The organism is Billgrantia gudaonensis (genome assembly GCF_900100195.1).
In the GTDB taxonomy this organism is placed as follows: Bacteria; Pseudomonadota; Gammaproteobacteria; order Pseudomonadales; family Halomonadaceae; genus Halomonas; species Halomonas gudaonensis.
This window is the reverse complement of sequence record NZ_FNES01000007.1, coordinates 57,672-113,701: the sequence shown is the minus strand read 5'-3', so window position 1 is coordinate 113,701 and position 56,030 is coordinate 57,672. Positions and strand designations below refer to the sequence as shown.

53 protein-coding genes (1 of these 53 only partly in view) are annotated in these 56,030 nt (G+C 66.9%); 25 read left to right on the top strand and 28 right to left on the bottom strand.

All coding sequences use genetic code 11. The features are described from left to right. Positions 1–162: 162 nt before the first annotated feature. Complete coding sequence (uraH, locus tag BLP96_RS10135; protein ID WP_089685741.1) at positions 163–516, bottom strand: hydroxyisourate hydrolase; 354 nt, start codon at positions 514–516, stop codon at positions 163–165. Between the two features lie 141 nt (positions 517–657). Between uraH and uraD the strand changes: the two genes are divergently transcribed. From uraD to BLP96_RS10120, 3 genes are all read left to right on the top strand, one after another. After that, a complete protein-coding gene (uraD, locus tag BLP96_RS10130) occupies positions 658–1,200 on the top strand; it encodes a 2-oxo-4-hydroxy-4-carboxy-5-ureidoimidazoline decarboxylase (protein WP_089685738.1) in 543 nt (180 codons plus the stop codon). Positions 1,201–1,323: 123 nt separating this feature from the next. Next, positions 1,324–2,709, top strand: a complete 1,386-nt coding sequence (locus BLP96_RS10125) for a uracil-xanthine permease family protein (protein WP_089685736.1) — start codon at positions 1,324–1,326, stop codon at positions 2,707–2,709. A gap of 77 nt (positions 2,710–2,786) precedes the next feature. Then, on the top strand, positions 2,787–3,407 hold the full coding sequence (locus BLP96_RS10120) for a phosphoribosyltransferase (RefSeq protein WP_089685734.1): 621 nt from the start codon (positions 2,787–2,789) through the stop codon (positions 3,405–3,407). 105 nt (positions 3,408–3,512) lie between these two features. On the opposite strand, the gene BLP96_RS10115 is transcribed toward BLP96_RS10120, so the two are convergent. Together BLP96_RS10115 and BLP96_RS10110 are read right to left on the bottom strand one after the other, a co-directional pair. Then, positions 3,513–3,863, bottom strand: a complete 351-nt coding sequence (locus BLP96_RS10115; RefSeq protein ID WP_089685732.1) for a phasin family protein — start codon at positions 3,861–3,863, stop codon at positions 3,513–3,515. Positions 3,864–3,994: 131 nt separating this feature from the next. Beyond that, on the bottom strand, positions 3,995–4,702 hold the full coding sequence (locus tag BLP96_RS10110) for a glutathione S-transferase N-terminal domain-containing protein (protein ID WP_089685730.1): 708 nt from the start codon (positions 4,700–4,702) through the stop codon (positions 3,995–3,997). Positions 4,703–5,070: 368 nt separating this feature from the next. Between BLP96_RS10110 and BLP96_RS10105 the strand changes: the two genes are divergently transcribed. The 6 genes from BLP96_RS10105 to BLP96_RS10080 all read left to right on the top strand — a co-directional run bounded on the left by BLP96_RS10105 (position 5,071) and on the right by BLP96_RS10080 (position 12,254). Continuing rightward, positions 5,071–6,771, top strand: coding sequence for an L-lactate permease (locus tag BLP96_RS10105; protein ID WP_089685727.1), 1,701 nt, complete (start codon positions 5,071–5,073; stop codon positions 6,769–6,771). A gap of 160 nt (positions 6,772–6,931) precedes the next feature. Further along, a complete protein-coding gene (glcD, locus tag BLP96_RS10100; protein WP_089685726.1) occupies positions 6,932–8,425 on the top strand; it encodes a glycolate oxidase subunit GlcD in 1,494 nt (497 codons plus the stop codon). 11 nt (positions 8,426–8,436) lie between these two features. After that, complete coding sequence (gene glcE, locus BLP96_RS10095; RefSeq protein ID WP_089685724.1) at positions 8,437–9,537, top strand: glycolate oxidase subunit GlcE; 1,101 nt, start codon at positions 8,437–8,439, stop codon at positions 9,535–9,537. A gap of 18 nt (positions 9,538–9,555) precedes the next feature. Further along, entirely contained in the window at positions 9,556–10,827 is a 1,272-nt protein-coding gene (gene glcF, locus BLP96_RS10090) for a glycolate oxidase subunit GlcF (protein WP_089685722.1), read from the top strand. Positions 10,828–10,878: 51 nt separating this feature from the next. Next, positions 10,879–11,280: a GlcG/HbpS family heme-binding protein gene (locus tag BLP96_RS10085; protein ID WP_089685720.1), complete on the top strand. Its 402-nt coding sequence runs from the start codon at positions 10,879–10,881 to the stop codon at positions 11,278–11,280. Between the two features lie 71 nt (positions 11,281–11,351). After that, positions 11,352–12,254 (top strand): DMT family transporter, encoded by a 903-nt coding sequence (locus BLP96_RS10080; protein ID WP_089685906.1) that lies wholly within the window; start codon positions 11,352–11,354, stop codon positions 12,252–12,254. Positions 12,255–12,257: 3 nt separating this feature from the next. Here the strand turns inward: BLP96_RS10080 and BLP96_RS10075 are convergent, their stop codons facing one another. The 4 genes from BLP96_RS10075 to BLP96_RS10060 form a co-directional block, all read right to left on the bottom strand. Beyond that, complete coding sequence (locus BLP96_RS10075) at positions 12,258–13,097, bottom strand: carbohydrate ABC transporter permease (RefSeq protein WP_089685719.1); 840 nt, start codon at positions 13,095–13,097, stop codon at positions 12,258–12,260. A gap of 34 nt (positions 13,098–13,131) precedes the next feature. Further along, entirely contained in the window at positions 13,132–14,019 is an 888-nt protein-coding gene (locus BLP96_RS10070; RefSeq protein WP_089685717.1) for a carbohydrate ABC transporter permease, read from the bottom strand. Positions 14,020–14,240: 221 nt separating this feature from the next. Beyond that, entirely contained in the window at positions 14,241–15,530 is a 1,290-nt protein-coding gene (locus BLP96_RS10065) for an ABC transporter substrate-binding protein (protein ID WP_089685715.1), read from the bottom strand. Between the two features lie 4 nt (positions 15,531–15,534). Next, complete coding sequence (locus BLP96_RS10060; protein WP_089685713.1) at positions 15,535–16,695, bottom strand: ABC transporter ATP-binding protein; 1,161 nt, start codon at positions 16,693–16,695, stop codon at positions 15,535–15,537. A gap of 229 nt (positions 16,696–16,924) precedes the next feature. On the opposite strand from BLP96_RS10060, the gene BLP96_RS10055 reads away from it, so the two are divergent. Next, positions 16,925–18,496 carry a bifunctional GNAT family N-acetyltransferase/carbon-nitrogen hydrolase family protein gene (locus BLP96_RS10055; protein WP_089685711.1) on the top strand — a complete coding sequence of 524 codons (1,572 nt, stop codon included), beginning with the start codon at positions 16,925–16,927 and terminating at the stop codon, positions 18,494–18,496. A gap of 3 nt (positions 18,497–18,499) precedes the next feature. After that, a complete protein-coding gene (locus tag BLP96_RS10050) occupies positions 18,500–19,315 on the top strand; it encodes a M90 family metallopeptidase (protein WP_089685709.1) in 816 nt (271 codons plus the stop codon). On the opposite strand, the gene BLP96_RS10045 is transcribed toward BLP96_RS10050, so the two are convergent. From BLP96_RS10045 to BLP96_RS10035, 3 genes are all read right to left on the bottom strand, one after another. Further along, on the bottom strand, positions 19,302–20,465 hold the full coding sequence (locus tag BLP96_RS10045) for a DUF4236 domain-containing protein (RefSeq protein ID WP_089685707.1): 1,164 nt from the start codon (positions 20,463–20,465) through the stop codon (positions 19,302–19,304). The genes BLP96_RS10050 and BLP96_RS10045 overlap by 14 nt on opposite strands. An 81-nt stretch (positions 20,466–20,546) precedes the next feature. Then, positions 20,547–20,912 (bottom strand): hypothetical protein, encoded by a 366-nt coding sequence (locus BLP96_RS10040; RefSeq protein ID WP_089685705.1) that lies wholly within the window; start codon positions 20,910–20,912, stop codon positions 20,547–20,549. Next, positions 20,909–21,802, bottom strand: coding sequence for a LysR family transcriptional regulator (locus tag BLP96_RS10035; RefSeq protein ID WP_089685703.1), 894 nt, complete (start codon positions 21,800–21,802; stop codon positions 20,909–20,911). The genes BLP96_RS10040 and BLP96_RS10035 overlap by 4 nt, the downstream gene beginning before the upstream one ends. A gap of 126 nt (positions 21,803–21,928) precedes the next feature. On the opposite strand from BLP96_RS10035, the gene BLP96_RS10030 reads away from it, so the two are divergent. The 3 genes from BLP96_RS10030 to BLP96_RS10020 all read left to right on the top strand — a co-directional run bounded on the left by BLP96_RS10030 (position 21,929) and on the right by BLP96_RS10020 (position 24,875). Then, entirely contained in the window at positions 21,929–23,104 is a 1,176-nt protein-coding gene (locus BLP96_RS10030) for a TauD/TfdA family dioxygenase (RefSeq protein ID WP_089685701.1), read from the top strand. Between the two features lie 83 nt (positions 23,105–23,187). Further along, positions 23,188–24,117, top strand: a complete 930-nt coding sequence (locus tag BLP96_RS10025; RefSeq protein ID WP_089685699.1) for an ABC transporter substrate-binding protein — start codon at positions 23,188–23,190, stop codon at positions 24,115–24,117. An 80-nt stretch (positions 24,118–24,197) separates the two neighbouring features. After that, entirely contained in the window at positions 24,198–24,875 is a 678-nt protein-coding gene (locus BLP96_RS10020) for a TVP38/TMEM64 family protein (RefSeq protein WP_089685696.1), read from the top strand. Positions 24,876–24,879: 4 nt separating this feature from the next. Here BLP96_RS10020 and BLP96_RS10015 read toward each other — a convergent pair whose 3' ends face one another. Both BLP96_RS10015 and BLP96_RS10010 read right to left on the bottom strand, forming a co-directional pair. After that, positions 24,880–26,205, bottom strand: coding sequence for a glycosyltransferase (locus BLP96_RS10015; protein WP_218118600.1), 1,326 nt, complete (start codon positions 26,203–26,205; stop codon positions 24,880–24,882). Continuing rightward, the gene (locus BLP96_RS10010; protein ID WP_089685695.1) at positions 26,202–27,152 is read right to left on the bottom strand and encodes a LysR family transcriptional regulator; all 951 of its coding nucleotides are present in this window, start codon (positions 27,150–27,152) and stop codon (positions 26,202–26,204) included. The genes BLP96_RS10015 and BLP96_RS10010 overlap by 4 nt, the downstream gene beginning before the upstream one ends. Positions 27,153–27,254: 102 nt before the next feature. On the opposite strand from BLP96_RS10010, the gene BLP96_RS10005 reads away from it, so the two are divergent. Together BLP96_RS10005 and BLP96_RS10000 are read left to right on the top strand one after the other, a co-directional pair. Then, complete coding sequence (locus tag BLP96_RS10005; protein WP_089685693.1) at positions 27,255–28,157, top strand: alpha/beta fold hydrolase; 903 nt, start codon at positions 27,255–27,257, stop codon at positions 28,155–28,157. Then, positions 28,154–29,227 carry a tartrate dehydrogenase gene (locus tag BLP96_RS10000; RefSeq protein ID WP_089685691.1) on the top strand — a complete coding sequence of 358 codons (1,074 nt, stop codon included), beginning with the start codon at positions 28,154–28,156 and terminating at the stop codon, positions 29,225–29,227. Before BLP96_RS10005 ends, BLP96_RS10000 begins: the two co-directional genes overlap by 4 nt. 58 nt (positions 29,228–29,285) lie before the next feature. Here BLP96_RS10000 and BLP96_RS09995 read toward each other — a convergent pair whose 3' ends face one another. The 4 genes from BLP96_RS09995 to BLP96_RS09980 all read right to left on the bottom strand — a co-directional run bounded on the left by BLP96_RS09995 (position 29,286) and on the right by BLP96_RS09980 (position 33,417). Continuing rightward, positions 29,286–29,915, bottom strand: a complete 630-nt coding sequence (locus tag BLP96_RS09995; RefSeq protein WP_089685689.1) for a cytochrome b/b6 domain-containing protein — start codon at positions 29,913–29,915, stop codon at positions 29,286–29,288. Between the two features lies 1 nt (position 29,916). Next, positions 29,917–31,479: a tetrathionate reductase family octaheme c-type cytochrome gene (locus BLP96_RS09990; protein WP_089685687.1), complete on the bottom strand. Its 1,563-nt coding sequence runs from the start codon at positions 31,477–31,479 to the stop codon at positions 29,917–29,919. Positions 31,480–31,847: 368 nt separating this feature from the next. Beyond that, the gene (gene wrbA, locus BLP96_RS09985) at positions 31,848–32,444 is read right to left on the bottom strand and encodes an NAD(P)H:quinone oxidoreductase (RefSeq protein WP_089685684.1); all 597 of its coding nucleotides are present in this window, start codon (positions 32,442–32,444) and stop codon (positions 31,848–31,850) included. 91 nt (positions 32,445–32,535) lie between these two features. Then, on the bottom strand, positions 32,536–33,417 hold the full coding sequence (locus BLP96_RS09980) for a class I SAM-dependent methyltransferase (protein ID WP_245682218.1): 882 nt from the start codon (positions 33,415–33,417) through the stop codon (positions 32,536–32,538). Between the two features lie 276 nt (positions 33,418–33,693). On the opposite strand from BLP96_RS09980, the gene BLP96_RS09975 reads away from it, so the two are divergent. The 5 genes from BLP96_RS09975 to BLP96_RS09955 all read left to right on the top strand — a co-directional run bounded on the left by BLP96_RS09975 (position 33,694) and on the right by BLP96_RS09955 (position 38,033). Further along, positions 33,694–34,689, top strand: a complete 996-nt coding sequence (locus tag BLP96_RS09975) for a succinylglutamate desuccinylase (protein ID WP_089685681.1) — start codon at positions 33,694–33,696, stop codon at positions 34,687–34,689. 209 nt (positions 34,690–34,898) lie between these two features. After that, positions 34,899–35,669 (top strand): ABC transporter ATP-binding protein, encoded by a 771-nt coding sequence (locus tag BLP96_RS09970; protein ID WP_089685679.1) that lies wholly within the window; start codon positions 34,899–34,901, stop codon positions 35,667–35,669. 21 nt (positions 35,670–35,690) lie between these two features. Then, complete coding sequence (locus BLP96_RS09965) at positions 35,691–36,395, top strand: ABC transporter permease (RefSeq protein WP_089685677.1); 705 nt, start codon at positions 35,691–35,693, stop codon at positions 36,393–36,395. Further along, positions 36,395–37,126, top strand: coding sequence for an ABC transporter permease (locus tag BLP96_RS09960; RefSeq protein ID WP_089685676.1), 732 nt, complete (start codon positions 36,395–36,397; stop codon positions 37,124–37,126). Before BLP96_RS09965 ends, BLP96_RS09960 begins: the two co-directional genes overlap by 1 nt. A gap of 142 nt (positions 37,127–37,268) precedes the next feature. Next, the gene (locus BLP96_RS09955) at positions 37,269–38,033 is read left to right on the top strand and encodes an ABC transporter substrate-binding protein (RefSeq protein WP_089685902.1); all 765 of its coding nucleotides are present in this window, start codon (positions 37,269–37,271) and stop codon (positions 38,031–38,033) included. Positions 38,034–38,114: 81 nt separating this feature from the next. Here BLP96_RS09955 and cadR read toward each other — a convergent pair whose 3' ends face one another. Then, on the bottom strand, positions 38,115–38,582 hold the full coding sequence (cadR, locus tag BLP96_RS09950; protein ID WP_089685674.1) for a Cd(II)/Pb(II)-responsive transcriptional regulator: 468 nt from the start codon (positions 38,580–38,582) through the stop codon (positions 38,115–38,117). Between the two features lie 257 nt (positions 38,583–38,839). On the opposite strand from cadR, the gene BLP96_RS09945 reads away from it, so the two are divergent. Then, positions 38,840–41,092, top strand: coding sequence for a heavy metal translocating P-type ATPase (locus BLP96_RS09945; RefSeq protein ID WP_089685672.1), 2,253 nt, complete (start codon positions 38,840–38,842; stop codon positions 41,090–41,092). A 6-nt stretch (positions 41,093–41,098) separates the two neighbouring features. Here BLP96_RS09945 and BLP96_RS09940 read toward each other — a convergent pair whose 3' ends face one another. Both BLP96_RS09940 and BLP96_RS09935 read right to left on the bottom strand, forming a co-directional pair. Beyond that, the gene (locus tag BLP96_RS09940) at positions 41,099–42,292 is read right to left on the bottom strand and encodes a cation:proton antiporter (protein ID WP_089685669.1); all 1,194 of its coding nucleotides are present in this window, start codon (positions 42,290–42,292) and stop codon (positions 41,099–41,101) included. Further along, complete coding sequence (locus BLP96_RS09935; protein ID WP_089685667.1) at positions 42,282–43,010, bottom strand: glutamine amidotransferase-related protein; 729 nt, start codon at positions 43,008–43,010, stop codon at positions 42,282–42,284. Before BLP96_RS09935 ends, BLP96_RS09940 begins: the two co-directional genes overlap by 11 nt. 151 nt (positions 43,011–43,161) lie before the next feature. Between BLP96_RS09935 and BLP96_RS09930 the strand changes: the two genes are divergently transcribed. Then, entirely contained in the window at positions 43,162–43,956 is a 795-nt protein-coding gene (locus BLP96_RS09930) for a TraX family protein (protein WP_089685665.1), read from the top strand. Positions 43,957–44,044: 88 nt separating this feature from the next. On the opposite strand, the gene BLP96_RS09925 is transcribed toward BLP96_RS09930, so the two are convergent. From BLP96_RS09925 to BLP96_RS09885, 9 genes are all read right to left on the bottom strand, one after another. Then, a complete protein-coding gene (locus BLP96_RS09925; protein WP_089685663.1) occupies positions 44,045–45,157 on the bottom strand; it encodes a 5-(carboxyamino)imidazole ribonucleotide synthase in 1,113 nt (370 codons plus the stop codon). 27 nt (positions 45,158–45,184) lie between these two features. Continuing rightward, a complete protein-coding gene (gene purE, locus BLP96_RS09920; protein ID WP_089685661.1) occupies positions 45,185–45,694 on the bottom strand; it encodes a 5-(carboxyamino)imidazole ribonucleotide mutase in 510 nt (169 codons plus the stop codon). Between the two features lie 107 nt (positions 45,695–45,801). Next, positions 45,802–47,811 (bottom strand): TRAP transporter permease, encoded by a 2,010-nt coding sequence (locus BLP96_RS09915; RefSeq protein WP_089685901.1) that lies wholly within the window; start codon positions 47,809–47,811, stop codon positions 45,802–45,804. Positions 47,812–47,835: 24 nt separating this feature from the next. After that, entirely contained in the window at positions 47,836–48,336 is a 501-nt protein-coding gene (locus BLP96_RS09910) for a DUF1850 domain-containing protein (RefSeq protein ID WP_089685659.1), read from the bottom strand. A gap of 12 nt (positions 48,337–48,348) precedes the next feature. Next, the gene (locus tag BLP96_RS09905) at positions 48,349–49,308 is read right to left on the bottom strand and encodes a TAXI family TRAP transporter solute-binding subunit (protein WP_089685657.1); all 960 of its coding nucleotides are present in this window, start codon (positions 49,306–49,308) and stop codon (positions 48,349–48,351) included. 161 nt (positions 49,309–49,469) lie between these two features. Then, positions 49,470–50,681 carry an NnrS family protein gene (locus BLP96_RS09900; protein ID WP_089685656.1) on the bottom strand — a complete coding sequence of 404 codons (1,212 nt, stop codon included), beginning with the start codon at positions 50,679–50,681 and terminating at the stop codon, positions 49,470–49,472. A gap of 211 nt (positions 50,682–50,892) precedes the next feature. Further along, positions 50,893–51,882, bottom strand: a complete 990-nt coding sequence (locus tag BLP96_RS09895; protein WP_089685654.1) for an ABC transporter substrate-binding protein — start codon at positions 51,880–51,882, stop codon at positions 50,893–50,895. Further along, the gene (locus BLP96_RS09890; RefSeq protein ID WP_089685652.1) at positions 51,879–52,619 is read right to left on the bottom strand and encodes an ABC transporter ATP-binding protein; all 741 of its coding nucleotides are present in this window, start codon (positions 52,617–52,619) and stop codon (positions 51,879–51,881) included. Before BLP96_RS09890 ends, BLP96_RS09895 begins: the two co-directional genes overlap by 4 nt. Further along, complete coding sequence (locus tag BLP96_RS09885) at positions 52,619–53,413, bottom strand: ABC transporter permease (RefSeq protein ID WP_089685650.1); 795 nt, start codon at positions 53,411–53,413, stop codon at positions 52,619–52,621. Before BLP96_RS09885 ends, BLP96_RS09890 begins: the two co-directional genes overlap by 1 nt. Positions 53,414–53,614: 201 nt before the next feature. Here BLP96_RS09885 and BLP96_RS09880 point away from each other — a divergent pair, with 201 nt between their 5' ends. Next, positions 53,615–55,690, top strand: a complete 2,076-nt coding sequence (locus BLP96_RS09880; protein WP_089685648.1) for a TonB-dependent receptor — start codon at positions 53,615–53,617, stop codon at positions 55,688–55,690. Positions 55,691–55,783: 93 nt separating this feature from the next. Next, positions 55,784–56,030 carry the 5' portion of an XRE family transcriptional regulator gene (locus tag BLP96_RS20490; RefSeq protein WP_340147967.1) on the top strand. The gene runs 68 nt beyond the window's last position, so the window shows 247 of its 315 coding nt (coding positions 1–247); it begins with the start codon at positions 55,784–55,786; its stop codon lies off the right edge, out of view.

The window sequence follows — 56,030 nt, the reverse complement described above, 5'->3', positions numbered from 1 at the left end:
GTTGTATAGGAAGCGTTGATTCGGACGTGGTCGAACGAAGGCCAGGCAAGGCAAGAATCGGCGAAAAGACGAACGGGGCTCGCGCGGCTACGCGTTGCAAATTCGCAAATCGAGCCGCTCATCAACGCAGCACGGTCGAGCCCAGCCAGTGTCGGATAACGCTTAGCTACCGCGGTAGGTGGAATAGCCATACGGTGACAGCAACAGCGGCACATGGTAATGCGCATCCGCATCGGCCACCCCGAAGCGCAGCGGGATGACGTCCAGGAAGCGCGGCTCCGGTGCTTCGATACCCTCGGCGCGGAGGTAGTCGCCGGCATGGAACACCAGCTCGTACTCGCCGACGGTGAACACCTCGCCTTCCAGGATGGGGCCATCGCAGCGACCGTCGTCGTTGGTCACCACTTCCTTGAGGCGCGTGCGGCGTTCTCCCTCCAGGCGATGGACCTCGATGCGAATGCCCTTGCCGGGACGCCCCTGCGCAGTGTCCAGAACGTGGGTGGTCAGGTAGCCCATGCGTCTCTCCCTCGTGTTTGGCGATGTCGGCACGCGGCCGGCATCATGTGCGATGCTATGAAGAACAGTTTTAGCGTGCATCGTGGTACATTTCAAAGATTTTCTGTATACATTTCATGAAATCCATATCCGGAGCCGATCATGAACGACCTGACCCTGACCCCGCGTCCCAGCTCGCTCGACCGCGATGCCTTCGTCGGCTGCTTCGGCGACATCTACGAGCACTCTCCCTGGGTAGCCGCCGAGACTTGGGAGCGTGGCCTGACGGCCGCCGAAGACACCCCCGACGGACTCGCCGAGGCAATGGGGCGCACGCTGCGCGAAGCCCCGGCCGAGCGCCAGCTCGCGGTGATTCGCGCTCACCCCGACCTGGCCGGCAAGGCGGCCATTGCCGGCGAGCTCACCGATGACTCGAGCCGTGAGCAAGCCGGCGCCGGTCTCGATCAGTGCACCCCTGCGGAGATGGCCCGCTTCGAGCGCCTCAACGCTGACTACAAGGAGAAGTTCGGCTTTCCCTTCGTCATGGCCGTCAAGGGCAGCGACCGCCACGCCATCCTCGCCGCCTTCGAAGCACGCCTGCCCAACGACCCGGCCGAGGAGCGACGCACCGCCATCGAGCAGATCAACCGCATCGCCCGCTTCCGCCTGGAAGAGCGAGTCGCGAAGCAGGCATCCGACGACTAGCGTCTACACCAAAACAAGCTAGCATTGTGTTTGTAACCACGATGGATTGTGTACATTAACTTCGGCATCGTGGTGAAAATCCAGTTGCACCACGAAATACAACAACAAGTTCGAGAGCCCGACATGACCGAATCCGAGCAGTCTTCCGCCCATCCCCGACCCTCGCGGACCATCAACCGGAACCCCGATGCCATGCCGCCGCTGGCCAAGGCCATTCCGCTGGGCCTGCAGCACATCATGGCCATGTTCGCGGGTAACGTGACCCCGCCGATCATCATTGCCGGCGTGATCGGCGCCAGTGCCGGAGAGCAGATATTTCTGATCCAGGTGGCACTGTTCGTCGCCGGGGTGTCGACGCTGATTCAGACGATCGGCATCGGCCCCATCGGCGCACGCCTACCCATCGTCCAGGGCACCAGCTTCGGCTTTCTGCCGGTCGCCCTGCCGCTGGCCAAGGCCTTTGGCTTGCCGGCGGTGCTCGGAGCTTCCTTCGTCGCCGGTTTGATGCAGGTCGTTCTGGGCGCCTTCCTCAAGAAGATACGCCACTGGTTCTCCCCCGTAGTGACCGGCATCGTGGTGCTGCTGATCGGGATCACCCTGATGCCCGTCGGGTTGAACTACGCCGCCGGCGGTGTGGGTTCGGAGGACTTCGCGTCTCCCACCAACCTGGCACTGGCTTGCTTCGTGCTGGTGGTCACCATCGCCGTGCACCAGTTGGGGCGGGGCTTCATCAAGGCCTCGTCGATCCTGTTCGGCCTGGTCGCCGGCTACCTGGTGGCCATTGCGCTGGGCAAGGTCGACTTCACGCATCTCACCGATGCCGGCTGGTTCGCCGTGCCCAAGCCGCTGGAGTACGGCATGGAATTCTCGCTGACCGCGATCACCGGCATGGTACTGATCATGTTCGTGGTGGGTCTCGAGACCATCGGCAACATCTCCGCCATCACCACCGGCGGCGCTGGCCGGGCAGCCAAGGATCGCGAACTCTCCGGCGGCGTGATGGCCGACGGCGTGGCCACCTCCTTCGCCGCGGTGTTCAATACCCTGCCCAATACCGCCTATGCCCAGAACGTCGGTCTGATCACCTTGACCGGCGTGGTCAGCCGCCATGTGGTGACCATCGGCGGCCTGCTGCTGATCGCCATGGGGCTGTTCCCCAAGCTGGGCGGCCTGGTCGCCGCCATGCCCCACGCCGTATTGGGAGGCGCCGGCATCGTGATGTTCGGCATGATCGCCTCGGCCGGACTCAAGATCATCCAGGAGTGCGAACTGGACCAGCGCGCCATGCTGATCATTGCCGTGGCGTTGAGCCTGGGCATCGGCCTGCCGGCGGTCGAGGCGATCTCGGAGACCATGCCGGGCCAAGCCGGTCTGTTGCTCAAATCGGGGCTGGTTCCCGCCGCCGTGGCCGCCCTGGCGCTCGATGCCGTGCTGCCCGGCAAGCCCAGTCGGCAGCCACCCGAACGTCGAGACGCCACGCTGACCACGAGTGAAAGCGCCAACCGATGACCCTGATTCGTGGCTGAACGTACCGGAACCTTGCCGCTACACTGACAAACAGGAGTGGCGTCTTCAGGAGGTCTGTGATGTTCCGTGACCGTCGCGATGCGGCCGAGCGTCTGGCCGACCGCCTCATGCACCTCAAAGGCGTGAATCCCCTGGTGCTGGCCATCCCTCGAGGAGGGGTGCCCATGGGCTGGCACCTGGCGACAGCGCTGGAAGGGGAACTGGACGTGGTGCTCGTGCACAAGATCGGGGCTCCTGGCAGCCCGGAGTTCGCCATCGGTGCGGTCAACGAGGCCGGCGAAAGGTATCTCGACCCCGCCGCCTCGCGCTTCTCCTCCGAAGTGGTGGAGCGGGAGGCCGAGCGCCAGCGCCAGGTGCTGCAGCAGCGACGCGAGCGCTACACGCCCGTGCACCCACCGATTCCGCCCGACGACCGCGTGGTGATCGTCGTCGATGACGGCAGCGCGACCGGAGCCACCATGGAAGCGGCCCTGAAAACGCTGCAGGGGCGTCCCGCCCGATTGATCGCAGCGCTGGCGGTAGCCTCCGAAGAGGCAGTCGCCCGCCTCGAGCCCCTGGCGGACGAGGTAGTGTGTTTGGCGGTTCCGCCCAACTTCATGGCAGTCGGACAGTTCTTCGCCAACTTCGGCCAGGTTTCGGACGAGGAAGTGATCGCCCTGCTGGAGCAACCCACGCGCTGATCGCTTCGCGCATTGCCATGCAAGACGAAGCCACCGCTCCCCGAGGGGAGCGGTGGCTTCGCGGAGAACGGGCGCGTCGGCGACGCGCCCGGCTCGTTCGTGCCGTTATTTTGCGCTGCTGGCGGCCTTGACGTTCTCTTCGGCCAGCTTCTGCCCCTTCTGCAGGTACTCCTGGCTCAGGGTCACGACCTTTTCGGCGTCGCCCTTGACACGCTCGCCGAGATCCTGGGCCGCTTTCTGCTGCGATTCCACGACCTGCTTGAGGCCTTCGGCATCCTTCACGTCCAGCCAGGCGCGCGCCTGGGCAAGGCTCAGGTCGGTGTAGGCACGGAAGGCCTCGAACTGAGCCGCCACCAGCTTCTCGGTGTACTCGAGGCTCAGCGCGCCGTAGGTACGGGCCGGGCCGAGGAACAGAGTGTCGAACTGCTGGGTTGCGGTTGATTGGGTCTTGCTCATGATGCACCTCCTCTGGTTTCGGTAGCCAAGGCAGGATCCCATCACCGGAACCGCCTTGTTGCAATGCAGCATAGCAAGCTTTTTTGTGCAGTGCAACAAGGCGTCTTTCGAGCCCGCAGTCGGTGCGGCTGCTAGCGGTAAGCGCCTTCGATATCGGTGACCCGCACGGCGTGGCGACCCAGGCCATCGTGCTGGTCGAGCATGCGCTCGAGCCAGGCGTAGACCGGGTCGGCATTGGAGACGAGATCCGCGGTGGAGACGCAGCGCGCCCACATGAAGTTGCCGAACACCAGATAATCGGCCGCCGCCGGCGACTCGCCGTCGAGAAAGTCGGCATCCTTCAGGCAGCCGCGCAGAGGCTCCAGAGCGGCATCCAGCTGCGTCAGTCCCTTGGCCGGGGAGTGGAACTCTTCCAGAGCGCGGCCGAAGCGTTTCTCGCGGGTCTCGCGAAAGTAGTCGCGATCCTTGGGATGGATGGCATTGAGCAGATCCATGATGATGGTGCGCAGCATCGCCGGTGCCAGGGCGCGTTCGGCATAGTGCTTGAAGAAGCGTGCCCGCGACTCGGCCAGGCCATCGCCGAGCAGCGGCGCTTCGGGATACACCCGATCCAGATAGCGCAGAATGGCGTAGCTGTCGGTCACGACCTCATCGCCGTCGACGAACACCGGCACCTTGTCGTGGTCGGCGAAGGCCAGCGCCTCCTTGTCGGTGAAATGCCAAGGGCGACACTCCGCCTCCAGCCCCTTGTGGGCCAGTGCATAGCGAACCCGCCAGCAGTAGGGTGAAAAACGCAGCCTTTCATCGATTCCACAGAGTTCGTAGAGTACCCGTGCCATGCTCGTCTCCTGGCGTGATGGTGATCGTCTCCGCGCCGGGCGTCGCCCGGCCATCACGCGATAGTGCCAGCCTTGCTCGCTCGCTGACAAACGGCTTCTGCAGTTGCCCACTCCGCACCCGTTTTGTCCATTAGTCTAACCTTCATGCGGCGCCGAGCGTCCCTCCATTCTTTGAGAAAACCGACAAGGCACTGTTTATAAAACATAAAATCGAGAATCTAAGCGCACGCCTCTTACATCTAAATTGGTAATACCAATTACCCATCGATGGCCTTCTCGTCCGAGCCGACGTATCTTGCGACTCGCCAGCGTCGGTCGCACGACGATCTACGTTCCAACCAACAATCCACTGCGAGGTCCCACTGCCCATGACGGACACGACTCTTGCGCTGCTCGCCTTCACGCCGCTGCTGCTGGCGGGCATCCTGCTAATCGGTTTTCGCCTGCCCGCGCGCACGGCCATGCCCGTGGTCTATGCGGTAACGGCCTTGATCGCGCTACTCGCCTGGGACATGAGCGTCAGCCGGGTGCTGGCGTCCACCTTCCAGGGGCTGATCCTCACGGTCGCCATCCTGTGGATCATCTTCGGCGCCATTCTGCTGCTCAACACGCTCAAGCACTCCGGCGGCATCAAGGCGATTCGCAACGGCTTCTCCGGCATCAGCCCCGACCGCCGGGTACAAGCAATCATCGTCGCCTGGCTGTTCGGCTGCTTCATCGAGGGCGCTTCGGGTTTCGGCACCCCGGCTGCCGTGGCCGCGCCGCTGATGGTGGCACTCGGCTTCCCGGCACTGGCCGCCGTGGTCGTGGGCATGATGATCCAGTCGACCCCGGTCTCCTTCGGTGCCGTGGGCACGCCCATCGTGGTCGGCGTCACCGGCGGTATCGACCGCTCCGGCATCAGCGAGGCGCTGGAAGCGGGCGGGCATACCTGGCTCGAATACTTCCGTCTGATCGCCGCTGAAGTCGCCATCGTCCACGCTCTGGTCGGCGTGCTGATGCCGCTCATCATGGTGGTGATCATGGTGCGCTTCTTCGGCGCCAACCGTTCCTGGAAGGAGGGACTTTCGATCACGCCGTTCGCCCTGTTCGCCGGCGTCGCCTTCGTGGTGCCCTACGCTCTGGCCGGCGTACTGCTGGGACCGGAATTCCCGTCGATGATCGGCGCCATGGTCGGCCTGGCCATCGTCGTGCCGGCGGCGCGCCGCGGCTTCCTGCTGCCCAAGGACACCTGGGACTTCGCCGAGTCCAGCCAATGGCCGGACAACTGGATCGGCAATCTCGAGATCAAGCTCGACGACGTCACCGGCAAAGCTCCGATCTCCACCTTCATGGGCTGGGTGCCCTACGTGCTGCTGGCCGTCTTCCTGGTCATCTCGCGCACCGTCGAACCGATCAAGAACGCCCTGACCTCGTTCGCCTTCGGCTGGAGCGACATCCTCGGCGAAGCCGGCGTTTCCGGCAGCGTCCAGCCGCTCTACCTGCCCGGAGGCATCCTGCTGATGGTGGTGCTGGTCACCGCAGTGATCCATCGCATGCGCGGCAGCGAACTCAAGGCCGCCTTCGGCGAATCCTCCAAGACGCTGCTCGGCGCCGGCTTCGTGCTGATCTTCACCATCCCCATGGTGCGCATCCTGATCAATTCCGGGGTCAACGCGTCCGATCTGGTCTCCATGCCGGTAGCCATGGCGCGCTTCGTCGCCGACGGAGTGGGCGACATCTACCCGCTGTTCGCACCGGCCGTGGGCGGTCTGGGCGCCTTCATCGCCGGCTCCAACACGGTGTCGAACCTGATGCTGTCGGACTTCCAGTTCAACGTCGCGCAGCAGCTCGGCATCTCCACCGCCATGATGGTGGCACTGCAAGCCGTGGGTGCCGCGGCAGGCAACATGATCGCCATTCACAACGTGGTGGCCGCCTCGGCCACGGTGGGCCTGCTGGGTCGCGAAGGCGACACCATTCGCAAGACCATTCTGCCGACGATCTACTATCTGCTGCTCACCGGCGTGATCGGGCTGGTGGCCTTCTACGTGCTGGGCGTCTCGGACCCGCTGCTCAGCCTCGGCTGACCGGCGCAAGCCTGGCAATTCACCGGCCCCGTCGACCTCGGCGGGGCCGTCGTCGTTGCCCTGGAATCGTCCCGACCAAAATCCTGAAAATATTTTCCATTTACACACATCAGCCTCTCCACCTAGAATGCAGTCAGGCGCCGCCATCCCGGGAGAGACCATGAACATCCTCTATGACGAACGGCTCGACGGGCCGCTCCCCAACCGCGACCCGGCCGAGGTGCAAGCCGACCTGGCCCGCCACCTGCCCGACATGACGCTGCTCCATCGCGAGGAGGACATGCGCCCCTTCGAGTGCGACGGCCTCTCGGTCTACCGTGCCCTGCCCATGCTGGTGGCCCTGCCCGACACCCTCGACCAGGTGCGCACCTTGCTGGCCCGCTGCCATGCGCTTGGCGTGCCGGTGGTGACCCGCGGCGCCGGCACCGGCCTTTCCGCGGGCTCCCTGCCGCTGGAGCAGGGCGTGCTGCTGGTGCTGTCGCGATTCGCGCGCATCCTCGAGATCGACCCCGAAGCGCGCATCGCCCGCGTCCAGCCCGGCGTGCGCAACCTGGCCATCTCCGAAGCGGCGGCCCCCTACGGCCTCTACTACGCCCCGGATCCCTCGTCGCAGATCGCCTGCTCCATCGGCGGCAACGTGGCCGAGAACGCCGGCGGCGTGCACTGCCTCAAGTACGGTCTCACCGTGCACAACGTCATCCAGGCGCAGGTGCTGACCATCGAGGGCGAAACCCTGACGCTGGGCAGCGATGCCCTGGATGCCCCCGGCTTCGACCTCATGGCGCTGTTCACCGGCTCCGAGGGGATGCTCGGCGTGGTCACCGAGATCACCGTCAAGCTGCTGCCCAAACCCGAGACCGCCAAGGTGCTGATGGCCAGCTTCGACGACGTGGAAAAAGCCGGCCTCGCCGTGGGCGATATCATCGAGGCAGGCATCATCCCCGGCGGGCTGGAGATGATGGACAAACTCGCCATCCAGGCCGCCGAGGACTTCGTCAAGGCCGGCTATCCGGTCGGCGCCGAGGCGATCCTGCTGTGCGAACTCGACGGCGTGGAGGCCGACGTCGACGACGACTGCGCGCGGGTCCGTCGGGTCCTGGAAGCAGCCGGCGCCACCGAAGTGCGTCAGGCACGCGACGAGGCCGAGCGCGCCCGCTTCTGGGCGGGCCGCAAGAACGCCTTCCCCGCCGTGGGCCGCATGTCACCGGACTACTACTGCATGGACGGCACCATCCCGCGCCGCGCCCTGCCCCGCGTGCTTACCGGCATCGCCGAGCTCTCCGAGCGCTACGGGCTACGCGTGGCCAACGTCTTCCACGCCGGCGACGGCAACATGCATCCGCTGATCCTCTTCGACGCCAACCGCGAGGGCGAGCTCGACGTCGCCGAAGCGCTGGGCGGCGAGATCCTCGAGCTCTGCGTGGCCGTGGGCGGCACCATCACCGGCGAGCACGGCGTGGGCCGCGAGAAGATCAACCAGATGTGCGCCCAGTTCCGTCCCGACGAGCTGGCCACCTTCCGCGCCGCCAAGGCCGCCTTCGACCCCGCCGAACTGCTCAACCCGGGAAAGAACATTCCCACCCCAGCGCGCTGTTCGGAGTTCAAGACCATCAAACAGGCGGCGGACGCCCCCGCCACCAGCGAGCAAGGCTGACAGGAACGCCCATGGCTAGCACTGCACCCACCGACTATCCCGGCCACGACGCCAGCGCCGCGCTTGGCGAGCGTCTTCGCCAGGCCGCCGCCGAGCGCACTCCGCTACGCATCGTCGGCGGCGACACGCGCCACTTCTACGGTCGTCCGGTGGAGGGCGAGACCCTATCCACCGCCGAACACCACGGCATCACCTTCTACGACCCGGTGGAACTGGTCGTCTCGGTGCGTGCCGGTACGCCGCTCACCGAGCTGGAAGCGGCGCTGGCCGAGCACGGCCAGATGCTCGGTTTCGAACCGCCGCGCTTCGGTGAAGCCAGCACCGTCGGTGGCATGATCGCCACTGGACTCTCGGGACCGCGCCGTCCCTGGGCCGGCGCAGTGCGCGACTTCGTACTCGGCATCCGCCTGATCAACCACGAGGGCATCGAGCAACGCTTCGGCGGCCAAGTGATGAAGAACGTCGCCGGCTACGACCTGTCGCGGCTGATGGTCGGCGCCCAGGGCTCTCTGGGCGTGATCGGCGAGGTATCGCTGAAGGTGATCCCGCGCCCGCTCACCACCCAGAGCCTGCGCCTGGAGCTACCGCTGGCCGATGCCCGCCAACGCCTCGCCGAGTGGGGGCGCGAGCCGCTGCCGATCAGTGCTGCCGCCTGGCTAGACGGTGCATTGCACCTGCGTCTCGAAGGCGGCCCCAGCTCGGTGGCCGCGACCCGTGAGCGCATCGGCGGCGACGACCTGGACAACGCTTGGTGGGACGCCCTGCGCGATCTCGCGCTGCCCTTCTTTTCCGCCGACGATGCCCGGCCGCTGTGGCGCCTCTCGCTGCCGCATCGTGCCCCCGACCTGGGGTTGGCCGAGATCGACGACACGGCCATGCTCCACGACTGGGCCGGCGCCCAACGCTGGCTGCGCGCCGAACTCGACTCCGAGGCGTTGCGCGAGGCGTGCCGCGAAGCCGGCGGCCACGCTACCTGCTACGGCCCCCGCGTGGCCGGCGTCGAGCCCTTCACACCCTTGTCCGCGGTGCTGATGAAGTACCACCGCAACCTAAAGGCCGAACTCGACCCGCACGGCATCTTCAACCCTGGCCGACTCTACGCCGACCTCTGAGATTGACGAGAAGCTGACATGCAGACGCACTTCACCGAGGAAGCCCTCAAGCAGCCGCACATCCGCGAGGCCGACCGCGTGCTGCGCAGTTGCGTGCACTGCGGCTTCTGCAACGCCACCTGCCCCACCTACCAGCTGCTCGGCGACGAGCGCGACGGGCCGCGCGGGCGCATCTACCTGATGAAGCAGATGCTCGAGAACCCGGACGACGACGGCCTGGTGACCGAGCAGACCCGGCTGCACCTGGACCGCTGCCTGACCTGCCGCAATTGCGAGACCACCTGTCCATCGGGCGTGGAGTACCACAAGCTGCTCGACATCGGCCGTGCCGAGATCGAACGCCGCGTGCCGCGCAAGGCCAGCGAGCAGGCGCTGCGCTTCGGGTTGCGCAAGGCCCTGGTCGATCCTCGACGCTTCAAGGCACTGCTCAAGCTGGGGCTGACCTTCAAGCCGCTGGTGCCGGGTGCGCTCAAGAACAAACTGCCGCCGGCCCCGGTGGATGCCGGCACGCGCCCCGACCATCAGCAGCACGCCCGACAGATGTTGATCCTCGAGGGCTGCGTCCAGCCGGGACTCTCGCCCAACACCAACGCTGCCACGGCGCGGGTTCTGGACCGCCTGGGCATCGGCCTCACGCCGGTCAGCGAGGCGGGTTGCTGCGGGGCCATCGACTTCCACTTGAACGCCCAGGACGACGGCCGGGCACGAGCCAGGGCCAACATCGACGCCTGGTGGCCCCACATCGAGGCCGGGGCCGAAGCCATCGTGCAGACGGCCAGCGGCTGCGGCGCCTTCGTCAAGGAGTACCGCGACATCCTCGCCGACGACCCGGCCTATGCCGAGAAGGCGGCACGGGTCAGCGAACTGGCCAAGGACCTCGTCGAGGTGCTGCGCGACGAGGATGTCGCGCCGCTCGCCATCAAGGAGAGCCGCAAGCTGGCCTTCCACTGCCCCTGCACCCTGCAGCACGCCCAGCGGCTCGGCGGCGCCGTGGAAGCCGTGCTGGTCAAGCTCGGCTTCACCCTCACCCCGGTGGCCGACGCCCACCTGTGCTGCGGTTCGGCGGGCACCTACTCCATCACCCAGCCGGAGCTCGCCACCCAGCTGCGCGATAACAAGCTCGACAACCTGGAAGCGGGGCATCCGGAAACGATCGTGACCGCCAATATCGGCTGCCAGACCCACCTGGCCAGCGCCGGCCGCACCGAGGTCAGGCACTGGATCGAGATCGTCGATGAGGCCCTTGCCCCGGCCACGAGCGACGGGTCTCGAGCAGCCCGTAGCCCGTAGCCCGTAGCCCGTAGCCCGTAGCCCGTAGCCAATATCAACCAAGGAGTCCCGATGAATACCAAGCCCGTACTGACCCTCAGCGAGGTCAACGCCCTCCTCGACGCCGCCCAGCAGGAAGCCGAGGCCAACGGCTGGAAGGTGACCGTCGCCGTGGCCGACGACGGCGGCCACCTGCTCGGCCTGCGCCGCCTCGACGGCGCCCCGGCCATGACAGTGGGCATCGCCACGGAGAAGGCGCGCAGTGCCGCCCTGGGCGCCCGCGAAACCCAGCAGTTCGAGGAAATGATCAACGGCGGCCGCAACGCCTTCCTCTCGGTGCCGCTGCAGGGAATGCTCTCCGGCGGCGTACCGGTATGGGTCGAGGGTCAGATGGCCGGCACCGTGGGCATCTCCGGCGTCAAGCCCGACCAGGACGTGCAGATCGCCAAGGCGGCCGTTGCCGCCATCGCCTGACGCCCACCTCTGACGTATCCTTGAAGCCCCGCCTCGTGCGGGGCTTCACGCTTTCCACCGTCGAGGATGCCATGCCGCTGCTGTACTTGCTGCCACCGCTGGGCGCCGTGCTGATCTGGTCCGGCAACATGACCATCAACCAGCTCACTGTGGGCGCCATCGCACCGAGCAGCATCGCGTTCCTGCGATGGGTGCTGGCACTGGCCGTGCTCACTCCCTTCGTCGCCCCCAGCGCCTGGAAGCACCGGGCCACCATTCGCCGTGAATGGTCCAAACTGGCCATCCTCGGCATGCTCGGCATGGCGCTGTGGCAGGGCCTGGCCTACGTCGCCGCGGAGACCACCAGCGCCACCAACATGGGCATTCTCGCCGCCATGGTGCCCTTGCTCACCGTGCTGCTCAGCGCCCTGATCCTGCGTGAAGCGCCGACCCTCGGCGGCACTCTGGGCGGCGGCGTGGCACTGGTCGGCGTGCTGGTGCTGCTGGGCCGAGGCAATCCGGCCTCCTTGCTCGGCCTCGAGGTCGCGGTGGGCGATGCGCTGATGGTGATCGCCGCCACTTGCTACGCCCTCTACGGGGTGATGCTCAAGCGCTGGCCGCTGGACCTTCCGCCCTGGGTGGTGCTCTATGCCCAGGTGTGCTTCGCCGTGCTCTTGCTCCTGCCCCCCTACCTGCTGGGGCCCATGACGCCGGTGGATGCCGGCAACGTCGGGCTGATCGTGTACGCCGGCATTCCCGCCTCGATCGTCACCACCTACCTGTGGATGCGCGCCATCCGCCAGATCGGTGCCAGCCGCGCCAGCATCTTCATCAACCTGATGCCGCTGTTCAGTGCCATCATCGCCATGCTCGCCCTGGGCGAACGGCTGGCCGTCTTTCATGTCATCGGCGGCGCCCTGGTGCTCGCTGGCGTGCTCATGGCCCAGACGCTGACCCGGCCGCTGCTGGCCGCGCGGCGACAGCGCCTGAGCTGAGACTCAGCGAATTCCCGCCCGCAGGAAGGACTGCACGAACTGACGCTGGAAGAGCAGGAAGGCGACCAGCAGCGGTGCAATGCTGAGCAGGGTGGCGGCACTGATCGTGGCCCAGTTGACGCCCGTCTCCGGTGCCGAAAAGATCCCCAGCCCCACGGTGAGCGGGCGGCTTTCCACCGAGTTGGTGACCACCAGCGGCCACAGGAAATTGTTCCAGTGGTGGCTGATGGAGACCAGCCCGTAGGCCAGGTAGGTGGGCTTGGCCAGCGGCACGTAGACCTTGAGCAGCACCGCCATCCAGCCGCAACCCTCGACACGGGCGGCATCTTCCAGCTCTCGCGGGATGGTCTTGAAGGTCTGGCGCAGCAGGAAGATGCCGAAGGCGCTGGCCACGTAGGGCAAGCCGATGCCGGCGATGGTGTCGACCAGCCCCAGGGAGCTTGCGATACGGTAGTTCTCGACGATCAGCACCTCGGGAAACACGAACAGCTGGATCAGCACCAGCATGAACAGGAAGTCCTTGCCGGGAATGGGAAAGCGAGCGAAGGCGAAGCCCGCCAGGGTGCATACCACGAACTGTGCGGCAACGATGCCGGTGACCAGCAGAAAGGTGTTGAGGTAATAGCGCGCGAAAGGCGCCTGCTCCCAGGCATCGGCAAAGTTGTCCAGGGTCAGCGGCGCCAGCAGGTCGAAGCGCACCATGAACTCGGCCGGGTGGAAGGCTGCCCACACGGCATACAGCAGTGGAAATATCCATACGATCGCCAACAGCCAGGCGGCCGTCGTCTCCAGCCTGGGCAGGTAGGCGCCGAAGCGAGTCGCGGGGCTGGCGGTAGCGATCATGGTCGTATCCCCGGCAGCAGCATGGTGAATGCTCTCATTGGTAGTGGGTCCGACGGTCGAGCACACGGAACTTGATGGTCGCCACCACGGCCAGCACCAGCAGGATCACTACCGTGATGGTAGCCGCATAGGTGCGGTCGAAGAACGAGAAAGCGTTCTCGTACACGTAGTAGAGCAGCAGGTTGGTGGCATTGTTGGGCCCGCCCTTGGTGAGAATGAAGAGGTGATCGACCACGCGCACGGCGTTGATCAGCGCATTGATCAGCACGAACAGCGTGGTGGGCATCAGCAGCGGGAAGGTCACCCGCCAGAAGTAGCTCCAGCGGCCGGTCCCCTCCAGGTTGGCGGCCTCCTCGAGCTCCGGCGGGATGCTCTGCAGTGCCGCCAGGTAGAAGATCATGAAGAAGCCCGCCTCCTTCCAGATGGTCATCACGATCACCGAGCCGAGCGCCACCCCCGGATCGCCGAGCCAGTTCGGCCCGCTGATGCCCAGGCCCTCGAGCAGGTGGTTGAACAGCCCGATCTGCGGTGCATAGAAGAACATCCAGATGTTGGCCGCGGCGATCATCGGCAGGATGGTGGGCGTGAAGTAGGCCATGCGCACCAGCCCTCGTCCCGGCAGTCGGCCGTTGACGAACAGCGCCATGCCCAGCGCCAGGGCGATGGAGGCAGGAATGGTACCTAGCGCATAGAAGAGGTTGTTGCGCGCCACTTGCCAGAAGGTGGCGTCCTCGATCAGCACCCGATAATTCTCCAGCCCGACGAACGCCGGCGGCGCACCGCGAAAGCCGGGCAGGAAGAGACTGTTGATCAGTGTGGCGACGGTAGGCAAGTAGGCGAAGGTGCCGAGTAGCACCGCCGCCGGCAGTAGCAGCAAAGCGCCGTAGATCTGCATGCGGCGATCGGAGGTCGGGTTCGCCATGCTTCGTCCTGTCTTGGGGTTACCGGGGACAGAGGCCACTCAGGAGGCGCTGTGAATCCCTCCCTGGAGCGTCATTTGCCCTGCGGCGTTCTTGCATTCCACTCCGCTCGCAGGGCCGACGCTGGCCATCCATGGCCAACCCACCCCTGGCAAATGACCGCTTCATTGACCTGCCCCGGCGCTCCCTGTTTGCGTTTGCGTCGGCAACGGCTATCAGAACGTCAGCGCGCGTAGCGGCGCAGTGCCGCATCGGCCTCGGCCTGTGCCTGGTCCAGCGCTTCCTGAGGCGTCATCTGGCCGGTCAGCGCCGCCTGGACGGCATTGTCCAGCGCACGGCGCACCCGACCGCCCTGGTAGGTGGCGAGCTCCGCCGTGGCGTGCTCGAGCTGGTCGCGAGCCACCGCCGCCGGCGGGAACTCCTCGACGTATTCCCGCAGCGCCTCGGTCTCGTAGGCGGCGGGGCTGACGCCCATGTAGCCGGTCTCGATGGACCAGGCGGCAGCCCGCTCCGGGGCGGTCATCCAGCGAATGAAGGTCATGGCCGCACGCCGTTCCTCCTCGCTGGAATCCTTGAAGAGGTAGAAGTTGCCGCCGCCGGTAGGGCTGCCGCGCTGAGTGTTCATGGGCAGCATCGCCACGCCGAAGTCGAAGTCGGCCTCGTTCTTCACCGCGGTGAGGTTCCCGGTGCTGTGCCACATCATCGCAGTGGACTCCTCGATGAAGTTCTGGCGCAGCGTGCCCCATTCGAGGGTACCGTCGGGCATCGCCTCGTGCTCGCTGGCCAGCGACACCCAGTACTCCAGAGCCTCCACGGCCGCCGGGTCATTGAAGTAGACCTCGGTCCCGTCCTCGCTCATCAAACGATGGCCGTTCTGAAAGGCGAAGGCCTGGAACATCCAGTAGGGGTAGCCGGTAGAGGGCACCATCACGCCCCACTGGTCGTCCTCGCCCGCCTCGCGGATGGTGGCCGCCATTTCGGCCATCTCCTCCCAGGTCTCGGGCGGAGTGTCGGGATCGAGCCCGGCCGCCGCGAAGGCCTCCTTGTTCCAGTAGAAGACGATGGTCGAACGCTGGAAGGGGATCCCGTAGGTCTGGCCGTCCAGCATGCCGTTCTCCATCAACGCCGGGTAGAAGCTGTCGACCCACTCGCGCTCCTCTTCGCTCTCGACCACCTCGTCGAAGGCGACGATGACGTCCTGCTCGAGCAGCTCGTAGAGGTCGATGGAGAACATCACCGAAAGCTGCGGCGAGTCACCGGCCTCGACGGCCGACATGGCGCGCACCCGGGTGTCGTCGTAGTTGCCCGCATAGATGGCATCGACCGCGATGTCGGGGTGCTCGGCCTCGAAATCGGCGACCAGGCCGTCGATCACGTCGGTCAGGGCCCCGCCGACCGCGACCGGGTAGTACATGGTGAGCTCTACCGGCTCCTGCTGGGCAGTGGCTTGACCGGCGACCAACAGGCCGGCGGCGGCCAGGCCGCTCAGGGTACGGGGAAGAAAAGCACTCATGGGTTCACTCCTGTGGGTGGATGCCGTGCGGGGAGGACACGCTCAGTGCCTCGTCCGGCGTCAGCGGATGCGGCGGCGCCGCGACATCGTGACCGGCGAGCGCCAGACGCTGCCCGCTCTCGCCGTCGAAGAAATGCATCGCTCGAGGCTCCCACTGCAACCGGCAGGCATCGCCGGGCCGCCGATCAGGCACCCCCGGCACCCGGGCACGCAATTGCTGGGAGCCAACCTGCAGGCGCACGATGGTGTCGGCGCCCAGATACTCGGCATCCACCACTTCGGCCGGCACGCCCGGGGCCTCGGTCGGCGCCAGTTGGATCGATTCGGGACGCAACCCCAGCCAGTGCCCCTTGGCGGCATGACTGGCGACATGACAGCGAGGCTCGCCATCGATCACCGCGCCGTCCGCCGCTGCGGCCAACGCCACCAGATTCATCGCCGGGCTGCCGATGAAGCTCGCCGCAAAGGCCGTGGCGGGGCGGTCGTAGAGTTCGCCGGGAGTGCCGTCCTGAACGATGCGCCCCTCCTGCATCAGGATCACACGATCGCCCATGCTCATCGCCTCCACCTGATCGTGGGTGACGTAGATCACCGTCATGCCCAAGCGCTGCTGGAGCGCCTTGATCTCGCGTCGCATCTCGCCACGCAGACGCGCATCGAGATTGGAGAGCGGTTCGTCCATCAGGCAGATGGGGTGCTCGGAGATGATCGCCCGGGCCAGCGCCACCCGCTGGCGCTGACCGCCCGAGAGCTGGGCCGGCTTGCGTTCGAGGTACTCGGTGAGCCCGACCAGTTCGGCCACCCGAGCGAGACGCTCGCTGCGCTCGGCCTTGGGTACCTTGCGGCTGCGCAGGCCGAAGACGATGTTGTCGGCGACACTCAGGTGAGGAAAGAGCGCATAGGACTGAAAGACCATGCTGATGCCGCGCTCACCCGGGGCCAACGGCGTCACGTCGCGCTCGGCGATCCAGATCCGCCCGCCGGAGGCCGGTTCGAGTCCGGCGATCATGCGCAGCGTAGTCGACTTGCCGCAGCCCGAGGGCCCGAGCAGGATCACGAATTCCCCCGGCGACACCGTGAAGGAGATGCCATCCACCGCTGCCGCCCCGGCCCAGTGCTTGCTGACGTCGTCGAGAGTGATGCGCTTGTTGTTGTCGTTGCTCATGCCTTGCCCGGTATCGCTGTGCCATGCCCTGACAGGCAGGCGAATCACCTGCTGGGCCACTGTGCTCCCCTCAAGCGTAGCCGCTCGTGCCGGTTTGTCCTCCATGCAGGATGCGCACGCCTCATGACCCCGCGATGACCGACCGATGACGCATCGGTGACATCTCGCAGGGCGGCCGGGCGAGCGTGCTAGAATGCCTCACCCCCTAGGCTCAGGAAGAAGACGCTCCATGTCCCTTGACGACCTGCACCTGAACCTGCGCAACCTGACGCAGGAGGACTACCCCCAGCTCAAGACGCTGATGGACGCCGTCTATGACGACATCGGCGGCGCCTGGCCCCGGCATACCATCGACCGGCTGATCCAGGAATTCCCCGACGGCCAGATCGCCATCGAGGACGACGGCCGGCTGGTCGGCGTGGCGCTGACCGTCAAGGTCGACTACGACGAGTTCTCCAACCCCCATCGCTACGACGACCTGATCGGCAATCGCGAGATCATCCTCAACGAGTCGGAGGGCGACGCGCTCTACGGGCTGGACGTGCTGATCCACCCCGACTATCGCGGCTATCGCCTGGGCCGGCGCCTCTACGAGGCGCGCAAGGAGCTGTGCCGCTCGATGAACCTGCGCGCCATCCTCGCCGGCGGACGCATCCCCCAGTACCACGAGCACGCCCACGAACTCTCGCCCAGCGAGTACATCGAGAAGGTGGCACGCAAGGAAATCCACGATCCCATTCTCTCCTTCCAGCTCGCCAACGACTTCCAGGTCAAGCGCCTGCTGCGCAAGTACCTGCCCGAGGACGAGAAGTCACAGGGCTACGCGACCCTGCTGGAGTGGAACAACATCCTCTTCGAGCCCGCCGAGCGGGTACTCGAGAACCGTCCCACCCAGGTGCGGGTAGGCGCCGTGCAGTGGCAGATGCGCGAGTTCGAGTCCGTGGAAGCGGTGCTGCAGCAGGTGGAGTACTTCGTCGACGCACTCTCCGACTACCAGAGCGACTTCGCCGTCTTCCCGGAGCTGTTCAACGCCCCGCTGATGGGTCTTCAGGATCGCGCCGCCCAGCAGGACCAGCAGGCGGCGATCCGCTTCCTGGCCGGCTTCACCGAGCAGTTCGTCACCGAACTGTCGCGCATGGCGGTGGCTTACAACATCAACATCGTCGCCGGCTCGATGATCGAGCTACGCGACGACGACCGCCTCTACAACGTCAGCTACCTGTGCCACCGCGACGGCACCATCGAGCACCAGGACAAGCTGCACATCACGCCCCAGGAGCGCCGCGACTGGGTGATCGACGGCGGCGACGAGCTGCGCGTCTTCGATACCGACGCCGGACGGGTGGGCATCCAGATCTGCTACGACGTGGAGTTCCCGGAGCTGTCGCGCCTGCTCGCAGACCAAGACCTGGACATTCTCTTCGTACCCTTCTGGACCGACACCAAGAACGGCTACCTGCGAGTGCGCCACTGCTCGCAGGCGCGCGCCATCGAGAACGAGTGCTACGTGGTGCTGTGCGGCAGCGTGGGCAACGTGCCCTCCATCGAGAACCTCGACATCCAGTACGCCCAGTCGTCGGTGTTCTCGCCCTCGGACTTCGCCTTCCCCCACGACGCCGTGCTCTCCGAGACCACGCCCAACACCGAGATGGTGATGTTCTCGGACCTCGACCTCACGCGGCTCACCGTGGTGCGCGCCGAGGGCTCGGTGACCAACCTGAAGGATCGCCGCAAGGATCTCTTCGACCTGCGCTGGCGCGACTGGTCGTGGAAGTCGGGGGCCGACCTGGAGGAGAACTGAGCCGTGCTTGGCCGCCTGAAACGGTGGCGCGAAGCACGCTTCGCCACCCGCCACCCTCTGCCCGAGACCGATTGGGCCGAGGCGCGCACGCGCCTGCCGCTACTGGCGGCGCTCACCGACGGCGAGGCCGAACGGCTGGGCTGGCGGGCCTGGCGATTCCTGCACGCCAAACGCATCAGCCTGCACCCGGATCTGGCCGAGCGCACGCCCTTCGACCGGCCAGCGCAGCTGGCGCTGGCCGCCCAGGCCTGCCTGCTAACCCTGGGCTGGTCGGAGGTCGACCACGACGATGCACTTGCCGGGGTGCACGAGATCCAGATCCTGCCCGACGCCTTCCGTCGCCAGGTGGAAGAGATGGACGAGTTCGGAGTGATGCACGCCTACGAGGACGAGCGAGCCGGCGAGACCTCCCACCAGGGGCCGGTGGTGCTCTCCTTCACCGACCTCATGGAAAGCGGCGACTTCACCGGGTTCAACGTGGTGATCCACGAGCTCGCCCACAAGCTCGACATGGGCAACTCGCTCGACGTCGACGGCTTCCCGCCGCTACCGGGCGACATCGATCCCCGGGTGTGGCATCGCGTGTTCACCGCGGTGTGGGACGACCTGCAGGCGCACCTCGAACGCGGCGATGACACGCCCATCGACGACTACGCCGCCAGCCACCCCGGCGAGTGCTTCGCGGTGTGCTGCGAGCACTTCTTCACCGCCCCGGACGTGCTCCACGCCGCCTACCCCGAGCTCTACGCCCTGCTCGCACGCTACTTTCGCCAGGAGCCGCTGGCACGGCTACGATACGCAAGCCCTAAACCAGCTTGAACGGCTCGATATCGCGGAAGATGCCCGTCTTGGTCATGTCTCGACGTAGCGTGAAAGCCTCCACGACAACGACCGGATCGGTCTCCTCCAGCCCGTCGAAGTCGGTCTTTTCCCACTGCTTTCGGGTGACCTTCACGCTGTAGAGGTACTGGTCCCGCTCACGGCCAGAGGCCGGGTCGGTCACCAGGCGATAACCGGAGACGCGGGCCTCCTCGATGGCGGGAAGACGAGCGAAGACCGCGCCCAGCACGCGACAAGCGATGCCGTGCACGTGGTCGCGATAGAGCCTGCGCTGCCGAGTGGCGCTGAGCCGTTTGGGGGTGAGCTTCACTTGCTTGGCAGGCATGGTCCAGAGACGGTCCGGCATTTCGTCTTCCGCGGGTAACTCGACGTCCACCGCAATGGTGCGATCGTCCTGTCCCAGGTCGAAATCGATGACGGTCTCGCGCGGCCAGTCGATCTCCTCCAGCCGCTCGCGCAGGGTCTGCTCCATCGCATCCCGGTCATGCCACACCGCCTCGCTCTCTCGGCGTTGGCGTGCGAATTCGGCGGCGTCGTATTCGGCCTTGCGCCATTCCCAGTCGCGGTAGGCCTCATCGAATGCCGCCTGCCGACGACGATTCTCCGCCTCGCGGCGCCGCTTGGCTGGCGGCCACAGCGCGTGCCACCAGGCCGCGGCTCGAAACGTCGGCGACGCAGGCGGCGCCTCGTCGAAATGCCGCGGCGTGTAGCCGTTGGTCTGCGGGTGCGGCGTTTCCTCGTGCAGCCGGCCCAGGTGCTCGAGATCCTCGTTCAGACGGCGGCAGTAACGCTCCAGTCGTTCGCGCAGCGCTGTCCGTGCATGGCGACGAAGCACGCGCGATTCGCTCTCCGTCATGGGCGTGCCGTCGCCATAGAAGTAACGGATGGTGCCCTGATCACCGATCTCGAGCCGCACGAAAAGCGTCTCACCGTGTGACAAACAGGTCTCCAGGGCAGCGGCCAAGCTGGTACGCCCGTTGCCGCCGCGAGGCCGACCCTCGCGCCCGCCGCTCGCCTCCGTGCTGGGGCTGGCACCATCCGAACCCACCGAGAGCTCCAGGCTGCGCTTGCCCCGATTCAGCCGCATGCCCGGAGCCAGTGTGATTCGACGTGGGAAACGAAAACTCAAGGCGACCTCCTTGTCGGTCCATTCAAGGGAAGGCGTTGCAACCGCACGGCTCCGACCGCCAGTCGAAGTCGCCACATCGGCTCAATCGTCAGGCCGGGTCGACCAGCGCCGCACGCCCTGCTGCGGCAGGCGATCCGGACACGCCAGCCGACGGGTCGACCAGGTGATCTGGCCACGCTGGCGACACACGTCGGGACCTCCTCGATCTGCTGGGAACGCCAGGCCACGCCACCGCTCCAGCCATTCGCCATCGACGAGCACCCCGATTTCCACGTCTCGCCCGTAGCGTTCGAACTTCCGGTCTCGCCACGGAGCGCGCTCCTGCCAGCTGCGTGCGGGCTCGACGCTAGGTCCTTCGCGCCCCTTGCGAGCATCGGCCAGCGCGACCCCGGCCATGACCGACCACACGACGGCAACCGTCAGCGCAACGCTGCGATATCGACTCATGCTCGTTCTCCCCCTGACGACGGCCATGGCCCCGTCGGCTGCAACCATTCCCACAATAGCAGCACATCGGGATGGTCGCTGTGCCGCGCCGGCCGCACCAGCCAGAAGGCCTCTTCGCTGGGCACGGCCAGGGAAAAGGGCGCCACTAGGTCGTCACGGCCCTCGAGCAGGCGTCGATGGGTCAGCGCCACGCCGCCACCCCGGCTAGCCAGCGTCAGGGTCATCACCTGGTTGTCGCAGGTCAGAGCCGGGCACGCCTGCTCGAGCCCGGCCACCCCGGCCCGTTCCAGCCAGGTCGTCCAGCCCACGGCGAAGCCCACCGCGTGCAGCAGGGTACGGCCGGCAAGGTCGGCCGGCTCATGCAGCATCGTCGCCAAGGACGGCGCACAGGCCGGCAACAGACTCTCGTCTCCCAGCGACACCGCCTGCATGTCCGCCCAGTCGCCCAGCCCGTAGCGAATCTCCAGGTCGGCGCCCTGGGGACCGAAGTCGTCGGGCCAGATGGCGCTGACCAGGCGCACGGCCACTTCCGGGTGGGCGCGGTGGAAATCCAGCAGGCGCGGCGCCAACCAGCTCTGCTGGATGACCGGCGTGGTGCGCAGGGTCACCGCCCGCGACGGCGTACCGCCGAACACTTCCTGAGTGCCCTCGGCGAGCCGCGCGAAGGCGTCGTGGATGCTGGGCAGCCAGGCCTGTCCCGCCGGGGTCAGCGTCAAGCTGCGCGGGTGACGCACGAAGAGCTTCTGCCCCAGGCGATCCTCGAGCAGCCGGATGCGCTGGCTGATCGCCGCCTGGGTCACGCCCAGCTCACGGCCGGCAGCGGTGAAGCTGAGAGTGCGCGCTGCCGCCTCGAAGGCCTGCAGCCAGATCAGGGGAGGCAAGGCATCCATGAGAAAGTAAGCTATAAGCTGAGTTTGGCCATAGGGGCCAGATTAATCGTTTGTCAGCGTCGTTACCACATCCCACCCTATTGAGCCTTGATCGTCATCAACCCGTCAGCAACCGTGGAGGCTCGGATGCACACTGCCCCTTCCCCTGATGCGCCTGTCGACTCGCCGGCCATGCACGAGCTCGCGCCCTATGCCGATGCTCCCCGGCTTCGCGACGCCCGGTCCAGCGCCGATGGGCTCCGCCTGACCTGGGAAGACGATGCCCAGGCCCGGTTGCCCTGGCTGTGGCTGCGCGACCACTGTGCCTGCACCGAATGCCGGCATCCGCAGACCCGCGAGCGCCTGGCATTGCCGCGGGCCGATATCGACCCGGCCAGCGAGACCCGCCTGGAAGGCGGCCACCTGCTGCTGACCTGGCCCGACGGCCACGAGAGCCGCTTCGACGGCAGATGGCTGCACCAGCGTCGCCCCGGCAGCACGGCCATCTCGCCATTGCCCGCCCCGCGACCGTGGAGCGACGATTACCGCCTGGCGCGGGTCGCCCACGCCGCCTTCACCGGCGGCGTGGACGGTGAACGCGCCTGGCTCGAAGCGCTGCTGCGCGACGGCTTGGTGCTGCTCGAGAACGGCCCGCTCGCCGACGAAGAGGTGAGCCGGCTGGCCACGCGCATCGGCCCGCTTCGCGCCACCAACTTCGGGGCTCGCTTCGACGTCCAGTCCAAGCCCAACCCCAACAATGCCGCCTACACCGCCATCGCCCTGGCCCTGCACACCGACCTGCCCAACTGGCAGCACCCGCCGGACATCCAGTTGCTGTATTGCCTGGAGAACGACGCCGAAGGCGGCGAATCGCTGTTCGCCGATGGCTACCAGGTCGCCGAGACGCTCCGGCAGGAAGACCCGGAGGCCTTCCGCCTGCTCAGCGAGATGCCCATCGACTTTCGCTTTCAGGACGAAGACCAGGACATCGCCGTGTGCGCACCGATCCTGACCTGCAATGCCGAGGGCCGGGTCGTCGACGTGCGCTTCAACAACTGGATTCGCGACACCCTGCGCCTGCCCGCCGAGGTCATCGAGCCCTGGTACCGCGCCTACCACCGCTTCTGGACGCTGCTGCACGAGCCGCGCCATCAGTTGGACCTGACCCTGCGTCCCGGCGACATGATCGCGTTCGACAACCGCCGCGTGCTGCACGGCCGCGGGGCCTTCGACCCCAACACCGGGCGGCGCCACCTGCAGGGCACCTACCTGGACCGCGACATGCTCGAGTCGCGCCTGCGGGTACTGGCTCGCCATCCCTGACTCCGCACGCAAGCTTCCACTGACCCCGCCGCCACTCAAACCAACCACAAGGCGCCGGTGATTACCAAGACGAGGAGACTAGTATGAAACTGCCCCTGACCCTTTCTCTCGCTGCCCTGGCCGGTGGCCTGGCTACCCACGCCGCCGCCGACGACGCCACCCTGGACTTCGGCGTACCGGCCTGGCCGGGCATCACCGTCAAGACCGAGATCGCCCAGCAGCTGCTGGAACCGCTGGGCTACGACACCCGCCGCCACGACGTCGGCCTGCAGGTGATCTACCAGGGCCTGGAGAGCGGTGACATCGACGTCTTCCTGGGTGGCTGGATGCCGGCCCAGCGCGAGATGTTCGAGCCGCTCGAGGCCGCGGGCACCATCGAGAGCCTGGCCAACAACGTCGACGGTGCCCAGATGACCCTGGCCGTGCCGGAATACCTGTACGAAGACGGCATCCGGAGCTTCGCCGATCTCGACGAGAACCGCGACCGGTTCGACGGCGAGATCCACGGCTTCGGCGCCGGCTCCGCCGCCAGCGAAATCCTCAACGCGGCCATCGACGACGATGCCTGGGGCCTCGGCGACTGGCAGCTGGTGGACACCAGCACCGTAGGCATGCTCGGCGCCGCCCGCGACGCCATCGAGCGCGAGGAAGCCATCGTCTGGGTCGGCTGGACGCCGCACTGGATGAACCTGGAGCTGCCGATGCGCTACCTCGACGACCCCGAAGACCTGTTCGGCGAGAACAACGGCGAGAGCGACGTGCTGACGCTGATGCGCGGCGACTACGCCGAGTCCCATCCCAACCTGGCCGAGTTCTTCTCCCAATTCGCCTTCAGCGCCGAGGAGCAGAGCTGGATGATCCGCGAATACGGCCAGGAAGAACGTGACGTCGATGACGTGGCCAGCCAGTGGATCCGCGACAACGCCGAGCGCGTGGAAGCGATGCTCGCCGACGTCACCGACCGCGATGGCGAACCCGCCTGGTCGACGGTGCGCGAATCGCTTTCGCTTTGACGCCCCAACCGCGGACGCCATTGGAAGGCGGGCTCTGCCACCGTATCCTGTAGCCCCCTAGGCAGCCCAGGCGTCCGCCCATGCCCCGTTCGGTCATTTTCCTGCTGGTCGCCCTCGCCATGCTGGTGGCGCTGGGACTCGGCTGGCAATGGCTGGCGCTGGAAGACGTGCTCACCGTCGAGGCGCTGCAAACGCTGGCAAAGGGTTCCGTCGCCTGGCGCGACGCCAACTGGGCGGTACTGGTGATCATGGCCATCTACGCCGGCGCCTCGCTGGTGATGTTCCCGCTGAGCCTGCTGGTGGCACTGACGGGGCTACTGTTCGGTCCCTGGTGGGGCTTCGCCTATGCACTGGCCGGCACGCTCGCCGCCTCGGCGCTCACCTGGTGGGTAGGGAGACGCCTCGGCCGCGAGACCCTGCTGCGCCACGGCGGCCAGCGCCTGCGCGGCCTGTCGCGCTACCTGGCCGGCCGCGGCATCCGCACCATGACGCTGGTGAACCTGCTGCCGCTGGCCCCTTTCACGCTCACCAATCTGATGGCCGGCGCCTTTCGGCTGCGCTTTCGCGACTACCTGATCGGCTCGACCCTAGGCATCGTTCCCGGTCTGGCCGGCGTCACCCTGCTGGGCAGCCAGCTCGGTGAGCTGGCCACCGCCGACAGCCGTGGCGACCTGGCATGGGCCCTGGGTGGGCTACTGACGGGCGTGATGCTGCTGGCCGGACTCAAGCGCTGGGCCGAGCGTCGCCGCCGGCGCTGAAGCGTCATTTCTCGGGCAGCTTCGAGGGGGCGTGATGACGACGCGGCCACCAGTCGGGGCGGTCGTGCTCCCACTCCTCCTGCACCAGCTGTTTCAGCAACCGCCCGCGGTGACAAAGCATGCGCCATTCGGCACCGAGCCGAGCGCGCACCCGCTCCCAACCGCCATCGTCGGCATGAGTGAAATCGCCACCGCGTGCGATGGCGGCACGGTAGACGGCCAGGCAGCGCTCGGCACAGCTCGCTTCATCGTAGGCCGCTGCGGTGGTGCGTGCGCCCTCCCCCAGGGGCCTGCGTACGTCGCGAGCCGACAGCGACACCAGGGCCTCGGCGAAGTCATCGGCATCATCGTGGTCGAGCCGTCGCCCGTTCGCGCCGTCTCGGACCACCTCGCGAACGCCGGGAGCGTCCACGGCCACCACCGGCAGCCCCGTCGCCATCGCTTCGGCGATCACCATGCCCTGGGTCTCGCTGTGCGAGGCGAAGGCGAAGACGTCCATGGCGTGGTAGGCATCGATGAGCGACTGCCCCTCCAGACGACCGGTGAAATGCACCCGCGCGGCGACCCCCTCGCCCTCCGCAGCCTCGATCATCGCCTGGCGCGCATCACCTTCGCCCACCACCAGGAAGTGCGCCTTCGGCAGGACGGCCAGCGCCTTGGCCACTGCCACGGCGAGAAAGGCGAGGTTCTTTTCCCGGGCCAGCCGCCCCAGGTGGCCGATCACGTAGGCGTCGTCCGCGATGCCGAGCCGCCGCCGCCAGGCCTGGCCGCTGCCGGCCGCGAAACGTACCGTATCCACTCCGCTGGGCACCACGTGAATTGCCGGGTTGGCGTCGCGCTCGAGCAGCAGGTCGCGGATGCTCTCGCTGGGGGCGATCACCGCGTCGCACAGATGGGTGTACTCGGTGGCCAGCGCCTTGGCGAAGCGCTGCATGCGCGGCGAATCGCCAGGCACGTAGTGGGTGTAGTGCTCGTAGAGGGTGTGGTGGGTGAACACCAGCGGCAGCCCATAGGTCTCCGCCGCCCGCACTGCCGTGTCGCCAAGCAGGAAGGGGTGGTGGGTATGCACGATATCGGGCTCGAAGGCCTCGATGGCCTCGAAAAGCTGCCCGGGGATGGGCACGGGCAGAGAGAAGTCGCTGCCGTTGAAGTGCTGGACCGCCGTGACCCTGATCACATCGGTCTCATGTCGTGGCTGGCCATCGAGGCGCGGTGCCACCACCAGCACCCGGTGGCCGGCAGCCTGCAGCTGCGCCTTGAGGCGCTGCACCGATTCGCTGACCCCGCCGACGATCGGCAGATAGGTGTTGGTGAACATCAGCACGTTCACGATGGCGAGACTCCTTGTCTGGCGGTTTCCGTTGCCGGCAGCGGCGGCACGCGACGCTCCATCTCTTGCTCAAGATAGGCGATGAAGGCACGAATTCGCAGCGGCACGTGACGCCGCTGCGCATAGACGGCATGGAAGTCGGCGCGCACACCCTGCCATGCCGGCAGCAACTCCACCAGCGCACCGCTTTCCAGGTGCGCATGCACGTCCCACCAGGAGCGCAGAGCGATGCCGTGCCCATCCAGGGCCAAGCGCACGATGACCTCGCCGTCGTTGCTGGCCAGCGGCCCGCTCACCTTGATCGCCTGGGTCGTCCCGCTCGCGTCGCGACGCTGGAAGCGCCACAGTGCAAAGTCGCTGGCGTTCTCGCGCAACACCAGGCAGGGATGGGCTGCCAGGTCGGCGGGGCTCTCCAGCGGCGACATCCGGGCCACGTAGTCGGGCGACGCGCACAGCACGCGGCGGTTGGCCAGGATGCGCCGGGCCACCAGACGGGAATCCGGCGGCTCGCCGACGCGAATGCCCACGTCCACATCTCGCTCACCGAGGCTCAGCGGGAAGTTGGTGAGTTCGAGCTGCGCCCGGATGCCGGGATGGCGACGGCAGAATGCGGAGAGCAGCGGAGCCACGTGCCGTCGCCCGAAACCGAAGGTGGCATTGACCGTCAGCGGCCCGGAGAGCGCTGCACGCTGGTCGCCCAGCGTCTCTTCCAGTTCGGTGAGCTCCTCGAGGATCGCCGCTCCGCGCGCCAGGTAGCGCTCGCCTTCGGCAGTCAGCGTCAGCCGGCGCGTGGTGCGGCTGGCCAGCGTTACCCCCAGCCGCGCCTCGAGCTGCTTGAGGCGCTTGCTCACCGCCGACAGCGACAGCCCCAGCGCCTGAGCCGTAGCAGTGAGGCTGCCCGCTCTCGCCAGCTGCTGAAAGAAGGCCAGGTCGTCGAGGATTGCCATGCGATTCTCCACATGGATTCAACAATGTCTTTCCATTCAGCCCGATTATTCCTTCGGCCACAAGAGCTAGACTGTCACCGCCACCTTCGAGGGAGAGAGACGATGTTCACGGGCTTTCGCACCTTCGACATCGCCACCGACGGCGACGTGCACGTCCACGGCCGGATCGGCGGCTCGGGACCGCCGCTGCTGCTGCTCCACGGCCACCCCCAGACCCACGCGATCTGGCACCACCTGGCCGAACCGCTGGCACGCCACTACACCGTGGTGGTCACCGATCTGCGCGGCTACGGCGACTCCGCCAAGCCCGCGGGCGAGCCGGACCACGCCAACTACAGCAAGCGTGTCATGGCCGCCGACCAGGTCGCCGTCATGCGCGAACTGGGCTTCTCGCGCTTCTCGCTGTGCGGCCACGACCGCGGCGGGCGCGTCGGCCATCGCCTGGCCATGGATCATCCCGAAACGCTCGAGCGGCTGATGCTGCTCGACATCGCCCCCACGCTGGCCATGTACGAGCAGACCGACCGCACCTTCGCCACTGCCTACTTCCACTGGTTCTTCCTGATCCAGCCGGCGCCACTGCCGGAGACGCTGATCGAAGCCTCGCCCGAGGACTACGTCACCCGCACCATGGGCGGCCGCCACGCCAGCCTCGACGCCTTCGACCCGGCGGCCATTGCCGAGTACCAGCGCTGCCTGGCCCAGCCCGGCGCCGCCCACGCCCTGTGCGAGGACTACCGCGCCGCCGCCACCATCGACCTGGAGCACGACCGCGCCGACCGCGACGCGGGCCGGCGCATCGCCTGCCCGCTGCGCGTGCTGTGGGGTCAGCATGGCGTCATCGAGCGCTGCTTCGACCCCCTCGCCGAATGGCGCCGCGTGGCCGAGCGCGTCGACGGCGAGGCGTTGCCGTGCGGCCATTACCTGCCCGAGGAGGCGCCCGAGGCGCTGCTCGCGCAGATCACCGACTTCTTCCCCCACGACCAACCAGGAGACACCCCATGACCCATCGCATCGCGGTCATCCCCGGCGACGGCATCGGCAAGGAGGTGATGCCCGAAGGGCTTCACGCCCTGGAAGCCGCCGCCAAGCGCTTCGCCATCGATCTCGAACTCGAGCACTTCGACTTCGCCAGCTGCGACTATTACGCCGAGCACGGCCAGATGCTCCCCGACGACTGGTTCGAACGGCTGAAGGACTTCGACGCCATCTTCTACGGCGCCGTGGGCTGGCCGGAGACGGTGCCCGACCACATCTCGCTGTGGGGATCGCTGCTTCAGTTCCGCCGCCGATTCGACCAGTACGTCAACCTGCGCCCCTGCAAGCTGCTGCCCGGCGTGAAGAGCCCGCTGGCCGACCGCGCGCCCGGCGACATCGACTTCTACGTGGTACGCGAAAACACCGAGGGCGAATACTCCAGCGTCGGCGGCAAGATGTTCGAGGGTACCGACCGCGAGGTGGTGATTCAGGAGACCGTGATGACCCGCACTGGGGTCGACCGGGTACTGAAGTTCGCCTATGAGCTGGCTCAGTCGCGCCCACGAAAAAAGCTCACCTCGGCCACCAAGTCCAACGGCATCGCCATCACCATGCCGTGGTGGGACGAGCGCGTGAAGGCCATGGGGGCCAACTACCCGGAGGTGAGCGTCGATCAGTTCCACATCGACATCCTCACCGCCAACTTCGTCATGCATCCCGACTGGTTCGACGTAGTGGTGGCCAGCAACCTGTTCGGCGACATCCTCTCCGATCTGGGTCCGGCCTGCACCGGCACCATCGGCGTGGCCCCCTCGGCCAACATCAACCCCGACGGCACCTTCCCGAGCCTCTTCGAGCCCGTGCATGGCAGCGCGCCGGACATCGCCGGACGCGGCATCGCCAACCCCATCGGCCAGATCTGGTCGGGTGCCATGCTGCTCGAGCACCTGGGCCACCGGCAGGCCGCCGACGCCATCGTCGCCGCCTTCGAAGCAGTGCTCGCCGAGGGCGATCCCGCAGTGCTCACCCCCGACCTGCGCGGCCATGGCACCACCGAGAGCCTGGGCCGCACCATCGCCGAGCGCATCGCCGGCTGACCTCGCTCTACCGCCGACGGCCACCCGTTCGGAGGGGAGGCCGTCGGCTCCTCAAGACTCACCCTTCGGGCGGTCGCTTGATGGCCGCCTCGTCATGCACCTCCTCCCAACCGGTGATCATCGCCTTGATGTGCGTCAGCGGCGTGTGGCCGGCGGTGGCCAGGTAGACGTGCATGATCAAGAAGGCGAGCATCAGGAAGGCGCCCAGCGTGTGAAGTCGCGCCACTCGTTCCAGGTCGAGGAAAGCAGGCAGACTGGCATGGAGGCTCCCCCAGAACAGGTAGAGCAGACCGGAGATCCAGATCAGCGGGTTGATCACCAGCTTGACACCCAGATAGGCCAGCCGCTGCAGCGGATTGTGCTTGTGCGCCACGGTGACCCGATAGGGGTGCGGGGCACCGACGAAGATGCCGTGGACGTAATAGCGAGTCACGGCACCGATGCGCTCCAGGGTGGGCAGGTACTGCTTCCACTGGCCGGTGGTGAAGTGCCAGAAGATGGCGAAGACCCACAGGCCGATGAGCAACCATGCGGCCGTCTCGTGGATCCGTACCGCCAGGCCGAACTGGAGCAGGTCGTGCACGCCATGGATGCCGAAACCGGTGAACAGCAGGGTGATGATCAGCGCCGCCTGGGCCCAGTGCCAGAAGCGCTCGAAGCGGGTGAACAGGTAAAGTCGTTCGCTCATGTCAGTGCCCCTTGCGCCGGTTGCGATTGACGAAACGCAGGGTGCCGTGGCCCAGCACGCCCAGCAGCACCAGACCGGCGAGACCGAAACCGAAGCGGTCGAGCCCGGCATGGCGGTCGCGACCCGGCATCCACACCCCCTCGACGCCGGCCAGGCGACCGTCATCGCTGTGGCACTGGCCGCACTTCAGGGCGTCCTCGCCGGGCGCCACCATGTGAGTGATCGGCCACAGCATGGCGGTATCGACGAAGTCGTACTCGCCGCTGAAGGGCTGGCCAGCGATGCGAGTGCCCGCCTCGAGCGCCTTGTCCCAGTCGAAGTTGTACCAGAACGCGGTGTCGTTGCCGGGAATTGCCACCTGAGGCCTCAGCAGCGTCTTGTGCACGGTGTCGTAGGGCTGCTTGCCGAGCGCCCGCTTGACCGGCCAGATGCGTGAGTCTTCCCCGCCCGGCGTGCCGTGATACTCATTGATCAGCACGCGCTCGCTGGGGTCGATCTCGGTCTCGGCGGTGACGAAGGTGGTATTGCCGTTCCACCACAGGTACTCGGGCACCACGTTCTCGCCGAGGACGAAATCGCCCTTCTTGCTGTCGTAGATGACGCGTCCCTCGTCGTCCTTGCGCTGGATGGGCTGGCCGTCGTCGTCGAGCTGCCCGGCCGTGGACCAGTCCCAAGCCATCTTGGTGGGCACTCCGCCGCGGGCGAAGGTGGGAATGTGGCAGGTCTGGCAGGCCAGCGCCCGAGTGTGCTCGTTGAGGCGCCGGGCATGGCTGCCATCCTCGTGGGGCGAGCTGCCGTGGCAGGCCTGGCAGGTGGCGGGGTTGCGATCCTCGTGGGCGCCACGCAGCAGGGCGCCGCCGGTATCCACCGCGGTGCCTTGGATGCGGCTGCCCGGTACGTCGTGGCTTTCGGTACGGTGGCACTCGCTGCAGGCGAAGTCCGGCCCCTCGGCGTTCATGTGCACGTCCAGCGTACGGTTCGCCTCGACCAGCGAGGAGTCCAGGTCCCCGTGCTTCACGCCATCGCCGCCACCCCCGTAGAAGTGACAGGCACCGCAGGTCTCCCGCGAGGTCCGCCCCACCTTCCGGGCCGCTTCGACGAGGTCGGTCTTCTCCGCGTTGGGATAGCCGGCCCAGCCGCCCTTCTTCACGTAGTCGCCGGTGTTGTGGCAAGCCAGGCAGTCGACGCGGCTCTCGTCGCTGAAGTCGAAAGTGTCGTCCTCCCAGCCGTAACCCACGTGGCAGGACTGGCAGAACCCTTCGTTGGACCGATCGGAGATGCAGAAGGTGTTGATCATGCTCTTCTTGCCCAGCGTCTCGCCGCTGTGCGGATTCTCGTACTCCCAGGTCCAGTGGCGGGTTGACATTACCTGCTGCGACGCCTCGGTATGGCAGCCGAGGCAGGCCTCGGTGACCTGCTCGGCTCGCTCGAACGGCCCCTGGAGTTCCTCGAAGGCAGTGTGATCGGCGGTGCTGGCTACCGCTCCCGATGCCAGCAGAAGCCCCAACAAACCCAGCACCCGCCCCGGCAGCCATCGCCGCCATCCGTCGTTGGTGTCGGTCATTCCCGTTTCCCCTCACTGCAAGCCTGCGCCTTCGCTATCGGGGCGCTTTGTCGTGTTGTCACGGCTTGCCCACGGCCGACATTCCCGGCACGGGGCATCATGTGAAGTCTGGCAGAGAGAGGAAAAGGGAAACTGACCGGGGTCAACAAATCGTGACGCGAAAATCAAGACTTTTGTCGCGTCCGTCAGGCAGTAAGTTGCGACAATCTGACCTGCGTCAAATCACCGCACTGGCAACTGGCTCAATCTTTTCCGGCATTCCAAACGTCGACCGCATCGGCCTGACATGAAAGCACCCCGACGGCTGCAGGGAATCAACCGTCGGGGTGTCATTCGAAGCCTCGTTGGGCGTGAGGCGTTGCGCCGAATCAACCAGCGAGCTTGGCAGCGATCTTGGCCACGTGTTCGCCCTGGAAGCGGGCGATCTTGCGCTCGCGCTCGTCGGGCTGGCGCGAACCGTCGCCGCCGGCGATGGTCGAGGCGCCATAGGGGTTGCCGCCACCGGCCTGGTCGAAGACGTATTGCTCGCCGATACCGTAGCCCAGCGGCACGATCACCATGCCGTGGTGCGCCAGTGTGTTCCAGAACGAGGTGATGGTGGTCTCCTGGCCGCCACCGGTGCCGGTGGAGGTGAAGACGCTGGCCACCTTGCCACGCAGACCGCCCTTGGCCCACAGACCGCCGGTCTGGTCGAGGAAGGTACGCATCTGGGCCGACATGTTGCCGAAGCGCGTCGGGCTACCGAAGATCACCGCATCGTATTCCACCAGCTCCTGAGGCGAAGCTTCGGGGGTGTCGAACGACTGACCGCCGGCCTGAGCGAACGTCTCCGCATCCATGGTTTCCGGCACCCGTTTGACGGTGACCTCGACACCGGGAACCTGGCTCGCCCCTTCGGCGACCAACTTGGCCATGGTATCGATATGACCGTACATGGAATGGTAGAGCACAAGAACCTTCGTCATCACAACGCTCCTCTGTTGGCGATTGGATGAGTACAGCATACGGGCTGGCCGCGTGCAGAAAAGCGAAGGTTTTCGTTGGCGGGGTTCGAATTCATCGATTGCCGCGACGCCACACTCCCTCGAGGATGCGCACCTTGTCGGCAGCCAGGTTGTCGCGCAGGTTGCGGCCCATGACCGGAAAGTCGGCGCCGAAAAGCAGGCTCGGCCCCGGCAGGGCCGGCGCTGCGGGTGCCGTCGCAACGCTTTCACGCTCGTTGCGGGTTCGTCGCCAGGCCAGCGCCGCTTCGCTGACATTGCGCAGCGCGTCGGGCACGAAACCGGCCATGGCCAGGCAGCGCTCGAGCTGCTCGCGACTGCGCAAGTGGCTGATCGACTGGCTGCGTGCCCAGGGTACCGGCAGCGCCAGTGGCTCTGGGTTGTCACCGGCCACCACCTCGTGCAGCAGTACCCTTCCACCCGGCCGCAACAGACGCTGCCACTCGGCCAGGACACGCGGCACCCGAGGCATGTTCATCAGCGCATGCTGACACCACACCACGTCGAAGCTGGCGTCGGCGAGCGGTACGACAGCGGCATCGGCACACAGAAAGCGGGTGCGCTCGGCAAGCCCCGTGGACGCGCTGAGCCAGGTGGCGACTTCGACGAAGGCGGCGGTGATGTCGACCCCAGTCACCGTGACGCCGTACTCGGCAGCCAGCAGCCGGCTCGCCCCGCCGGTGCCGCAGCCCACGTCGAGCACGCGTTCGCCGGGGCCGACGAAACCCAGAGTGGCCAGGGAGCGGCTGGCCGTGCGACCGCCAAGATGCAGCTGATCGATGCCGGCGATGGCATCCAGCGATAGCCGGTCCGGATCGCAACCGGCCGCGTCAAAGGCATCGCGCAGCCGCGCCACCAGTCCCGCGCCGCCGGCAACGTCGGCTGCCGCATAGTGATCGTTGAGTCGGCGGCTGAGATCGGGCGAATCCTGGGGCATGGGGGCTCTCCGAGGTGGCATGGTGAGACTGATCGCCCCATAGTCTAGCGGCACCCGGCCAGCGCCCCCATTGGGCCATGGTCATGTGACTCGGCGACATTTTCACGATCGCACCGGCGTTTTCACCAGCCCGACGTCGGGGCTTGTGAGCGGCCACGCTCCGCAGGATGGTGACCGAGCTTGGCTCTACTACCCAACGGGATCTGCGCATGCCCTCAATCCACGTGCCATACCCGACGCTCCACCGCCCCCGCCCCACCCGGTCCGGAGGACACCATGCTCGCTGAGTGGCTCGATGCCAGCCTGGACGGTAAGACGCCGGCCACTCGACGAGGAAGCGTGAACGGGGGACGCTTCACCCTGACCGGCCCGGGGCTTCTGGAGCTCGTGCCCGATGATCCCGACCCGGACGCCCGTGCCTGCGTGCTCTCGGCAGGCATTCACGGCAACGAGACCGCACCCATCGAGCTGCTCGGCGATTGCCTGGCCCGACTCGAGGCCGGCCAGCTCCGTCTGGGTGCGCCGCTGCTGGTCATCCTCGGCAACCTTCCCGCCATCCGCGCGGGGGTGCGCTTCGTCGATACCAACCTCAACCGGCTGTTTCGCCGCGACCTCGACGAACGGGGCGACGAGCCCGACCGTGCCCGCGAGCTGATGGCCGCCGTGGATGCATTCTTCACCCGCCATCCCGAGCGCGCACGCCTGCATTACGATCTGCATACGGCGATTCGCGACAGCCGCTACCCGCGCTTCGTCGTCGAACCCTGGGCCGAGTCCCGCACGCCAGCCGAACAGTGGCGCTGGCTGGCTGCCGCCGACATCCAGGCCGTTCTTCATCAACACCAGCACAGCTGGACCTTCTCGCACTATTCCAAGCACTATCATGGCGCCGCCGCCTTCACCCTGGAGCTCGGCCGCGTGCGCCCCTTCGGCGCCAACGACCTTGACGCCCTCGCCCCCATGGGTCGGCTGCTGGCAGCGCTGCTTGGCGGCCAGACGCCCCCCGGCGCCGACCCGGCACGCATGGTCTTCTTTCGCGTTGCCCACGAGCTCGTTCGCCACAGCAACGACTTCCGCCTGTGCTTTGCCGACGACACGCCCAACTTCACCGAGTTCGCGCCCGGCACGCGGCTCGCAGAAGACGCGGCCGCCGGCGCCTTCACGGTGGGCGAGACGCCGCTGCACGTGGTGTTTCCCAATGCCGACGTCGAACTCGGCGCCCGCGCAGCGCTGCTGGTTCGGCCCGCCCCTCGCCCCGATGAAAGGAGTTGAGCGGCCAGCCGAACGATTGCCGCCATCACCCTCGCACCCTCACAATCGACGATAACAACAATCAGGAGATCGCTCATGCCAACGCATCCGCACCGCAGCGCTACCGATCCACGAAGGGACGACGACGGCGAACCTGCCGAAACGGCATCGGCCTGTTAGAATCGCCCACTTTCCGTGCCCGTCCGTTCGTCCCGATCTGGAGCCATACCATGGCCGATACCCCGCTACCGCTCGAGGTGCGCAACATCAAGAAGCGCTTCGGCGATACCGACGTGCTCAAGGGCCTGTCGCTCACGGCCCACAAGGGTGACGTCATCACCCTGATCGGAGCCTCCGGTTCCGGCAAGAGCACCTTCCTGCGCTGCATGAACCTGCTGGAGCAGCCCGACGAGGGCCAACTGATCGTCCATGGCGAGGAGGTCCGCTTCAAACGGACTCGGCACGGCCGCGAACCGGCGGACTGGCAACAGGTAGTGCGCATGCGCGCCAAGCTCTCCATGGTGTTCCAGAGCTTCAACCTGTGGGCCCACATGACGCTGCTGGAAAACGTCATCGAAGCCCCGGTGCACGTGCTCGGCAAACCCAAGAAAGAGGCCATCGAACACGCCCGCGCCCTGCTCGATCGCGTCGGTCTCACCGAGCGTGCCGATGCTTACCCGGCGCAGATGTCCGGCGGCCAGCAGCAGCGCGGCGCCATCGCCCGGGCACTGGCCATGGACCCGGAAGTGATGCTCTTCGACGAGCCCACCTCGGCACTCGACCCCGAGCTGGTCGGCGACGTCCTCAAGGTGATGCGAGACCTGGCGGCCGAGGGCCGCACCATGATCGTGGTCACCCACGAAATGGCCTTCGCGCGCGACGTCTCCAGTCAGGTGATCTACCTCCACCAGGGAGTGATCGAGGAATCCGGGCCTCCCGATGAGGTGATCGGCAACCCCCAGTCGGAGCGCCTTCGGCAGTTCCTGGCGCCCAAGCACTGACGGGCACGTGAGGAGAACGTCATGATCGACCTGCATGGCTACGGTCCGCGCCTCGCCGAGGGCGCCCTGATCACCATCGAGCTGGCACTGCTGTCGCTGGTGCTGGCCGTCGTGCTCGGCCTGCTCACCGCCAGCGCCAAGATGTCGCGCAGCTGGCTGGCCCATCGCCTCGGCACCCTCTACACCACCGTCATTCGTGGCGTACCCGACCTGGTGCTGATGATGCTGCTGTTCTTCGGTGGCCAGATGGGCGTCAACCTGTTCACCGACTGGCTCTATTACCAGTTCGATATCGACATCTTCATCAACATCAACGAATTCGTGGCCGGCGTGGTCACCATCGGCCTGATCTTCGGCGCCTACATGGGCGAGACCTTCCGCGGAGCCTTCATGGCGGTGGACTCCGGCCAGATCGAAGCCGGCCGCGCCTATGGCATGGGCCCCTGGCTGGTGTTCCGGCGCATCCGCTTCCCGCTGATGATGCGCCATGCGCTGCCGGGCATTTCCAACAACTGGATGGTACTGCTCAAGACCACCGCTCTGGTGTCGGTCATCGGCCTCTCCGACATGGTCCGCGTGGCGGCCGAAGCCTCCAAGGCCACTCGTGAGCCCTTCACCTTCATGCTCATCGTGGCGGCGATCTATCTGCTCATCGCCAGCGTCTCGGAGTGGGTCTTCGCTCGCCTGCAGAAGCGCTACGACATCGGTTACGGGGAGGTGGAGTGATGGAGGCCCTGCTCGAACGCCTGGAAGGCCTGCTGGCCGACAACAGCATCTTCACGCTGCAGACCCTCTCCTATTACGGCGAGGGTTTGGTGACCACCGTGCAGCTGGTGTTCCTGTCGCTGGTCATCGGCCTGGTGGCGGCGGTGCCGCTGGCCATCGGCCGGGGTTCCAAACGCCCCTGGGTCAAGTGGCCGATCTTCGCCTATACCTACGTGTTCCGTGGCACCCCTCTGCTGGTGCAGCTCTACCTGATCTACTACGGCGTGGTGTTCGTGGAGGGCATTCAGGAAACCTGGCTGTGGGTGATTCTCGAAAAACCCTTCGTACCGGCCCTGATCGCCTTCACCCTCAACACCGCGGCCTACACCACCGAGATCTTCCACGGCGCCATCAAGGCCACGCCGCGCGGCGAGATCGAGGCGGCGCGAGCCTACGGCATGTCGCGTCGCCTGATGATGCGGCGCATCGTGCTGCCCAGCGCCTTCCGTCGCGCCCTGCCCGCCTATGGCAACGAGGTGATCTTCATGCTCCACGCCAGCGCCATTGCCAGCGTGGTCACCATCATGGATCTGACCGGGGCGGCCCGCTTCGTCTACGCCCGCTACTATGCCCCTTTCGAAGCCTTTCTGTTCGTGGCGGCCATCTATCTGTGCGTGACCTTCGCGATCCTCTTTTTCTTCCGCTGGCTGGAGAAGCGGCTGCTGGCCCACCTCAAGCCGGCCGGCGGCTGAGCCGAACGTAAAACGTGCGTTGGGAACCGGCGTTTAAACCCGCCCCGATTCCCCCTTCCGGGCCATCCGGCTATCCGCTAAGGTTGGCCTGTCATCACCCACGAGGTGCATCCACCCAACACAGGGGACAACAACCATGAAGATCCAGAAGATCCTGAGCCTCGGCGCCCTGAGCGCAGCCCTGATCGCCGGCACCGCCAACGCCGAGGTTCGCGACATTCGCATCGGCGTCGACGTACCCTACGAGCCCATGGAATACCGCACGCCGGACGGCGAACTCACCGGCTTCGACATCGACCTGGGCAACGCCATGTGCGAGGAGATCGGCATTCAGTGCGAATGGGTCGTGCAGGGTTGGGACGGCATCATCCCCGGCCTGATGGCCCGCAAGTACGATGCCATCATGTCGTCGATGACCATCAATGAAGAGCGCCGCGAGCAGGTGCTGTTCTCCGATCCCTACATCACCCCGCCCTCCGCCTGGTTCGCTCCCGCCGACGTGGAGATCGGCACGCCCTCCGACGAGACGCTGGAAGGCATGACCATCGGCGTGCAGCGCGGCACCCTGCAGGACAACTACGTCACCGACATGTACGGCGACGTGGCCGACGTCAATCGCTATGCCACCGCCGACGACATGGTCCTCGACATGGACTCCGGCCGGCTCGATGCCGTCTTCCTCGATTTCCCCATCGGCAAGTCCACCCTGCTGGACAGCGAGGCCGGCGATTACAAGGTGGTCGGCGAGATGATCACCGAACCCAAGGAGTACTTCGGCGAGGGTTTCGGCATCGCCTTCCGCAAGCGTGACGAGGCGCTGGCCGAGGCCTTCAACGAAGCGCTCGCCACGCTGCAGGAGAACGGCACTTACGACGAGATCCACGCCAAGTATTTTGGCGAGGAGTGAGCGCCACGGCGGATGACCGCCAGCGCGTTCGTCGAGCCTCGACTCCCACATCGCCCCGGCCTTGGCCGGGGCGATGTGCGTTCAGCCCGCCCCACCGCCGCGGTGTACCCCCGGCACATGACTCGCCTCGTTCGGTACGGCCAGCGCCGCGTCGCCCAGCGGCTGCGATAGCTCCTGCAGAATGCCGCAATGCGCCGAGTCCGCCGCCCCCTCGCAACGTGCGCGCAAATTGATCAGGGCCTCGCGCAGCGCCTCCAACTGAGCGATGCGCGCCTCCACGTGGGCGAGATGCTCGTCCACCAGGCCGTTGACGGCATCGCAGGGCTGGCGGGGGCGGTCGTGGTAGTCGAGCAGGGTGCGGATCTCATCGAGGGTCATGTCGAGCGCCCGGCAGTGGCGGATGAAGCGCAGCCGCTGGGCATGGGCATCGCCGTAGAGCCGATAATTGGCCGCACTGCGCGCCGGTTCGGGCAGCAGCCCCTCACGCTCGTAGTAGCGGACCGTTTCCACTGCGCAGCCGATGGCTGAAGCCAGTTCGCCGATTTTCATCGCTCTCCTCCTCGCTCCATCCCTCTTGTAAGGCGATTGCAGTGAGCCGAGGCGATAGGCGCCGGGAACCGGTCGAAGAGGGGGTCTTTTGCCAGGGATGGCAAAAGTAGCGCCCAGGGAAGGGTTCACAGCGCCCCCTCAACGACCGGTTGCCGGATCAACCTCGAGCGGCCATGCGTCATCGCCTTATGTTCAACGCTTGACCCTATAGCCACTACAGGGTGTGTCATGCAGACAGAATTGGCAAGGAGCCCGACATGACCACACGACCGACCTGCGATGGCTGCTGCGAGGCACGTGAGTTCGACTCATCCTCCGCCGCCGAGGGCGCTCCGGCTGGGACGCGCCCACTGCGCCTGCACATCGCCGACATGTGCTGCCCCACCGAAGAGGGGCTGCTGCGCCGCGCGCTCGAGGGCATGCCCGGCATCGAGGCCCTCGAGTTCGACCTGATGGGGCGCGTGCTCACCGTGCACCACCGCGACGCCGACGAAGAGACGATCCGTCAGCGCATCGCCGCCACCGGCATGACGGCGGAGACCCTGGACGCAACCCGTCGCTCCGAACCGCCCAGCGAACGCGAACCCTGGGGCAAGCTGGTCGTGGCGGCCCTGATCGCCCTGACCGCCGAAGCGAGCGAATGGGCCGCCCTCGCCACACCCTGGCTGCCCGGCATTCTGGCATTGACCGCCATCCTGCTGGTCGGCCTGCCCACCTGGAAGAAGGGCTTCATCGCTCTGCGCCACCGCGCGCTCAACATCAACGCCCTGATGAGCGTGGCCGTCACCGGCGCACTGCTCATCGGCCATTGGGCCGAAGCGGCCATGGTGATCGTGCTATTCACCCTCGCCGAACGCATCGAAGCACGCTCCCTGGGCCGCGCTCGACGCGCCATCCGCGAGCTGCTCGACCTGGCCCCGGAAACGGCCAACGTGGCCCAGGCCGACGGCCGTTTCGAACGCCAGCCGGCCGAATCGGTTGGCGTGGGCAGCCTCGTGCGGGTACGCGCCGGCGAGCGCCTGGCGCTGGATGGCGAAGTGGAAGCGGGTCACCCGACGCTGGACGAATCGCCCATCACCGGTGAAAGCCTGCCGGTGGACAAGGCACCCGGGGCGAGCGTCTTCGCCGGCAGCATCAACCGCAACGGTGAATTCACCTATCGCACCACCCGCGCCGCCAGCGACACGACGCTGGCACGCATCATCCACGCCGTGGAACGGGCCCAGGCGAACCGTGCCCCCACCCAGCGCTTCATCGACCGCTTCGCGGCAATCTATACGCCCGCGGTATTCGCACTGGCCATCGTCGCCGCGCTAGCCTGGCCGTGGCTGTTCGGCGTCGGCTGGTTCGAAGGTATCTACCTCGGCCTGGTGCTGCTGGTGATCGCCTGTCCCTGTGCGCTGGTGATCGCCACTCCGGTGACCGTCGTCAGCGGCCTGGCCGCCGGGGCGCGGCGCGGCATCCTGATCAAGGGCGGCGCCTTCCTCGAGCAAGGCCATCGCCTGGCCTGGCTCGCCTTCGACAAGACCGGCACCCTGACCCGCGGCAAGCCGGTGCAAAGCCACTGGGAAGCCGTCGACGACAGCCTGGACGACGCGACACGCCAGCGCCTGATCGCGCTCGCCGCGGGGCTCGCCACCCGCTCCGGGCACCCGGTTTCCGCCGCCATCGCCACGGCAGCGACAGAGGCCGGCATCGCCCCGCTCGAGGTGAGCGGGGTCAACGAACGGCCCGGCCAAGGCATCGTCGCCACCTTCGAAAAGCGCCCGGTGTGGCTCGGCAACCGCCGAATGCTGGAGGCGCACGCCAGGCTGGACGAGGTACTGGCCGAACGGCTGGCCGAGCGCGAGGCCCGAGGCGAAACGGTGGTGCTGCTCGGCGAAGGAGACAGGCCGCTGGCGCTGTTCGCCGTCAGCGACCCGCTGCGCATGACGAGCCGCGCCGCGGTCGAGGCCCTGCACGCGCGCGGCGTGAAGACGCTAATGCTCAGCGGCGACAACCCGGCCAGCGTCGCCCGCATCGCTGAAGCGGCGGGCATCGACGAAGCCCACGGCGCCCTGCTGCCTGACGAAAAGCTGGCCATGATCGAGTCGCGCACCCGCCAGGGATCCGTGGGGATGGTAGGCGATGGCATCAACGATGCACCCGCCCTGGCCCGCGCCGACATCGGCTTCGCCATGGGAGCTGTCGGCAGCGATGCCGCCATCGAGACCGCCGACGTGGCGCTGATGGACGATGACCCGCAGCGCTTGAACGACTTCCTCGACCTGTCGCATGCCACTCATCGGGTACTGATCCAGAACATCGTCCTGGCGCTGGGCATCAAGGCGGTCTTCCTGGTACTGGCTTTCAGCGGTCACGCCACGCTGTGGATGGCGGTGTTCGCCGACATGGGGTCCAGTCTGCTGGTAGTGGCCAACGGGCTACGCTTGCTCACCGACTCGCCGTCGCGCGCCGGTGAAGGCCGCGACAGCCGTCAGCCCAAGGATCCCCAGCCTGCCCGGCCGTGACGACAATCAGCGCAGCACGTGGCGCACCATCAGCGGTCCCAGCACTTCGAAGACCACGGTGGACGCCACGACGGCAGCGATCAGTACGCCGCCGTGCTCCGGAAAGCGTTCCATGGCCAGCAACGCCATGCCCATGGCCACGCCGGCCTGGGGCGTCAGCGCCAGACCGATGTCATGGGGTAGCTCGGCCTGGCGCGAACGGGCCAGGCGCACGCCGAGCACTCCGCCCAGATAACGCCCGCCCAGGCGCAGCAGCAGATAAGCCAGCGTCAGCCCCAGCGCATCGTCCAACCGCATCAGGTCGATGCTCGCCCCGGAAAGCACGAAGAAGAACACCAGGAAGGGCCACTCGATGTGCTCGATCTCGTTGAACGAGCGGGTGTGGTGGCGCGACAGGTTGGCCACCAGCGCACCGGCCACCATGGCAGCAAGCAGGGCAGAGACATCCAGCCAGTCGGCCAGGCCGGCGAGCAGCAGGATCAGCGCAATGGCCTCGACCTGAGTGGGCTCGCCGGGACGCAGGCGTCCCGTCAGCCAGGCTGCCGGTAGCCCCACCAGGGTACCGAGCAGCAGCGCTCCGCCCAGCTCCCAGGCGGCATGCACCAGCGCCAGACTGCCTTCCCCCGAGAGCCACCAGCCCAGCAGTGCCATGGTCAGCCCGAAGGCCAGCACGCCCCAGCCATCGTCGATGGCAACGATGCCCATCAGCAAGCGGGCGCGCAGTCGAGTGTCGCCGCTCTCGCGCACCGTTTCGCTCACCGCGGCCGGGTCGGTGGCCACCGAAATGGCGGCCAGGCTGGCCGCCACCACCAGGGGAAACCCCAGCAGCCACAGCCCGATGCCAACCGCCAGCACCCCCACCCCGATGACCGACAGCGAAACGATGAGAATCAAGGGGCCGGTATGGCGCAAACGATCCAGGGTCAATTCCCCGCCCAGCAGGAAAGCGACCATCACCAAGGCCACTTGAATCAAGGGTTCGCCAAGCCCGTCCAGCGGACGTGCGTCCGAATGCCCGAGCAGCGCCTGCTGCACGAACGCCACCCCCACGCCAACCAGCACCAGCAGGGAAATGCGCGGCAGCCGAGTGCGTGCTGCCAGGGCATCGGCCAGGATGCTGCTGGACAGGATCACGCCCAGCAGCACCAGGGCTGCCGTCGCCGATGACGGTGCCTCCCAGGGTAGCGAACTAGCCGACATGCGCTTGGTGCTGCATCGCACGACGCAGGAAGGCGAGAATCCAGCGCGCCATCAGGGTATCGTCCACCGGCGACGTCAGCGACGCCTCGCCTTCCCGTACGCGGGCGTCGCCGATGTCCCCGGCACGCAGCGCCATCAGGTCGCGGGAATACGCCTTGGTGAACTCGGGATGGCCCTGCACGCCCAGGAAGTGCTCCCCTACCTGCATCAGGTAGGCAGGACAGAAGTCGCTGCCGCCCAACACCCGCGCACCGGGCGGCAACTCGACCACCTGATCCTGGTGGCTCACCACCAGGTCGAGCGTATCCTGCGCCGGCGCCATCCACTCGGGCCGCTCGGTCACCTGGTTGAACGACAGGCCCACGCCCCAGCCTCGGGGGCTCTGGATCACCCGGCCACCCAGTGCCTTGGCGATCAGCTGGTGACCGAAGCAGATTCCCACCAGCGGTTTGCGGGCCTGCCATAGGGTCCGCACGAAGGCTTCGAGATCGGCGATCCACGGCAGATCGTCATTGACGCTGAATTTCGCGCCGGTGGTCATCCACGCATCCACCGCCTCGACGTCATCGGGGAACTCGCCGTCGAGGCAGCGCCACACCCGCCAGGTCAGGTTCGAATCCACGGCGGCAAACAGCTGCGCGAACATCTCGGGGTAGTTGCCGTGCCGCTCGCGCAGCTCCGGGGCCACGTCATCGCACTGCAGCAGACCGATCCTCATTCTTTATCCTTTCGCCTCCTCGTCGTTGGCCTTCGAATACCGGCCGGTGTCGCGTCCTGGCAACAGGGAACCCCAGGGTACAGCCGCCGGTCAACGCATCGCTATCGTCATCGGAAAGACCCGGGAGGACAGGATGTATGTCCCAAGCCCCATGATCACACGCCCCGCCACTGCCCCATCACGCCCCGCCTCCACCTGGACCGGCTGGGGACAGTGGCTGGCGCTCATCACCATGACCCTCGACCACCTGACCCGTTATGTGCTGCCCAACGACTGGCAGCTGGATTGGGCGGGCTCATCCCTCGGACGCATTGCCTTCCCGCTGTTCGCCGCCATGGTCGCCTGGCACGGGCTGTTCAACACTCGCAACCCGCTTCGCTACGCCCGGCGCATACTGGTGATCGGGCTGATCGCCCAGTTGCCTTACATGATGATGCCTCGGGCTTCCGACGCCTTCATCCTCAACGTCTGCTTCACCCTCTCGCTCGGGCTGAGTTGGGGAGCCATGCTGAACGCCCTGCTGGAACATCACCGGCGACGGGACGTCGGTGCGCTCTGGCTGGTGCTGGCCACGCTGGCCTCGCTGCTGGCCTGGCAGTGGCTGGGCGACTGGGTCGAGTACGGTCACGAGGGCCTGCTGCTGATTCCGCTGTTCATGCTGGCCATGCACCGCCTCCACCACACCGGACCCGCCATGCCCCAACGGCTCGCCGCGGTGGCTTGCGCCATACCGGCGCTGGTGGCGACCGGCCTGCTCAACAGCAGGCCTCTCGCCAAATCGTTCGCCGTCGCCACCAGCCTGGCGGTGCTGGGACTGGCCGCTGGTGCCCACCGCCTCACTCCGGCCGTGCCCTTCGCCATGCCGCGCTGGCTGTGGCTCGCCTGGTACCCCGGCCACTTCGCTCTCATGGCGTTGTGGGTGTGGGGCCTCGCCTTGTGGGAATGACCAACGGTGCGGGGACGCCTGGCCTGCTCGGACGACACGACGGCCTCGCCCGGGCGGGGGTCTTCGCGGCTAGCGGAAGCGCACCCGGCTACTCGAAACTGAAGCGTGGCGCCGGGGCGTCGGGCAGCAGAGCCGCGCAGGTGCGCATCTTGTTCAGCAGCTCGCCATGGGTCGGCGCCAGCAGGTTGACGTGCGCCAGCTTGCGTCCTGGACGCTCGCCCTTGTCGTAGCGGTGCAGATGGGCGTCGGGGATCGCCAGGATCTCGGCGCTATCGCCCTCGCGACCGATCACGTTGACCATGCAGGTGGGCATCCGCGCTGCTGTGTCGCCCAACGGCAGGCCCTGGATGGCACGCAGATGGTTCTCGAACTGACTGGTCACCGCGCCATCCAGCGTCCAATGGCCGGAATTGTGCACCCGGGGAGCCATCTCGTTGGCTAGAAGTCCCCCGTCGCGTGTCTGGAACAGCTCCAGGGTGAGTACGCCGACGTAATCGAGTTCGTCCAACAGGGTTCGGATGTACTCATCGGCAGTCCGTTGCACGCCATCGTCCAGGTCCGGCAAGGGCGCGATGGAGTAGCGCAGGATACCGTCGACATGGACGTTCTCGGCCATGGGGTAAAAGGCCACCTGGCCGTCACGGCCCCGCACGGCGATGATCGACACCTCGCGCACGAAGTCGACGAAGGACTCGACGATCAGCTGCGGATGGCCGATGGAACGCCACGCATCGCCCGCCTCGGCCGGGTCGCGGATCACCGCCTGGCCCTTGCCGTCGTAGCCCTCGGTGACCGACTTGGCCACCACGGGGCAGCCCAGCGCGCGGGCGGCGGCCTCGAGTTCGTCGGCGCTCTCCACGAGCCGATAGGCCGGAGTGGGAATGCCCAGGCGGTCGAACAGCGCCTTCTCCTCGGCGCGGTTCTGACAGACGCGAATGGCCTCGCTGGAGGGATGAACCGGCTTCACCGCCTCGATGGCACGGACCAGCGCAACCGGCAGGTGCTCGAACTCGTAGGTGACCAGGTTCACCTTGGCCAGAAACTCGTCAAGGCGGTTCTGATCGGTATCGATGAGCACCTCGCCGATTCCGGCACTGGGATGGCCGGTGGTATCGAGGAAGGTGAAGCGGTTGGCCAGCGGATAGCCGGCCAACGCCAGCATGCGGCCAAGCTGGCCAGCTCCCAGTACGCCGATGTTCATGACTCGTTCCTCACTCGTCTCTCTAGATCAGGGCTGGGGGCGGGGGTCGGGGTCGTCGAGCACGTTGCGGGTCTGCTCGGCACGGAACGCCTCGACGGCGGCGCGCACCTCAGCGTCCTGCAAAGCGACGATCTGCGCCGCGAGAAGGCCTGCGTTGGTGGCCCCGGCCTTGCCGATGGCCAGCGTTCCCACGGCGACGCCGCCGGGCATCTGCACGATGGAAAGCAGCGAATCGAGCCCCTTGAGCGCCTTGGATTCCACCGGCACCCCCAGCACCGGCAATGGCGTCTGCGCGGCCACCATGCCAGGCAGGTGGGCTGCACCGCCGGCCCCGGCGACGATCACCTGGATGCCGCGCTCGGCGGCACTTTTCGCATAGTCGAACAGCAGGTCGGGGGTGCGATGGGCGGAGACGACGCGGGTCTCGCAGGCCACGCCCAGACGCTCGAGCATCGTCACGGCGTGCTCCATGATCGGCCAATCGGACTTGGAACCCATGATCACGCCAACGCGCGGCGCCTGGTTGGAGGTCGACATCGGAGGCTCCCGGTTACTGTCGGCAGGAAACGAAGGGCAGACATTCTAACGGCGCCTCTCGGCGCCGTCATCTTGACCAGTCGGGCAGGCCGGGCAGACCGGAACGATCAGCCGTGAGCGGCCCGTCCCTCGCGGCGGTTGGCCAGCCAGTTACCGGCCAGCGCCAGTACCATCACGGCCGCTCCACTCGCCTCCACCAGCAGGTTGGGGTAGAACACCGCCACGATGGCCGGCAATAGCAGGGCACGCACCGGCCACGACATGCGCGTGAAGAGGTACCCCTCCAACGCGGCGGCAAAGGCCCCCAGCGCCAGAAAGGCGATCACCGCATTCCATACCACCACCGGCACCGGCCCGCCCATGATGATCTCCGGGTTGTACACCATGAACACCGGAATCAGGTAGAGCCCCTTGGCGAACTTCCACGCCTGGAATGCCGTATCCATGGGTTTGGCACCGGCAATCGCCGCCCCGGCGAAACCGGCCAAAGCGATGGGCGGTGTGACGTTGGAATCCTGGGAATACCAGAACACCACCAGGTGGGCGATCAGCAGCGGCACGCCGAATTCGGCGGTGAGCGCGGGGCCGACCAGCACGATCAGCACGATGTAGCTGGCGGTCACCGGCAGGCCCATCCCCAGCACCAGGCTGGCCAGCAGCACCATCACCAGCGCCAGCAGCAGGTTGCCGCCGGAAAAGGCCAGCATCATGGAAGAGAATTTCAGCCCCAGTCCGGTCAGGCCGACCACCCCGACGATGATCCCCGCCACGGCACAGGCCATGGAGACCGCCACGGCGTTGCGCGCGCCCAGCTCCAGGCCGCCCATCAGCTTGATCAGGCCCGCCTTGAACGCCTCGCGCAGGGTTTCTCCGGTCACCCTCTGGCCCTCGCGAGGGGCGATGAACAGGAACCACACTGCGAAACGCAGCACTGCCACGGCCAGCATGGTGAGGATGGCGTAGTAGCCCACGCGCATGGGCGACATGTTCATTACCAGCAGCCAGACCAGCACCGCCAGCGGCAGCAGGAAGTGCCAGCCAGCGCCCATCACATCGCGCATCTGCGGCAGTTCCGCGCGTGACATGCCCTGCATACCCTGCTTCAAGGCGATGATGTGCACGAAGAGGTAGACGGTACCGAAGTACATGATGGCCGGCAGGATGCTGACCTTGACCACCTCCAGGTAGGGCATCCGCGTGTACTCGGCGATCAGGAAGGCCCCGGCCCCCATCAGCGGCGGCATGATCTGTCCACCGGTGGAGGCCGCCGCCTCGATGCCGCCGGCCTGGTGCGGCTTGTATCCCAGGCGCTTCATGAGTGGGATGGTGAAGGCCCCGGTGGTCACCACGTTGGCGATGGCACTACCGGAGATGGAGCCCATGCCCGCCGAGGCGATGACCGCCGCCTTGGCCGGTCCGCCCCGCTGCCGGCCGGTGGCCGCATACGCCAGGTCGATGAAGAACTTGCCGGCACCGGTGACTTCCAGAAAAGCACCGAACAGCACGAAGATGAAGATGTAGGTGGCGGCCACACCCATGGGCAAGCCGAAGATGCCTTCCTGGCCCAGGTAGAGCTGGCCGACCAGACGATCCAGGTTGTAGCCACGATGCTCGAGAATGCCGGGCAGGAACTGCCCCAGCCACGGCAATTCGCCGCGGGGACCGGCAAAGGCATACAAGATGGCGATGAGGCCAATGACGGTCATGCCGAGCCCCACCGCCCGGCGTGCCGCCTCGAGTACGGTCAGGGTGGCGATGCACCCCACCACGATATCGGTCTGGCTCCAGAAGCCCGCACGGTTGATGATCTCGTCCAGGTAGAGCGCCAGGTAGCCGCCGGTAATCAGGGCGCCGACGACGAACAGTAAATCGACGAGGCCGCTGATGGGGCCGCGAGCGCGCGCAGCGCCCAGCAGCGGAAACATCAGGAAGGCCAGCACCATGATCAGCATCAGGTGGATGCTGCGCTGGTAGAACAGCCCCAGCGGCTGAATGCCGGCGGAATAGAGCTGGAACAGCGACAGACCCACTGCCACCAGGGTGATCAGCCACAGCACCGCACGGGAGTGAGGCGCCTGACTGCCGGGAATGACGGGGGAGGTTCCCGAATCACTCATCTGCATTCTCTCTAGGGTTTTCGTTCACTCGCGGGCATCGTCGGCGGAACTCAAGCGAACGGTGACACGCTCGCCGGCAGCCAGCGCACTCAGACTGACGCGCCGGGTACCGACCACCAAACGATGATCGACGCGCATCGACCCGACACGCAGCACGTAGGCGTTGCCCGGCACCGGCTCGTCGATGTCCTCGATCCAGTATCCGCCCTGGCCGTCGGACACCTGACGTCCCCGACCCAGCACGTGATCGAGCCCGGCGGCAAAGTCGGGCAGGTGGCTGCGCTCGAGCACCATGCGCCCCTCGTCATGGCGGTAGCAATCGAGCACCGCGAAGCCCTCGACGGAATGGTTCCACTCCAGGCACCAGCGGCCGCCTTCCGGCATCGCCAACGCAACCAAGGGCTCGTCATCGGCATCCAGCACTTCCAGTCGAGCGGGTGCTGGGTCGGCCATCGCGACCACCGACAGACACGACAGCAGGGCGGGCATCCAGGCCCACCCTGCTTTCAGGTATCGTTCAGGCATCGCCAACCACGCTCAGGGGCGCTGGTGGTCGGCGATCTCGGCATCCACTTCTTCGTAGTAGCGCAGCGCGCCGGGGTGGAAGGCGATCGGCGTGGAGTCGGTGCTGAACTTCACGGTGGTGTCGTTGGCTGCCGGATGCACCTCGATCAGTTCGTCGGTGCGCTCGAAGAGCATCTTGGTGATCTGGTAGGCCAGCTCTTCGTCCATTTCGCTGCTCACCGCCAGCACGTTGGGAATGCCGATGGTCTGAACGCCTTCCTCCATGCCTTCGTAGAGGCCGGCGCGCAGCTCGTAGGGAGCGAACACCGACACGGCTTCGCGAGCGTTGGCGACTTCCTCGTCGGACAGCCCGATCAAGCGGATGTCGCGAGTGGTGGCCAGGTTCATGATCGAGCTGGTGGGGGGACCCACGCTCCAGAAACCGGCGTCGATGTCGCCGTCGCGGATGGCATCGGCGGTCTCGTTGAAATTGAGACGACGCGGGTCGATGTCATCGTAAGTGATGCCGTTGGACTCGAGCACCGCGCGAGCATTGAGCTCGGTGCCGCTACCGGGTGCACCCACGGAGACCACCTTGCCCTCGAGGTCGGAGAGCGATTCGATGCCGGAATCGGCCAGGGTGACGATCTGCACCGCGTTGGGATAGACGGAGGCCAGGGCGCGGATGTTCTCGAGCTGACGGCCCTCGAAGTCACCGGTGCCACTGTAGGCCTGATGGACGGTATCGGCCAGGGCCAGGGCCATGTCGGAATCGCCGCGCCATACCAGCCCCATGTTCTCCACCGAAGCGCCGGTGACCTCGGCCACCGCCTCATAGCCCTCGATGTGCTCGCCGATCATCTCGGCCATGCCACCCCCCAAGGGGTAATAGGTGCCGCCGGTGCCGCCGGTGGCAATGGACAGCTGCTGGGCCGAAGCCAAGGGCGCCGTGGCCAGCAGGGATACTGCCGCAATGTATGTCAGAGCTCGCATGGGATGTCTCCCTCCTGAAACGGGATCGTTTGTGATTATCGATTCCTGCCCGGTGCCTCCGGGCACTGCAAGAACCTAGCATGCCCGCATCGGACACGGCCAACCGGCATTTTCTACGTTTCAGGATAGTCGTTCACGAGAGCGCGCCAGGCTGGCCGGCATCATCCGGGCAGGCCATCCGGTCGCGCCCGACACAGCATGCCCGCATAGCTCAGCACATACAGGCCATAGGCCAGCAGCCATAGCAGCGCCGGGAGCACCACGCCCAGCACCAGGTAATGCTGCGGCCAGACCAGGGGCACGCCATTGCGCAGCAGCGTGGCGCCAAGCAGGCAGCCGAGCGCTCCCCAGATCGGGCGCGGCAGCTGCAGCGGACGGCCGGTATGGCGCAGGCCGGCGATGCAGAACACCGCCAGCACGGCGGTACCGATGGCCCCGAGGAACAGCACATGACGACCGGCATAGGAGGGCAAGCCGTCGAGCAGCGCCGACAGCCCCACCAGTGCCAGCCCCAGCGTGATCCACGCATAGGCCAGAGTGAGCAGCAGCAGGTAGAGCCGCCCCATGGCCCTCCCCCAGGGCCACTCGGCGAGACGATCGGCCTGGGCCGCGGCCGCCGCCAGGGCAATCCAGCCGGTGACCGGATGACCACGCGCCAGGAAGTCGGCAACCACGAACGCCAACAGAGTGGCCACCGCCAGATGCTCGCGCGCCGCGGTGAACCGCGGTGTCCAGCCGGCACTGCTCGCCTGCATCGCGGCCATGGCCACCACCCGAACGATGCGCGAGGCGGTCACGGCGATCATCACCAGCAGCAGATTGGCTGCCAGATGCAACCAGTCGAGCGGCGCGAAGCGCATCGGCAGCGCACCCAGCCAGGCTAGTGAGAAACCGCATTGGGCGATGACGAACAGCAACAGCAGGGCGCCCAGGCTGAGATGGCGCCGCCCCTCGAGAGACACCAGGGCGGGTAGCGCCCAGGCCACCAGCGTCAACGGAAACGCCAGGTTGGCGACCACCACCAGCACGGGCGAAAACCACCCGGCCAGCCACATCGCCACGCGTCCGACCAGCCATAGCAGCACCAGCGCCACCAGAGGCAGCCCGGTCACGGGTGCCACCTTCGCCCAGGAAGGAATGGCGGTGAGCAGAAATCCGGCGAGCGCTGCGGCCACGAAACCGAAGAGCATCTCGTGGGCGTGCCAAAGCAGGGGCGGCATGCCGGTATCCAGGGTCAGCTGCTGCAGCAGCCCGCCCACCCAGGGCACTAGTGCCAGCGGCGCATAGATCGCAGCGAGCAGGAAGAAAGGGCGAAATCCGTAGGCCAGCAGCGCCACGCGCTGGCCGGGAATCGCCACTGACGAAGCGGTCATGGGATCTCCTCCGAGAGGCTAATGCAGTTAGCGGCACGGCTCGAGGCTGATCCGGCGACAGGGCTGCGAGGGGGCGCTGTGACCCCCTCCCTGGGCGCTACGTTTGCCATCCATGGCAAATGCCCCCCTCTCCGCCCTGTCCCCGGCGTCTCTCGCTTGGGCAACTGTGCAGCCTCGAAAACGGCCGATAATCGACTGGCAATACAGCGATTCAAGCCTTGTCCAGATAGAAAGCATCGTCCGGCAGACCACCACCGATGAAGCCGCTGGAGAGTTCGGCCAGTGCCGAGAAGAAGGCTTCCAGCGCCGGACGGGCCTCCTGGGCCGTACGCATCTCCAGCCGGGTGCGAGCGATGGCCCCTTCGAATACCGGGGCCGGTAGCGGCGCATGCTCGGCACCGAGCCGAGCCGCCGCACCGGGATTGGCATTGACCCAAGCCACCGCTTCGCCCACCGCCGCCTGCACGGCGGCGATCCATTCGGGGTGCGCTTCGAGCAGTTCGCGCCGACAGATCACGCCGGCCTGCGGCAACGCCGGGGCGTCCCCGGTGAGACGCGCCCACTCCTGCTGCAGATCGAGCTCGAGCGGCTCGATCCCCAGCGAACCGGCCTGGCGGCGAGTCGCAGTGCGCATCGGCTCGGGCAGCACGGCGGCATCCAGGCGCTGGGCCAGAAAGAGCTGCACGGTCTCGAAGGGGCTCGCTTGATAAGTGATCCGCAGGTCGCGACCCACCTCGAGTCCTTCGCGGGCCAGCAGGTAGCGCAGCACCAGGTCCGGCATGTCGCCCCGCCACGGCACCCCGACCTGACGCCCGGCCAGATCGGCGAGGCCGGACAGGGGCGCCTCGCGGGCCAGCACCCCCAGGGTGCCCCACACGTTGACGTTCATCAGCACCACCGGCACGCCACGGTTGTAGAGGTTGGCCGCGACATTGGTTGGCGTGGCGGTCAGTTGCACCTCGCTGCCGGCGATCCAGGCGCGCAACTGGTCGGGGTCGCGCCAGTCGCGCAGTTCGCTGCCGCCCACCAGGGCATCCAGGCGTTCGTCCTGCAGGGCACGCACCAGGATCACCTGGGGCAGGCCCAGCGGCGTCGCGGCGCGCAGCCCGGGCCCGGTGGCCAGGCCGATTCCCGGCAGAACGGCCAGGGAGGCGGTTGCGGCGGCAAACTGCAACAGCTGGCGGCGTCGGCGGTCGATCATGGGGTCACCTCATCGGTTCGAAACAGGAAGCTCTCGGCAACGGCGGGATGTCGCAGCAGGGCACCGGCGGCCTCGTAAAGGAAAGCGGCGTCGCGCTCGGCGAAGGGACGCTCGACGTGTGCCTCATGAACGATGCGACCCGGTGCCGGCGACAGCACCACCACCCGGTGCCCCAGGCGCAACGCTTCGGTCAGGTCATGGGTGACCAGCAACGAGGCGATGCCGCGACGCGCCAGCAGATCGAGCAACAGTGCCTGAGCTTCGCTGCGCAGGCCCACGTCCAGGGCACTGAAGGGCTCGTCGAGGAGCAGGCAATCGGCCTCCACCGCCAGGGCGCGAGCCAGAGCGACGCGCTGCTGCATGCCGCCGGAGAGTTCGTGGGGAAAGCGGTCATGGCATTCGGCGAGCCCCAGTTCGGCGGCCAGCGAGCGAGCGCGAGCCAGACGCTCGCGACGCGGCACGCCGGCCGCCTTGAGCCCCAGACCGATGTTGTCGAGCAGGCGGCGCCAGGGCAGCAGACGCCCTTCCTGGAAGACCACGGCGCTGCGGTGGAAACCGTCGTTGACACGTCCCTCGGCAGGGCCGACCAACCCCGCGGCGATGCGCAGCAGCGTGGTCTTGCCGCAGCCCGAAGGCCCCACCAGGCAGACCGATTCGCCCGGCGCGAGCGTCAGACTCACGCCGTCGAGCACGCGGCTCATGCCGAAAGCGTGGCCTATGGCATCGAGCTCGAGCATCACCCAGCCCTCCGCCCGGCCTGACGCCAGGGCTCCATGCGCCGCTGCAAGGGACGCAGCAGGCCGTGCTCGGCGACGATCAGCAGCACCACCACCAGCACTATCCAGGCCATCGCCGCCGCGGTGTCGAGATTGACGCGGGCCACCGCCAGGCCGGCACCGATGCCTTCCTCGGCGGCGAACAACTCGGCCATCACCGCCACCTTCCAGGCCACGCCCAGCGCCGTGATCAGCGCTGGAAAGACGTAGGAAACGATGTGCGGCAGGTGGAAATCGACCAGACGCATCAACGGCGGCACCCGGAAGGCATCGGCCATCTCCTGCAGGCGGCGATCGCGCGTCAGCGCGCCCATCTGCGCCCCGGCGAAGGCCACCGGCAGAGTAGTGGCCATCACCGTATAGATCGTCGCCGCCGAGCCGCTGCCGAACCACAGGATGGCGAGCACGATCCAGGCGATCGGCGGAATGCCCAGCAGCACCGTCGAGACCGGTTCCAGGGCCCGCCCCAGGGTGCGCGAAAGCCCCGCCAGAAGACCCAGCGCGATGCCCGCCAGCGCTGCCAGGGCGAAACCCGACATCGCACGCCAGGTGGTGGCCCATACCGCAGTGGCCGCTTCGCCCTGCCGCACCAACTGCGCCAACGCCGCCAAGGCATCGCGCGGGCCCGGCAACAGGAAACTGCCATAGGCCTGGCTGCCCCATTCCCATAACGCCACGAAAAGCAGCACACCGGTACAGCTACCGCCCCAGCTCAGCAGCGTTGCGACGCCCCGCGCCGCTCGCGACCGCTTCATACGTCTCTCCACGAAACGAACAAGAATGATTGCATTTTGCTTCAGCAGGCGAAGCACCGCGTTGACGCCGGTCAATCGACGACGCGGTGCCGATGCCATCCTTTCCGCCTGCCGCCCGAAACGACGCTCTTCTGACATGGATCAAAACGCGAATCCGTATAAATTGCATTATAATTGCATCTTTTGATCAGGAGGAACCCCATGCGACCATCGACCACCCTCGCCCCGCTGGCCCTGGGCGTCGCGACGGCAATCAGCCCCCTGGCAGGCGCCGAGACGACCCCCGACTACGCCCTGCCGAGCCTCACCGTCACCGCCAAGGGCTATGCCGCCGACGAACTCGACACCCCCAAGGCCACCCTGCGCCTCGACCCCGAATCCGCCGCCGTGGCCGAAAGCGTCGGAAGCCTGTTCCGCGGACAGCCGGGCACCGCCGTGTACAGCGACGGCGCCTGGGGGCAGAACCCGGTGCTGCGCGGCTTGAAGAAGGAGAGCATCGTGCTGCAGGTGGACGGCGTGCGCGTCAACTCGGCCCAGCCGGCTGGAGCCCTGGCCTCTTTTGCCAGCCTCGGCCTGCTCGACAGCGTCGAGGTGGTGAAGGGCCCCGGCTCGGTGCTGCACGGCAGCGGAGCCCTGGGCGGCGCGGTCAACCTGCGCACGCCAGACGCCGAGTTCACCCCCGAACCGTCCATCAACGGGCGCTTCGCCACCAGCGCCGGCAGCGTCGACGAGAGCCTCGGCGGCGGCGCCGTGGTGCAACTCGCCAATCGCGATCACGCCCTGGTGCTGGGCGGCACCGCGCGTGACGTGAGCGACTACGACACCCCCGAAGGGCGCGTCGACAACAGCGGCTTCGAGTCCGGCGCCTTCCTGCTCAAGTACGCCTTCCGCCTGGCCGACGACCACCGCCTCACGCTCAACGTCCAGAACCAGGAGGACCGCGACGTCTGGTATCCCGGCTCGCGAAAACTCGCTCCGGCCGCGCCGCTCGGCACCCTGACCATCCATTCGCCGCGTCAACAGCGCGAACTCTACGAGGTGGGATACGAAGGCAAGGTAGGCCCCGGCACCCTGGAAGCGAGCCTGTATCGCCAGGAGATGTATCGCGAGATCCGCGCCTGGTCCAGCGGCCTCGAGCGCAACCAGGTGTGGAACGACGTCACCTTCACCACCGATGGCATCCGCACCCAGTACCGTCTGCCGCTGGGCGAGCGCCACCTGCTCACCCTGGGTGCCGAAGCCTGGGAAATGAGCGGCGATCCGCAACGCTTCAGCTACCGGGGCATGAGCGACGATGTGGTCGCCAATTCACCGTTCCGCGACGGCGAGATCGAGAGCCGCGGCCTCTTCGTCCAGGACGAGGTGCTGTTCGACGACTGGACGCTGCTGGCCGGCGCCCGCTACGACAGCACCAGTGGCGATGCCGCCATCAAGGGCAACGGCGCGAATGCCACCCGCGACGGCCTGGACGACACCAGCGACACCCTCTCCTGGTCGCTGGGTGCGATCTACAACGTCTCACCGCTGGTCAACCCCTATGTCAGCCTGGGCTCGGCCTACCGCGCCCCGGACATGCGCGAGCGCTTCGAGGACGCCACCCGCGGCGACGGCTATTATCACATCGGCAACCCGCAGCTCGACCCCGAACGCTCCACCAGCCTCGAGATCGGCCTGAAGGGGCGCAGCGAGCGCGGCGAATACCGCCTGGCGGCCTTCCATACCCGCATCGACGACTACATCGCCGGGCGGGTGACCGGCGACATCAATCCGCAAGGGTTGCCGATCAAGCGCACCGAAAACCTCGACCGGGTCGAGATACAGGGCGTGGAGGCGGGCTTCACCCTACCCCTGGACGGGCAACTGGCCGGCGGTCACTGGCAGCTGGACGGCAGCCTGACCTGGCTGCGTGGCACCAACGAGCAGGACGACGAACCGCTCTACCAGATGCCAGCCCCGGAGGCCACGCTGGGCATCGGTCAGCAGCCGCCGTCCGGCTTCCACTGGCATGCCCAGTTGCGTGCCGTCGATGGGCAGGATCGTACCGCCGACACCTTCTCGGGCGGCACAGAGCGCGCCACGTCGGGCTATGCCACGGCCGACCTGGGCCTGGGCTGGCGTTTCGGCGAGACCGCGGGGCTGTCGTCCCTGGAGGTGGGCCTGGACGTCAACAACCTCTTCGACCGTGGCTACCGCGAACACCTGACCGACCAGCCCGTGAACGGCGAACTGTTGGCTCCCGGCTTCGGCATGGTGGCCACTCTGCGCGGCCGTTTCTGACCGTTTCCCCGCCGTCCGGCAGTCGGGCGGCGGGGGCAGCGAGCCGACGAAAATCATGGGTCGCAGGGCTGGAAAAAAAGACGCTTTCCTTCCATGATGTGGAGGTCGTCATTTCCTCAGTGGAGCATCATGAGTACGGCACGTCCGACACCCAGCGCGGAGCGCAGCGAACCTCCGCCTAGTTGCCCTGGCCTCGACGTCAGGGATTTGGAAAAACGTACACGCCTCATGCGCATCGTTACCCGGCTGATAGCGGTCTCCGACCTCGGCAGCCGCGACATCGCCCGCCGCGCCGGCCTACCGGTGCAAAAGATCAGCGATCTGCTCGCCGGTCGCCTGG

Excerpts from the sequence above, each read along its gene's own strand:
- BLP96_RS10055 (WP_089685711.1), top strand. The coding sequence starts at position 16,925 with ATGTCCCTTGACGACCTGCACCTGAACCTGCGCAACCTGACGCAGGAG.
- BLP96_RS10030 (WP_089685701.1), top strand. The coding sequence starts at position 21,929 with ATGCACACTGCCCCTTCCCCTGATGCGCCTGTCGACTCGCCGGCCATG.
- BLP96_RS09965 (WP_089685677.1), top strand. The coding sequence starts at position 35,691 with ATGATCGACCTGCATGGCTACGGTCCGCGCCTCGCCGAGGGCGCCCTG.
- BLP96_RS10025 (WP_089685699.1), top strand. The coding sequence starts at position 23,188 with ATGAAACTGCCCCTGACCCTTTCTCTCGCTGCCCTGGCCGGTGGCCTG.
- BLP96_RS09960 (WP_089685676.1), top strand. The coding sequence starts at position 36,395 with ATGGAGGCCCTGCTCGAACGCCTGGAAGGCCTGCTGGCCGACAACAGC.
- BLP96_RS10000 (WP_089685691.1), top strand. The coding sequence starts at position 28,154 with ATGACCCATCGCATCGCGGTCATCCCCGGCGACGGCATCGGCAAGGAG.
- glcF (WP_089685722.1), top strand. The coding sequence starts at position 9,556 with ATGCAGACGCACTTCACCGAGGAAGCCCTCAAGCAGCCGCACATCCGC.
- BLP96_RS09895 (WP_089685654.1), bottom strand. The coding sequence starts at position 51,882 with ATGATCGACCGCCGACGCCGCCAGCTGTTGCAGTTTGCCGCCGCAACC.
- BLP96_RS10005 (WP_089685693.1), top strand. The coding sequence starts at position 27,255 with ATGTTCACGGGCTTTCGCACCTTCGACATCGCCACCGACGGCGACGTG.
- BLP96_RS10085 (WP_089685720.1), top strand. The coding sequence starts at position 10,879 with ATGAATACCAAGCCCGTACTGACCCTCAGCGAGGTCAACGCCCTCCTC.
- BLP96_RS10105 (WP_089685727.1), top strand. The coding sequence starts at position 5,071 with ATGACGGACACGACTCTTGCGCTGCTCGCCTTCACGCCGCTGCTGCTG.
- BLP96_RS10010 (WP_089685695.1), bottom strand. The coding sequence starts at position 27,152 with ATGGCAATCCTCGACGACCTGGCCTTCTTTCAGCAGCTGGCGAGAGCG.
- BLP96_RS10075 (WP_089685719.1), bottom strand. The coding sequence starts at position 13,097 with ATGATCGCTACCGCCAGCCCCGCGACTCGCTTCGGCGCCTACCTGCCC.
- BLP96_RS09880 (WP_089685648.1), top strand. The coding sequence starts at position 53,615 with ATGCGACCATCGACCACCCTCGCCCCGCTGGCCCTGGGCGTCGCGACG.
- BLP96_RS10020 (WP_089685696.1), top strand. The coding sequence starts at position 24,198 with ATGCCCCGTTCGGTCATTTTCCTGCTGGTCGCCCTCGCCATGCTGGTG.
- BLP96_RS10120 (WP_089685734.1), top strand. The coding sequence starts at position 2,787 with ATGTTCCGTGACCGTCGCGATGCGGCCGAGCGTCTGGCCGACCGCCTC.
- BLP96_RS09885 (WP_089685650.1), bottom strand. The coding sequence starts at position 53,413 with ATGAAGCGGTCGCGAGCGGCGCGGGGCGTCGCAACGCTGCTGAGCTGG.
- BLP96_RS10035 (WP_089685703.1), bottom strand. The coding sequence starts at position 21,802 with ATGGATGCCTTGCCTCCCCTGATCTGGCTGCAGGCCTTCGAGGCGGCA.
- BLP96_RS09890 (WP_089685652.1), bottom strand. The coding sequence starts at position 52,619 with ATGCTCGAGCTCGATGCCATAGGCCACGCTTTCGGCATGAGCCGCGTG.
- BLP96_RS09925 (WP_089685663.1), bottom strand. The coding sequence starts at position 45,157 with ATGAACATCGGCGTACTGGGAGCTGGCCAGCTTGGCCGCATGCTGGCG.
- BLP96_RS09990 (WP_089685687.1), bottom strand. The coding sequence starts at position 31,479 with ATGACCGACACCAACGACGGATGGCGGCGATGGCTGCCGGGGCGGGTG.
- BLP96_RS09910 (WP_089685659.1), bottom strand. The coding sequence starts at position 48,336 with ATGCCTGAACGATACCTGAAAGCAGGGTGGGCCTGGATGCCCGCCCTG.
- cadR (WP_089685674.1), bottom strand. The coding sequence starts at position 38,582 with ATGAAAATCGGCGAACTGGCTTCAGCCATCGGCTGCGCAGTGGAAACG.
- BLP96_RS09905 (WP_089685657.1), bottom strand. The coding sequence starts at position 49,308 with ATGCGAGCTCTGACATACATTGCGGCAGTATCCCTGCTGGCCACGGCG.
- BLP96_RS09930 (WP_089685665.1), top strand. The coding sequence starts at position 43,162 with ATGATCACACGCCCCGCCACTGCCCCATCACGCCCCGCCTCCACCTGG.
- BLP96_RS09940 (WP_089685669.1), bottom strand. The coding sequence starts at position 42,292 with ATGTCGGCTAGTTCGCTACCCTGGGAGGCACCGTCATCGGCGACGGCA.
- BLP96_RS10110 (WP_089685730.1), bottom strand. The coding sequence starts at position 4,702 with ATGGCACGGGTACTCTACGAACTCTGTGGAATCGATGAAAGGCTGCGT.
- uraH (WP_089685741.1), bottom strand. The coding sequence starts at position 516 with ATGGGCTACCTGACCACCCACGTTCTGGACACTGCGCAGGGGCGTCCC.
- BLP96_RS09915 (WP_089685901.1), bottom strand. The coding sequence starts at position 47,811 with ATGAGTGATTCGGGAACCTCCCCCGTCATTCCCGGCAGTCAGGCGCCT.
- uraD (WP_089685738.1), top strand. The coding sequence starts at position 658 with ATGAACGACCTGACCCTGACCCCGCGTCCCAGCTCGCTCGACCGCGAT.
- BLP96_RS10065 (WP_089685715.1), bottom strand. The coding sequence starts at position 15,530 with ATGAGTGCTTTTCTTCCCCGTACCCTGAGCGGCCTGGCCGCCGCCGGC.
- BLP96_RS09900 (WP_089685656.1), bottom strand. The coding sequence starts at position 50,681 with ATGACCGCTTCGTCAGTGGCGATTCCCGGCCAGCGCGTGGCGCTGCTG.
- BLP96_RS10040 (WP_089685705.1), bottom strand. The coding sequence starts at position 20,912 with ATGAGTCGATATCGCAGCGTTGCGCTGACGGTTGCCGTCGTGTGGTCG.
- BLP96_RS10070 (WP_089685717.1), bottom strand. The coding sequence starts at position 14,019 with ATGGCGAACCCGACCTCCGATCGCCGCATGCAGATCTACGGCGCTTTG.
- glcE (WP_089685724.1), top strand. The coding sequence starts at position 8,437 with ATGGCTAGCACTGCACCCACCGACTATCCCGGCCACGACGCCAGCGCC.
- BLP96_RS09970 (WP_089685679.1), top strand. The coding sequence starts at position 34,899 with ATGGCCGATACCCCGCTACCGCTCGAGGTGCGCAACATCAAGAAGCGC.
- BLP96_RS09945 (WP_089685672.1), top strand. The coding sequence starts at position 38,840 with ATGACCACACGACCGACCTGCGATGGCTGCTGCGAGGCACGTGAGTTC.
- BLP96_RS10080 (WP_089685906.1), top strand. The coding sequence starts at position 11,352 with ATGCCGCTGCTGTACTTGCTGCCACCGCTGGGCGCCGTGCTGATCTGG.
- BLP96_RS10060 (WP_089685713.1), bottom strand. The coding sequence starts at position 16,695 with ATGAGCAACGACAACAACAAGCGCATCACTCTCGACGACGTCAGCAAG.
- wrbA (WP_089685684.1), bottom strand. The coding sequence starts at position 32,444 with ATGACGAAGGTTCTTGTGCTCTACCATTCCATGTACGGTCATATCGAT.
- purE (WP_089685661.1), bottom strand. The coding sequence starts at position 45,694 with ATGTCGACCTCCAACCAGGCGCCGCGCGTTGGCGTGATCATGGGTTCC.
- BLP96_RS09995 (WP_089685689.1), bottom strand. The coding sequence starts at position 29,915 with ATGAGCGAACGACTTTACCTGTTCACCCGCTTCGAGCGCTTCTGGCAC.
- BLP96_RS10125 (WP_089685736.1), top strand. The coding sequence starts at position 1,324 with ATGACCGAATCCGAGCAGTCTTCCGCCCATCCCCGACCCTCGCGGACC.
- BLP96_RS10115 (WP_089685732.1), bottom strand. The coding sequence starts at position 3,863 with ATGAGCAAGACCCAATCAACCGCAACCCAGCAGTTCGACACTCTGTTC.
- BLP96_RS09980 (WP_245682218.1), bottom strand. The coding sequence starts at position 33,417 with ATGCCCCAGGATTCGCCCGATCTCAGCCGCCGACTCAACGATCACTAT.
- BLP96_RS09975 (WP_089685681.1), top strand. The coding sequence starts at position 33,694 with ATGCTCGCTGAGTGGCTCGATGCCAGCCTGGACGGTAAGACGCCGGCC.
- glcD (WP_089685726.1), top strand. The coding sequence starts at position 6,932 with ATGAACATCCTCTATGACGAACGGCTCGACGGGCCGCTCCCCAACCGC.
- BLP96_RS09935 (WP_089685667.1), bottom strand. The coding sequence starts at position 43,010 with ATGAGGATCGGTCTGCTGCAGTGCGATGACGTGGCCCCGGAGCTGCGC.